Annotated in this window: 49 protein-coding genes, 1 tRNA gene and 1 pseudogene (2 of these 51 running past the window's edge); 18 read left to right on the top strand and 33 right to left on the bottom strand. The window is 59.3% G+C overall.

Annotation, left to right across the window (positions count from 1 at the left end):
- From prpF to AC3IUE_RS09605, 5 genes are all read right to left on the bottom strand, one after another.
- Nucleotides 1-1,061 carry the 5' portion of a 2-methylaconitate cis-trans isomerase PrpF gene (gene prpF, locus AC3IUE_RS09625; RefSeq protein WP_489266978.1) on the bottom strand. 142 nt of this gene lie to the left of the window's left edge, so 1,061 of the gene's 1,203 nt are visible here — the first part of the coding sequence; it begins with the start codon at nucleotides 1,059-1,061; its stop codon lies beyond the left edge, outside the window.
- A gap of 55 nt (nucleotides 1,062-1,116) precedes the next feature.
- The gene (gene acnD, locus AC3IUE_RS09620) at nucleotides 1,117-3,708 is read right to left on the bottom strand and encodes a Fe/S-dependent 2-methylisocitrate dehydratase AcnD (RefSeq protein ID WP_489266976.1); all 2,592 of its coding nucleotides are present in this window, start codon (nucleotides 3,706-3,708) and stop codon (nucleotides 1,117-1,119) included.
- Nucleotides 3,709-3,911: 203 nt separating this feature from the next.
- Nucleotides 3,912-5,039 carry a bifunctional 2-methylcitrate synthase/citrate synthase gene (gene prpC / locus AC3IUE_RS09615; protein ID WP_489266974.1) on the bottom strand — a complete coding sequence of 376 codons (1,128 nt, stop codon included), beginning with the start codon at nucleotides 5,037-5,039 and terminating at the stop codon, nucleotides 3,912-3,914.
- 178 nt (nucleotides 5,040-5,217) lie between these two features.
- Nucleotides 5,218-6,108: a methylisocitrate lyase gene (gene prpB / locus AC3IUE_RS09610; RefSeq protein ID WP_010456549.1), complete on the bottom strand. Its 891-nt coding sequence runs from the start codon at nucleotides 6,106-6,108 to the stop codon at nucleotides 5,218-5,220.
- The gene (locus AC3IUE_RS09605; RefSeq protein WP_176471555.1) at nucleotides 6,105-6,824 is read right to left on the bottom strand and encodes a GntR family transcriptional regulator; all 720 of its coding nucleotides are present in this window, start codon (nucleotides 6,822-6,824) and stop codon (nucleotides 6,105-6,107) included. The genes prpB and AC3IUE_RS09605 overlap by 4 nt, the downstream gene beginning before the upstream one ends.
- Nucleotides 6,825-7,126: 302 nt before the next feature.
- On the opposite strand from AC3IUE_RS09605, the gene rloA reads away from it, so the two are divergent.
- The 5 genes from rloA (at nucleotide 7,127) to pabB (ending at nucleotide 13,048) form a co-directional block, all read left to right on the top strand.
- A complete protein-coding gene (gene rloA / locus AC3IUE_RS09600; protein WP_046047911.1) occupies nucleotides 7,127-7,663 on the top strand; it encodes a retropepsin-like aspartic peptidase RloA in 537 nt (178 codons plus the stop codon).
- Nucleotides 7,664-7,668: 5 nt separating this feature from the next.
- Nucleotides 7,669-9,204 (top strand): osmotic stress tolerance membrane protein RloB, encoded by a 1,536-nt coding sequence (gene rloB, locus AC3IUE_RS09595; protein WP_461997551.1) that lies wholly within the window; start codon nucleotides 7,669-7,671, stop codon nucleotides 9,202-9,204.
- Entirely contained in the window at nucleotides 9,204-10,190 is a 987-nt protein-coding gene (locus AC3IUE_RS09590) for an alpha-L-glutamate ligase-like protein (RefSeq protein WP_489266971.1), read from the top strand. The genes rloB and AC3IUE_RS09590 overlap by 1 nt, the downstream gene beginning before the upstream one ends.
- A gap of 203 nt (nucleotides 10,191-10,393) precedes the next feature.
- Nucleotides 10,394-11,563 carry an IS4 family transposase gene (locus AC3IUE_RS09585; RefSeq protein WP_489263986.1) on the top strand — a complete coding sequence of 390 codons (1,170 nt, stop codon included), beginning with the start codon at nucleotides 10,394-10,396 and terminating at the stop codon, nucleotides 11,561-11,563.
- Nucleotides 11,564-11,710: 147 nt separating this feature from the next.
- Nucleotides 11,711-13,048: an aminodeoxychorismate synthase component I gene (gene pabB, locus AC3IUE_RS09580; RefSeq protein ID WP_489266969.1), complete on the top strand. Its 1,338-nt coding sequence runs from the start codon at nucleotides 11,711-11,713 to the stop codon at nucleotides 13,046-13,048.
- A gap of 127 nt (nucleotides 13,049-13,175) precedes the next feature.
- Here pabB and thrH read toward each other — a convergent pair whose 3' ends face one another.
- The gene (gene thrH / locus AC3IUE_RS09575) at nucleotides 13,176-13,793 is read right to left on the bottom strand and encodes a bifunctional phosphoserine phosphatase/homoserine phosphotransferase ThrH (protein ID WP_489266967.1); all 618 of its coding nucleotides are present in this window, start codon (nucleotides 13,791-13,793) and stop codon (nucleotides 13,176-13,178) included.
- A gap of 173 nt (nucleotides 13,794-13,966) precedes the next feature.
- On the opposite strand from thrH, the gene AC3IUE_RS09570 reads away from it, so the two are divergent.
- The 3 genes from AC3IUE_RS09570 to AC3IUE_RS09560 all read left to right on the top strand — a co-directional run bounded on the left by AC3IUE_RS09570 (nucleotide 13,967) and on the right by AC3IUE_RS09560 (nucleotide 17,606).
- The gene (locus AC3IUE_RS09570; RefSeq protein WP_008027340.1) at nucleotides 13,967-14,707 is read left to right on the top strand and encodes a phosphoadenylyl-sulfate reductase; all 741 of its coding nucleotides are present in this window, start codon (nucleotides 13,967-13,969) and stop codon (nucleotides 14,705-14,707) included.
- 572 nt (nucleotides 14,708-15,279) lie between these two features.
- Nucleotides 15,280-16,821 (top strand): NCS1 family nucleobase:cation symporter-1, encoded by a 1,542-nt coding sequence (locus tag AC3IUE_RS09565; RefSeq protein ID WP_056744189.1) that lies wholly within the window; start codon nucleotides 15,280-15,282, stop codon nucleotides 16,819-16,821.
- A gap of 56 nt (nucleotides 16,822-16,877) precedes the next feature.
- Nucleotides 16,878-17,606 carry an aspartate/glutamate racemase family protein gene (locus AC3IUE_RS09560; RefSeq protein WP_489266964.1) on the top strand — a complete coding sequence of 243 codons (729 nt, stop codon included), beginning with the start codon at nucleotides 16,878-16,880 and terminating at the stop codon, nucleotides 17,604-17,606.
- Between the two features lie 116 nt (nucleotides 17,607-17,722).
- Here AC3IUE_RS09560 and AC3IUE_RS09555 read toward each other — a convergent pair whose 3' ends face one another.
- Nucleotides 17,723-18,646 (bottom strand): LysR family transcriptional regulator, encoded by a 924-nt coding sequence (locus AC3IUE_RS09555; protein WP_056744185.1) that lies wholly within the window; start codon nucleotides 18,644-18,646, stop codon nucleotides 17,723-17,725.
- Between the two features lie 125 nt (nucleotides 18,647-18,771).
- Between AC3IUE_RS09555 and AC3IUE_RS09550 the strand changes: the two genes are divergently transcribed.
- Nucleotides 18,772-19,518, top strand: coding sequence for a 3-oxoacyl-ACP reductase family protein (locus AC3IUE_RS09550; RefSeq protein WP_489266962.1), 747 nt, complete (start codon nucleotides 18,772-18,774; stop codon nucleotides 19,516-19,518).
- A gap of 70 nt (nucleotides 19,519-19,588) precedes the next feature.
- Here AC3IUE_RS09550 and AC3IUE_RS09545 read toward each other — a convergent pair whose 3' ends face one another.
- Nucleotides 19,589-20,284 (bottom strand): HAD-IA family hydrolase, encoded by a 696-nt coding sequence (locus AC3IUE_RS09545; protein WP_489266961.1) that lies wholly within the window; start codon nucleotides 20,282-20,284, stop codon nucleotides 19,589-19,591.
- A gap of 263 nt (nucleotides 20,285-20,547) precedes the next feature.
- On the opposite strand from AC3IUE_RS09545, the gene AC3IUE_RS09540 reads away from it, so the two are divergent.
- Entirely contained in the window at nucleotides 20,548-25,335 is a 4,788-nt protein-coding gene (locus tag AC3IUE_RS09540; RefSeq protein WP_489266959.1) for an RHS repeat-associated core domain-containing protein, read from the top strand.
- Nucleotides 25,335-25,634, top strand: a complete 300-nt coding sequence (locus AC3IUE_RS09535) for a hypothetical protein (protein WP_046047920.1) — start codon at nucleotides 25,335-25,337, stop codon at nucleotides 25,632-25,634. The genes AC3IUE_RS09540 and AC3IUE_RS09535 overlap by 1 nt, the downstream gene beginning before the upstream one ends.
- Nucleotides 25,635-25,909: 275 nt before the next feature.
- On the opposite strand, the gene AC3IUE_RS09530 is transcribed toward AC3IUE_RS09535, so the two are convergent.
- The 9 genes and pseudogenes from AC3IUE_RS09530 to AC3IUE_RS09490 form a co-directional block, all read right to left on the bottom strand.
- Nucleotides 25,910-26,122 carry a hypothetical protein gene (locus tag AC3IUE_RS09530; protein ID WP_489266957.1) on the bottom strand — a complete coding sequence of 71 codons (213 nt, stop codon included), beginning with the start codon at nucleotides 26,120-26,122 and terminating at the stop codon, nucleotides 25,910-25,912.
- A 108-nt stretch (nucleotides 26,123-26,230) separates the two neighbouring features.
- Nucleotides 26,231-26,425: a hypothetical protein gene (locus tag AC3IUE_RS09525; RefSeq protein ID WP_489266955.1), complete on the bottom strand. Its 195-nt coding sequence runs from the start codon at nucleotides 26,423-26,425 to the stop codon at nucleotides 26,231-26,233.
- Between the two features lie 148 nt (nucleotides 26,426-26,573).
- Nucleotides 26,574-27,996 (bottom strand): annotated as a pseudogene (ltrA, locus tag AC3IUE_RS09520) (group II intron reverse transcriptase/maturase).
- A gap of 477 nt (nucleotides 27,997-28,473) precedes the next feature.
- Nucleotides 28,474-28,902: a glycine zipper domain-containing protein gene (locus AC3IUE_RS09515; protein ID WP_056744176.1), complete on the bottom strand. Its 429-nt coding sequence runs from the start codon at nucleotides 28,900-28,902 to the stop codon at nucleotides 28,474-28,476.
- A 183-nt stretch (nucleotides 28,903-29,085) separates the two neighbouring features.
- Nucleotides 29,086-29,457 carry a hypothetical protein gene (locus AC3IUE_RS09510; RefSeq protein WP_033055724.1) on the bottom strand — a complete coding sequence of 124 codons (372 nt, stop codon included), beginning with the start codon at nucleotides 29,455-29,457 and terminating at the stop codon, nucleotides 29,086-29,088.
- Between the two features lie 668 nt (nucleotides 29,458-30,125).
- Complete coding sequence (locus AC3IUE_RS09505) at nucleotides 30,126-30,446, bottom strand: YbjQ family protein (RefSeq protein WP_056744173.1); 321 nt, start codon at nucleotides 30,444-30,446, stop codon at nucleotides 30,126-30,128.
- A gap of 35 nt (nucleotides 30,447-30,481) precedes the next feature.
- Nucleotides 30,482-31,819 carry a serine hydrolase domain-containing protein gene (locus AC3IUE_RS09500; RefSeq protein ID WP_489266952.1) on the bottom strand — a complete coding sequence of 446 codons (1,338 nt, stop codon included), beginning with the start codon at nucleotides 31,817-31,819 and terminating at the stop codon, nucleotides 30,482-30,484.
- Nucleotides 31,820-31,860: 41 nt separating this feature from the next.
- Complete coding sequence (locus AC3IUE_RS09495) at nucleotides 31,861-32,055, bottom strand: hypothetical protein (protein ID WP_082555884.1); 195 nt, start codon at nucleotides 32,053-32,055, stop codon at nucleotides 31,861-31,863.
- A 328-nt stretch (nucleotides 32,056-32,383) separates the two neighbouring features.
- Nucleotides 32,384-32,473: transfer RNA gene (locus tag AC3IUE_RS09490), tRNA-Ser, on the bottom strand.
- A 307-nt stretch (nucleotides 32,474-32,780) separates the two neighbouring features.
- Between AC3IUE_RS09490 and AC3IUE_RS09485 the strand changes: the two genes are divergently transcribed.
- From AC3IUE_RS09485 to AC3IUE_RS09475, 3 genes are all read left to right on the top strand, one after another.
- On the top strand, nucleotides 32,781-33,470 hold the full coding sequence (locus tag AC3IUE_RS09485) for a crotonase/enoyl-CoA hydratase family protein (RefSeq protein WP_056744167.1): 690 nt from the start codon (nucleotides 32,781-32,783) through the stop codon (nucleotides 33,468-33,470).
- A 214-nt stretch (nucleotides 33,471-33,684) separates the two neighbouring features.
- Nucleotides 33,685-34,407, top strand: a complete 723-nt coding sequence (locus AC3IUE_RS09480; RefSeq protein ID WP_056744165.1) for a 1-acylglycerol-3-phosphate O-acyltransferase — start codon at nucleotides 33,685-33,687, stop codon at nucleotides 34,405-34,407.
- 162 nt (nucleotides 34,408-34,569) lie between these two features.
- A complete protein-coding gene (locus tag AC3IUE_RS09475) occupies nucleotides 34,570-35,541 on the top strand; it encodes a magnesium and cobalt transport protein CorA (protein ID WP_056744163.1) in 972 nt (323 codons plus the stop codon).
- A gap of 106 nt (nucleotides 35,542-35,647) precedes the next feature.
- On the opposite strand, the gene AC3IUE_RS09470 is transcribed toward AC3IUE_RS09475, so the two are convergent.
- The 3 genes from AC3IUE_RS09470 to AC3IUE_RS09460 form a co-directional block, all read right to left on the bottom strand.
- Complete coding sequence (locus tag AC3IUE_RS09470; protein WP_489266948.1) at nucleotides 35,648-36,376, bottom strand: amidotransferase; 729 nt, start codon at nucleotides 36,374-36,376, stop codon at nucleotides 35,648-35,650.
- Nucleotides 36,377-36,471: 95 nt separating this feature from the next.
- A complete protein-coding gene (locus AC3IUE_RS09465) occupies nucleotides 36,472-38,616 on the bottom strand; it encodes a 3-hydroxyacyl-CoA dehydrogenase NAD-binding domain-containing protein (RefSeq protein ID WP_489266946.1) in 2,145 nt (714 codons plus the stop codon).
- A gap of 29 nt (nucleotides 38,617-38,645) precedes the next feature.
- The gene (locus AC3IUE_RS09460) at nucleotides 38,646-39,851 is read right to left on the bottom strand and encodes an acetyl-CoA C-acetyltransferase (protein ID WP_489266944.1); all 1,206 of its coding nucleotides are present in this window, start codon (nucleotides 39,849-39,851) and stop codon (nucleotides 38,646-38,648) included.
- 596 nt (nucleotides 39,852-40,447) lie between these two features.
- Between AC3IUE_RS09460 and AC3IUE_RS09455 the strand changes: the two genes are divergently transcribed.
- Nucleotides 40,448-41,269, top strand: coding sequence for a c-type cytochrome (locus AC3IUE_RS09455; protein WP_489268777.1), 822 nt, complete (start codon nucleotides 40,448-40,450; stop codon nucleotides 41,267-41,269).
- Between the two features lie 122 nt (nucleotides 41,270-41,391).
- Here AC3IUE_RS09455 and AC3IUE_RS09450 read toward each other — a convergent pair whose 3' ends face one another.
- The 8 genes from AC3IUE_RS09450 to AC3IUE_RS09415 all read right to left on the bottom strand — a co-directional run bounded on the left by AC3IUE_RS09450 (nucleotide 41,392) and on the right by AC3IUE_RS09415 (nucleotide 47,796).
- Nucleotides 41,392-42,201 (bottom strand): transglutaminase family protein, encoded by an 810-nt coding sequence (locus AC3IUE_RS09450; RefSeq protein ID WP_489266942.1) that lies wholly within the window; start codon nucleotides 42,199-42,201, stop codon nucleotides 41,392-41,394.
- Nucleotides 42,198-43,148: an alpha-E domain-containing protein gene (locus AC3IUE_RS09445; RefSeq protein WP_033055742.1), complete on the bottom strand. Its 951-nt coding sequence runs from the start codon at nucleotides 43,146-43,148 to the stop codon at nucleotides 42,198-42,200. Before AC3IUE_RS09445 ends, AC3IUE_RS09450 begins: the two co-directional genes overlap by 4 nt.
- 12 nt (nucleotides 43,149-43,160) lie before the next feature.
- A complete protein-coding gene (locus AC3IUE_RS09440; protein WP_489266940.1) occupies nucleotides 43,161-44,570 on the bottom strand; it encodes a circularly permuted type 2 ATP-grasp protein in 1,410 nt (469 codons plus the stop codon).
- Between the two features lie 393 nt (nucleotides 44,571-44,963).
- Entirely contained in the window at nucleotides 44,964-45,305 is a 342-nt protein-coding gene (locus tag AC3IUE_RS09435) for a ribonuclease E inhibitor RraB (RefSeq protein WP_008148805.1), read from the bottom strand.
- Between the two features lie 213 nt (nucleotides 45,306-45,518).
- Nucleotides 45,519-45,752 (bottom strand): hypothetical protein, encoded by a 234-nt coding sequence (locus AC3IUE_RS09430; RefSeq protein WP_461997536.1) that lies wholly within the window; start codon nucleotides 45,750-45,752, stop codon nucleotides 45,519-45,521.
- Nucleotides 45,753-45,921: 169 nt separating this feature from the next.
- Nucleotides 45,922-46,797 carry a polyamine aminopropyltransferase gene (gene speE, locus AC3IUE_RS09425; protein WP_056744151.1) on the bottom strand — a complete coding sequence of 292 codons (876 nt, stop codon included), beginning with the start codon at nucleotides 46,795-46,797 and terminating at the stop codon, nucleotides 45,922-45,924.
- A 212-nt stretch (nucleotides 46,798-47,009) separates the two neighbouring features.
- Nucleotides 47,010-47,201: a PLDc N-terminal domain-containing protein gene (locus tag AC3IUE_RS09420; RefSeq protein ID WP_008148797.1), complete on the bottom strand. Its 192-nt coding sequence runs from the start codon at nucleotides 47,199-47,201 to the stop codon at nucleotides 47,010-47,012.
- Between the two features lie 64 nt (nucleotides 47,202-47,265).
- On the bottom strand, nucleotides 47,266-47,796 hold the full coding sequence (locus tag AC3IUE_RS09415; protein ID WP_489266937.1) for a hypothetical protein: 531 nt from the start codon (nucleotides 47,794-47,796) through the stop codon (nucleotides 47,266-47,268).
- Nucleotides 47,797-47,974: 178 nt separating this feature from the next.
- On the opposite strand from AC3IUE_RS09415, the gene AC3IUE_RS09410 reads away from it, so the two are divergent.
- Complete coding sequence (locus AC3IUE_RS09410) at nucleotides 47,975-49,456, top strand: methyl-accepting chemotaxis protein (protein ID WP_056744149.1); 1,482 nt, start codon at nucleotides 47,975-47,977, stop codon at nucleotides 49,454-49,456.
- 230 nt (nucleotides 49,457-49,686) lie between these two features.
- Nucleotides 49,687-50,052, top strand: a complete 366-nt coding sequence (locus AC3IUE_RS09405) for a terminase (RefSeq protein WP_461997533.1) — start codon at nucleotides 49,687-49,689, stop codon at nucleotides 50,050-50,052.
- Here the strand turns inward: AC3IUE_RS09405 and AC3IUE_RS09400 are convergent, their stop codons facing one another.
- The 3 genes from AC3IUE_RS09400 to AC3IUE_RS09390 all read right to left on the bottom strand — a co-directional run bounded on the left by AC3IUE_RS09400 (nucleotide 50,053) and on the right by AC3IUE_RS09390 (nucleotide 52,242).
- Entirely contained in the window at nucleotides 50,053-50,850 is a 798-nt protein-coding gene (locus AC3IUE_RS09400) for an acyl-CoA thioesterase (protein ID WP_489266935.1), read from the bottom strand.
- A 267-nt stretch (nucleotides 50,851-51,117) separates the two neighbouring features.
- Complete coding sequence (locus AC3IUE_RS09395; protein ID WP_489266933.1) at nucleotides 51,118-51,876, bottom strand: CHAD domain-containing protein; 759 nt, start codon at nucleotides 51,874-51,876, stop codon at nucleotides 51,118-51,120.
- An 87-nt stretch (nucleotides 51,877-51,963) separates the two neighbouring features.
- The gene (locus tag AC3IUE_RS09390) at nucleotides 51,964-52,242 is read right to left on the bottom strand and encodes a hypothetical protein (protein ID WP_056744143.1); all 279 of its coding nucleotides are present in this window, start codon (nucleotides 52,240-52,242) and stop codon (nucleotides 51,964-51,966) included.
- A 222-nt stretch (nucleotides 52,243-52,464) separates the two neighbouring features.
- Between AC3IUE_RS09390 and AC3IUE_RS09385 the strand changes: the two genes are divergently transcribed.
- On the top strand, nucleotides 52,465-53,505 hold the full coding sequence (locus AC3IUE_RS09385) for a patatin-like phospholipase family protein (RefSeq protein ID WP_046047943.1): 1,041 nt from the start codon (nucleotides 52,465-52,467) through the stop codon (nucleotides 53,503-53,505).
- 142 nt (nucleotides 53,506-53,647) lie between these two features.
- Here the strand turns inward: AC3IUE_RS09385 and AC3IUE_RS09380 are convergent, their stop codons facing one another.
- On the bottom strand, nucleotides 53,648-54,346 hold the full coding sequence (locus tag AC3IUE_RS09380) for a response regulator (protein WP_489266930.1): 699 nt from the start codon (nucleotides 54,344-54,346) through the stop codon (nucleotides 53,648-53,650).
- Nucleotides 54,347-54,414: 68 nt separating this feature from the next.
- Nucleotides 54,415-57,047, bottom strand: partial view of a DUF4118 domain-containing protein gene (locus AC3IUE_RS09375; RefSeq protein ID WP_489266928.1) — the 3' portion only. 13 nt of this gene lie beyond the right edge of the window; the window shows 2,633 of its 2,646 coding nt (coding positions 14-2,646); its start codon lies off the right edge, out of view; its stop codon occupies nucleotides 54,415-54,417.

Raw genomic sequence — 57,047 nt, 5'->3', positions numbered from 1 at the left:
AAACGCACAGCACTGCGTTCGATACCGCCCGCCGCGAGGTTCACCAGGGTGCCGGAAATCGCCGCTGCCGTACCAATCGCCACCGCCGCCGTGCCCATCATCGCGTGGTGCAATTTGCCCATGGACAACGCGCGCACCAGCAGATCGACATCGCCCGCCGCAATCGCTTTGCCACTCGAAGCAACGTAGTCCGCAGGTTTGGCCACAAAGGCAACCTTAGGCGTGTGCTGACGCTTGGCCGCTTCGTCCAGATCCTTGATCAGGCCCATGCGCAATGCGCCGTAAGCCCGAATGGTTTCAAACATCAGCAACGCTTTCGGATCGCTGTTGATCGCGCCTTGCAGCTCGGTGCCGGTGTAACCGATGTCTTCGGCATTGACGAAAATCGTCGGAATACCGGCATTGATCATGGTCGCCTTGAAGGTTCCGACGCCAGGTACTTCGAGGTCATCGACCAAGTTGCCGGTAGGAAACATCGAACCACCGCCACCCTCTTCTTCCGCTGCCGGATCCATGAATTCGACCTGCACTTCAGCGGCTGGAAAGGTCACGCCGTCGAGTTCGAAATCACCGGTTTCCTGCACTTCACCATTGGTGATCGGCACGTGAGCGATGATGGTCTTGCCGATATTGGCCTGCCACACACGAACCACGGCAACGCCGTTGTGCGGGATGCGGCTGGCGTCCACCAAACCATTGCTGATGGCGAACGAACCGACCGCCGCCGACAGGTTGCCGCAATTGCCGCTCCAATCGACGAAAGGCTTGTCGATGGACACCTGACCGAACAGGTAATCGACATCGTGATCGGCCTTGATGCTTTTCGACAGGATCACGGTTTTGCTGGTGCTGGAGGTCGCGCCGCCCATGCCGTCGATTTGCTTGTCGTACGGGTCGGGGCTGCCGATCACGCGCAGCAACAAGGCATCGCGCGCCGGGCCTGGGACCTGTGCCGCTTCGGGCAAATCTTTCAGGCTGAAAAACACGCCTTTGCTGGTGCCGCCGCGCATGTAGGTGGCGGCGATTTTAATTTGAGGGGCGATTTGAGGTGCGTGAGCCATGGTGCTCCTTCAAAGCAGACACGGGACTCAACATCCCGCGTCCGCACGTCGTGATTTAGACGGCTACTGCCGATTCAAGGAAGTCCTGAGCGAAGCGTTGCAGCACGCCGCCCGCCTCATAGATCGACACTTCTTCGGCGGTGTCGAGGCGGCAGGTCACCGGCACTTCGACGCGTTCGCCGTTCTTGCGATTGATCACCAGCGTCAGCTCGGCACGCGGGGTGCGCTCGCCGATCACGTCGTAGGTTTCGCTGCCATCGATGCCCAATGTCTTGCGATCGGTGCCCGGTTTGAACTCCAGCGGCAACACGCCCATGCCCACCAGGTTAGTGCGGTGAATGCGCTCGAAACCTTCGGCCGCAATCGCTTCCACACCGGCCAGACGCACGCCCTTCGCCGCCCAGTCGCGGGACGAACCCTGACCGTAGTCAGCGCCGGCGATGATGATCAGCGGCTGCTTGCGTTCCATGTAGGTTTCGATGGCTTCCCACATGCGCATCACTTTGCCTTCCGGCTCGACGCGAGTCAGCGAACCCTGTTTGACCTTGCCGTTTTCCTGAACCATTTCATTGAACAGTTTCGGGTTGGCGAAGGTGGCGCGTTGCGCGGTCAAGTGATCACCGCGGTGGGTCGCGTAAGAGTTGAAGTCCTCTTCCGGCAAGCCCATTTTCGCCAGGTACTCACCTGCAGCGCTGTCGAGCATGATCGCGTTCGACGGCGACAGGTGATCGGTGGTGATGTTGTCCGGCAGCACTGCCAGCGGGCGCATGCCCTTGAGCGGACGTGCACCGGCCAGCGCGCCTTCCCAGTACGGCGGACGGCGGATGTAGGTGCTCATCTCGCGCCAGTCGTACAGCGGCGTCACTTTCGGACCGGTGTCTTCGTGGATGGCGAACATCGGAATGTAGACCTGACGGAACTGCTCAGGTTTGACCGATGCCTTGACCACTGCGTCGATTTCTTCGTCGCTCGGCCAGATGTCTTTCAGGCGAATTTCCTTACCGTCGACCACACCCAGCACATCTTTTTCGATGTCGAAACGGATGGTGCCGGCGATGGCGTAGGCCACCACCAATGGCGGCGAAGCAAGGAAGGCGTTCTTGGCGTACGGGTGGATCCGGCCGTCGAAGTTGCGGTTGCCGGACAGCACAGCGGTGGCGTACAGGTCGCGGTCGATGATCTCTTGCTGGATCACCGGGTCCAGCGCACCGGACATGCCGTTGCACGTCGTGCAAGCGAAGGCGACGATGCCGAAACCGAGTTGTTCCAGCTCGCTGGTCAGGCCAGCCTCGTCGAGGTACAGCGCCACGGTTTTCGAACCCGGCGCCAGGGACGATTTGACCCATGGCTTGCGAGTCAGGCCGAGCTTGTTGGCATTGCGCGCCAGCAGGCCGGCGGCGATGACGTTGCGCGGGTTGCTGGTGTTGGTGCAACTGGTGATGGCGGCGATGATCACTGCGCCGTCCGGCATCTGGCCGGGCACTTCGGTCCACTGGCCGGAGATGCCTTGGGCGGCGAGATCGGAAGTGGCGACGCGGGCGTGCGGGTTGCTCGGGCCGGCCATGTTGCGCACCACCGAAGACAGGTTGAAGGTCAACCCGCGCTCGTATTGCGCATTCTTCAAGCTGTCAGCCCACAGACCTGTGGTCTTGGCATATTGCTCTACAAGCTGCACCTGCTCGTCTTCACGGCCGGTGAGTTTCAAGTAGTCGATGGTCTGCTGGTCGATGTAGAACATCGCTGCGGTGGCGCCGTATTCCGGGGCCATGTTGGAAATGGTCGCGCGGTCGCCGAGGGTCAGCGCGGAGGCGCCTTCACCAAAGAACTCCAGCCACGCGCCAACGACTTTTTGCTGACGCAGGAACTCGGTCAGCGCCAGCACCATGTCGGTGGCGGTGATGCCCGGTTGCAGCTTGCCGGTCAGTTCAACACCGACGCTTTCCGGCAGACGCATCCACGACGCGCGGCCGAGCATTACGCTTTCCGCTTCCAGACCGCCGACACCGATGGCGATCACGCCCAGTGCATCAACGTGCGGGGTGTGGCTGTCGGTGCCGACGCAAGTGTCGGGGAACGCCACGCCGTCGCGCACCTGGATCACCGGAGACATTTTCTCCAGGTTGATCTGGTGCATGATCCCGTTGCCCGGCGGAATCACATCAACGTTCTTGAAGGCCTTTTTGGTCCAGTTGATGAAGTGGAAACGGTCTTCGTTGCGACGGTCTTCGATGGCGCGGTTCTTCTCGAACGCCTCCGGATCGAAACCACCGCGCTCGACGGCCAGGGAGTGGTCGACGATCAATTGCGTCGGCACCACCGGGTTCACTTGCGCCGGATCGCCACCTTGCAGGGCGATGGCGTCACGCAGGCCGGCGAGGTCGACCAGCGCGGTCTGGCCGAGAATGTCGTGGCACACCACGCGGGCCGGGAACCATGGGAAGTCGAGGTCGCGTTTGCGCTCGATGAATTGCTTCAGGGATTCGGTGAGCGTGGCCGGGTCGCAGCGACGCACCAGGTTTTCCGCCAGCACGCGGGAGGTGTATGGCAGGGTGTCGTAGGCGCCGGGCTGAATGGCGTCGACAGCCGCACGGACGTCGAAGTAATCCAGATGGCTGCCGGGCAGCGGTTTACGGAATTCAGTGTTCATCGTCAGGACTCGGTCACGGTAGTTTCAAAAGGTGGGGCCTGGCACAGATTTCGAAGTCAACACCATCCACTGTGGGAGCGAGCTTGCTCGCGATGACTGAGTCACATCCGACATTGATGTCGACTGACCCACCGCTATCGCGAGCAAGCTCGCTCCCACAGGGATCCTCGTTGAATTCAGATCCCTGTGTAGGCCTTCACCATTCAGCGTTGTTCGATTGGCACGAACTTGCGCTGTTCGACGCCGACGTATTCGGCGCTCGGGCGGATGATGCGGTTGTTGGCACGTTGTTCGAACACGTGCGCCGCCCAGCCGGTCAGGCGCGAGCAGACGAAAATCGGTGTGAACAACTTGGTCGGGATGCCCATGAAGTGGTACGTCGACGCATGGTAGAAGTCGGCGTTCGGGAACAGTTTCTTCTGTTCCCACATGGTCTTGTCGATGGCTTCAGAAACAGGGAACAACACGGTGTCACCCACTTCGTCAGCGAGTTTTTTCGACCAGCCCTTGATCACCTCGTTGCGCGGATCGTTGTCCTTATAGATCGCGTGACCGAAGCCCATGATCTTGTCCTTGCGCTCAAGCATGCCGAGGGTGCCTTTGATCGCCTCTTCCGGCGAGCTGAAGCGCTCGATCATTTCCATCGCCGCTTCGTTGGCGCCGCCGTGCAGCGGACCGCGCAGCGAGCCAATGGCCGCCGTGACGCAGGAATACATGTCCGACAGCGTCGAGGCACAAACCCGGGCGGTGAAGGTCGAGGCGTTGAACTCGTGTTCCGCGTAGAGGATCAGCGAAACGTTCATCACTTTGACGTGCAACTCGCTCGGCTTCTTGTCGTGCAGCAGGTGCAGGAAGTGGCCGCCGATGGATTGTTCGTCGCTCACGCAGCTGATGCGTTTGCCGTCATGGCTGAAGCGATACCAGTAGCACATGATCGCCGGGAACGCGGCGAGCAAACGGTCGGTCACGTCGTGTTGTTCGGAGAAGTCTTTCTCCGGTTCGATATTGCCCAGGAACGAGCAACCGGTGCGCATCACGTCCATCGGGTGGGCGTCGGCGGGGATGCGTTCCAGCACTTCTTTCAGCGCTTGCGGCAGGTCGCGCAGCTTGCTCAGTTTGTTGATGTAAGCGGCGAGTTGTGTTTTGGTCGGCAGTTCACCGTAAAGCAGCAGGTAGGCCACTTCTTCGAACTGAGCGTCAGCCGCCAGTTCGCGAACGTCGTAGCCACGATAGGTCAGGCCTGCGCCCGACTGGCCCACGGTGGACAGTGCGGTTTGCCCGGCAACCTGGCCACGGAGCCCGGCGCCACTGAGTACTTTTGCTTCGGCCATTGCTGTCTCCAATCTTGAATTTGTTAGGGAATCGGCAAGTTCTAAAACGGTTATCCCACTTTCGTAGCAGCTGTCGAGCTTGCGAGGCTGCGTTCGGCTGCAAAGCAGTCGTAAGGCTTGGCGAGTCCTTCGGCCTCGAACGCAGCCTCGCGCTGCTCGGCAGCTGCTACATAAACCTCTACTTCTTCGCGGCGAACAACGCATCGAGCTTCTGCTCGAAGGTGTGGTAGTCGATGCGATCGTAAAGCTCCATGCGGGTCTGCATGGTGTCGATGACGTTCTGTTGCGTGCCGTCGCGGCGGATCGCGGTGTAGACGTTTTCCGCGGCTTTGTTCATCGCGCGGAACGCCGACAGCGGGTACAGCACCAGCGATACATCGGCAGCGGCGAGTTGCTCGGTGGTGTACAGCGGCGTCGCACCGAATTCGGTGATGTTGGCCAGGATCGGCGCTTTCACGCGGTTGGCGAACAGCTTGTACATGTCCAGTTCGGTGATGGCTTCCGGGAAGATCATGTCGGCGCCGGCCTCGATGCACGCGGCGGCGCGATCCAAAGCGGACTCCAGACCTTCCACCGCCAAGGCGTCGGTACGGGCCATGATCACGAAGCTGTCATCGGTGCGCGCATCAACAGCAGCCTTGATCCGATCGACCATTTCCTGCAGGGACACGATCTCTTTATTAGGACGGTGACCGCAGCGCTTGGCGCCGACCTGGTCTTCGATGTGAATCGCCGCCGCGCCGAACTTGATCATCGACTTGACGGTACGCGCCACGTTGAACGCCGAGGAACCGAAACCGGTGTCCACGTCCACCAGCAGCGGCAGGTCGCAGACGTCAGTGATGCGACGTACGTCGGTCAGCACGTCATCCAGGCCGGTGATGCCGAGGTCCGGCACGCCGAGGGAGCCGGCAGCCACCCCGCCACCCGACAGATAAATAGCCTTGAAACCGGCGCGCTTGGCCAGCAGCGCGTGGTTGGCGTTGATCGCGCCGACCACTTGCAGCGGATGTTCGCTGGCGACCGCATCGCGGAAACGCTGGCCTGGAGTGCTCTTGTTGGAACTCATGACTCACCTCGTTCAGTGGCTGTCTGGTGTGTGCCGTCCTGGTAGTGACGGGCGATATTGCGTTTGGAGGCGCCGATATGGCGACGCATCAACAACTCGGCTAGCTCACCGTCACGGTCGGCGATGGCGTCGAGAATTCGGTGGTGCTCGGCAAAAGCCTGACGCGGGCGATTGGGTGTGGTGGAAAACTGGATGCGGTACATGCGCACCAGTTGATAGAGCTCGCCGCAGAGCATCTGCGTCAGGGTGCGGTTGCCGCTGCCCTGGATGATTCGGTAATGGAAGTCGAAATCGCCTTCCTGCTGGTAGTAGCCGACACCGGCCTGAAACGCCGCATCGCGCTCATGGGTTTCGAGGACCCGGCGCAGTTCGTCGATTTCTTCGAGGGTCATGCGCTCGGCCGCCAGACGGCACGCCATGCCTTCGAGGGATTCGCGGATTTCGTAGAGTTCCAGCAGTTCGGCATGGCTCAACGAAACCACCCGCGCCCCGACGTGCGGCACGCGAACCAGCAGGCGCTGGCCTTCCAGACGGTGGATAGCCTCGCGCAGCGGCCCGCGGCTGATGCCATAGGTGCGCGCCAGTTCCGGCTCGGAGATCTTGCTGCCCGGGGCGATCTCGCCCTTGACGATGGCCGCCTGAATGCGCCGGAAGACGTTCTCGGACAGTGTCTCCGAATCGTCTTGGGCTATTACCGGGGGATCGAGTTGATCCAGCATATTGTCGACACCTTGAAAGCTGATGCCGCAAAAACTAGCGAATACAGACCTTTTAGTCAAAGGATAAATAGGTATTGTCGACAATCGTCTAATAACCGACTGCACCAGAACGACGCAGTCCTTCTGTTTATAGCCGCCTCCCGGCGGTGGCGCCATAAAACCACCGTGCTAGAATGCCGGCCGCATTTGTTTGTGACATCTGCACTGCTTGTCATAAACAGTTGATAGGCATACGAGGGAGCTTGCGCAGCGATGCCAGGGCCTTGAATAGAAGTACGGACCGCTGCGCACCAGGATTTATGAGACTCAAGCCCTTCCCCACCTTCCTTTATCTTCTTTGCCTGCCGGGTTTCGCCGCGGCGGGGGAAAAGACTGTTTACGGCCTCAACGAGTACGCCTCCCTGGACGGCATCGACCTGGAAGTCGCCGCCAAACTCGACACCGGGGCGAAAACCGCGTCCCTGAGTGCCCGTGACATCAAACGCTTCAAACGCAATGGCGAATCCTGGGTGCGCTTCTATCTGGCGATCGACGCTGCGCACTCGCACCCGATCGAACGGCCACTGGCCCGAGTCAGCAAGATCAAGCGCCGGGCCGGCGACTACGACCCGGAAGAGGGCAAGAAGTACACCGCCCGTCCGGTGATCGAGCTGGATATCTGCATGGGGTCGGCTTTACGCAGTATCGAAGTGAACTTGACCGACCGCAGCGCCTTCCAATACCCGCTGCTGATCGGCTCCGAAGCGCTGAAACGCTTCGATGCGCTGGTTGACCCCAGTCTTAAATACGCTGCTGGCAAACCCGCCTGCGCCACCGACGCTCATACCGCAGAGTAATTCCAATGCGCTCTCTTACCCTCCACCTGAAATTCCTGATCGCCATCCTGGTGGTGCTGGGTATTTCAGTCACGGCCTATCAGATCTTCGTGCTCGGCATCCCCGTGACCGAAGACGCCACCGACGACTTGTGGAACATCGACGCCAAAGTCGAGTTCGTCGCCAGTACCAAGGACCCGGTCAAGATCCAGATGTTCGTGCCGCCGCTGAGCCGCGATTACGTCAGCCTCAACGAGAGTTTCATTTCCAATAACTACGGCGTGGCCGTGAACCGTGCCGACGGCAACCGCAAAGTCACCTGGTCGGCACGTCGGGCCAAGGGCAATCAGACCCTTTATTACCGCCTGGTGCTGACCAAGCGCTACACCGGTGAAAAATCCAAGATCAAAGGCCCGACCTTCCGCGACAGCATCGCCGTCGAAGGCGCGGAAAAAGTCGCCGCCGAAGCCCTGCTCGCACCGATCCGCCAGCACTCGGCCGACGTCGAAACCTTCATCGGCGAAGCCATCAAGCGTGTCAACAATCTCAACGACGACAATGTGAAGCTGTTGCTGGGCGGCGATCCGTCCCCCGGGCACAAGGCGAAAATCGTCGAATTGGTGCTGTCCATCGCGCACGTGCCGGTGGAAAAGGTCCACACCATTCGTCTGGTGGCCGACCAACCGCAAACGCCGGAACTCTGGCTGCGCAGTTTCAACGGCACCGATTGGCTGTACTTCAACCCGGAAACCGGTGAACAGGGCCTGCCGACCGACCGCCTGCTGTGGTGGACCGGCGACGAAAACCTGATCACCGTCGATGGCGGCAAGAAGGCCAACGTGACCTTCAGCCTGAACAACAGCGAAATGAACGCGATTCGCCTGGCCAAGCTGACCGACGAAAACACCGATGCCAACTTCCTCGAATACTCGCTGTACGGCCTGCCGCTGCAAACCCAGCAGACGTTCATGATCATGGTGATGATCCCGATCGGTGTGCTGGTGATTTTGATCCTGCGCAACCTGATCGGCATTCAGACCCTCGGCACCTTTACTCCGGTGCTGATCGCCCTGGCGTTCCGGGAAACCCAGCTCGGCTTCGGTATCGTGCTGTTTACCATCATCACGGCGCTGGGCCTGTCGCTGCGCTCCTACCTTGAACACTTGAAGCTGCAAATGCTGCCGAGGCTGTCCGTGGTGCTGACCTTCGTGGTGGTGCTGATCGCGACCATCAGCCTGCTCAGCCATAAACTCGGCCTGGAACGCGGGTTGTCGGTAGCGCTGTTCCCGATGGTGATTCTGACCATGACCATCGAACGCCTGTCGATTACCTGGGAAGAACGCGGTTCCGGCCATGCCATGAAAGTGGCGATCGGTACGCTGTTCGCGGCGTCCCTGGCGCACCTGATCATGACCGTGCCGGAGCTGATTTACTTCGTGTTTACCTTCCCGGCGATCCTGCTGATCCTGGTGGGCTTCATGCTGGCGATGGGGCGTTATCGCGGTTACCGCCTGACCGAACTGGTGCGCTTCAAGGCGTTCCTGAAGAAGGCTGACGCCTGATGTTCGGCTTCTGGAAGACCTGGAAGGCCTTGGAAGCCCGGGGCATCATGGGGATCAATCGGCGTAACGCAGACTACGTGCTCAAGTACAACAAGCGCAGTCTGTACCCGATTGTCGATGACAAGATCATCACCAAGGAACGCGCCATCGCCGCCGGCATTCATGTGCCGGAACTGTATGGCGTGATTTCCACCGAGAAGGAAATCGACGACCTCGACGACATCATCGGCGGGCGCAACGACTTCGTGATCAAACCGGCCCAGGGCGCCGGCGGTGACGGCATCATTGTGGTTGCCGATCGGTTCGAGGGGCGCTATCGCACAGTGTCCGGCAAGATCATCGACCATGAGGAACTCGAGCACCATATCTCGAGCATCCTCACCGGCCTGTATTCCCTGGGCGGGCACCGCGACCGCGCGCTGATCGAATACCGGGTGATCCCGGACCAGATTTTCAAAAGCATCAGCTATGAAGGTGTGCCGGACATCCGCATCATCGTGCTGATGGGTTACCCGGTGATGGCCATGCTGCGCTTGCCGACGCGCCAGTCCGGCGGCAAGGCCAACCTGCACCAGGGCGCCATCGGCGTCGGCGTGGACTTGGCCACCGGCCTGACCCTGCGCGGCACCTGGCTGAACAACATCATCAACAAACATCCGGACACCACCAACGCAGTGGATGGCGTGCAACTGCCCTACTGGGACGGTTTCATGAAACTTGCCGCGGGCTGCTATGAGCTGTGCGGGCTGGGTTACATCGGTGTCGACATGGTGCTGGACCAGGAGAAAGGACCGCTGATTCTTGAGCTCAACGCCCGACCTGGGTTGAACATTCAGATTGCCAATGATTGCGGGCTGACGTTGCGCACCCATGCGGTTGAATCGCGGCTGGAAGAGTTGAAGGCTCGCGGGGTTGTTGAGACGGTGCAGGAACGGGTTGAGTTTGTTCAGGAAATGTTTGGGCATATTCCTGCGGTTGAGGGCTGATCCCCTCACATTGATCGTTCCCACGCTCCGCGTGGTAATGCCGCCACGGACGCTCTGCGTCCGCCTGTGACGCGGAGCGTCACGGGATGCATTCCCACGCGGAGCGTCACTAGTGTCCGGTAAAAACCCAAGGGGGAGCTTGCTCCCCCTTGCCGTGCCTGCTTCGTAAGCAATAATCAGGTTTTCAGACTCGATTTTCGCCCATGTTCAGCAGCACTCGATTTGCGCAAATGCTCCAGGCCCTTCCTCATCAGCTCTTCAAAGCAGCCGTCAAACGCTGTGGCGCTGATCGTTACGCCAAACAATTCACGTCCTGGGATCTGCTCGTCACGTTGATTTTTGGCCAGCTGACACAAGCCAAAAGCTTGCGCACGTTGGCGACAGCTTCACAGTCGCTGCAACCCCATCGTCACCACCTCAACGCCAAAAACATGGTGCGTTCAACCCTTTGTGATGCGTTGAACAAGCGCAGCTCAGAGCCGTTTCGGCTGGCCTGCGAGCACCTGCTTCAGGGCATTGGCCGCAAGCAGCGCAAGTCGCTCGAAGCCATGATCACCCTGATCGATTCGACCTCGATCAGCCTGCGCGGACCCGGTTTTGACGAATGGACCACCGCGACGAAAACCCGCATAACCCAAGGCTTGAAGGTGCATGTGGCCATCGATCCACAGCAAACAGCCCCGACTTACGTAAACATCACCGCCGCCAACGTCAACGATCTGAGCGATGCCCTGACCATGCCGCTTGAAGCGGGTATGACGTACGTTTTCGACAAGGGTTACTGCGACTACAACTGGTGGCACCAGATTGATCAGATGGGTTCTTTCTTCGTCACACGACTGAAGAAAAACGCCAATCTAAAGCCGGTAGAAAACTTGAGGGAACAGGGTGCACCGGAATTCATTGAGGCGGATGAATCGGTCTTGTTCGGTAAGAAATACCTGAACGCTCGACGTCCGAATCACTACCAAAATCAGGCTGTGCGTCGGGTTCAGGTCCGCCGAGAGGACCACGAAACGCCATTGATTCTGGTCACCAACGACTTCTCTCGCTCAGCGGAGGAGATCGCCGATCTGTACAAGCAACGTTGGCAAATCGAGCTGTTTTTCAAGTGGATCAAGCAAAACCTCAAGCTCAAACGGTATTTCGGCTTCTCTGAAAATGCCGTTCGTTTGCAGATCTACAGCGCCTTGATTACCTATCTTTTGCTGCATCTTTATCAGCGCCGTTCAGGTTGCTCCGGGTCTATTTCAGACTTTGCCATTCGGCTAACCCACAGCTTGTTCGAACGCCCGTTAAGCATCGAACACCTGGAACACCGAAGGCAAAAGCGAACAAAGCTGAAGGCTGCCCAAGGCAGCCTTCAGCTTTGAAAAGGTTTTACCGGACACTAGTGACGCGGAGCGTGGGAACGATCAAACAGCCCTCCAATCTACCAATCCCCGACATCCCCTCTAGGAGCAATTCCCCGAGGAGACTACAATCGCCACCCCCGCCTCGATGGCTGATCTGCCCCGCCCATGTTTACCTGTTCCGTACACCCGCTCCCCTATCGCGCCAACCCCGCCGAGTACTTCGCGGCGATTCGTCATGCCCCCGGTGCCGTGCTGCTCGACAGTGGCCGACCGAGTGCCGAGCGTGGACGTTATGACCTGCTCAGTGCCTGGCCACTGGAGCAAATAGCGGTATTGCCTGACGAAAGTGGCAGCGATTTCCTGCAACGCCTTCGCGACAATCTGACACGACTCGGTGAAGCGGCTGTTCCTTACGATTTGCCCTTCGCTGGCGGCCTCATCGGTTACCTGAGCTATGACTTCGGTCGGCATCTGGAAAACCTGCCCAGTCAGGCGCAGGACGATCTGCAACTGCCCGATGCACGTTTCGGACTGTACGACTGGGCGCTGATCAGCGATCACCAACTGAGTACAAGTCAGTTGGTCTTCCACCCATCGCTGATCGACAGCGAACGTCAGCGCCTGATCGCACTGTTCAGTGAGCCTACGGCTGAAGCAGTCGAGTCTTTCACGTTGAAAGCCCCGATGAAGGCCGACCTGAGCGCTGACGAATATCGCCATGCGCTCGAACGCATTCAGCAGTACATCCAGGCCGGCGACTGCTATCAGGTCAATTTCGCCCAACGCTTCCGCGCGCAGTGCCAGGGCGATCCATGGGCCGCGTATTGTGCGCTACGGGCGGCGTGCCCGACGCCGTTTTCCGGTTTTCAGAGTCTGCCCGACGGCGGCGCGGTGTTGAGCCTGTCGCCAGAACGTTTCGTCAAAGTCAGCGAACGCCATGTGGAAACCCGCCCGATCAAAGGCACCCGCCCTCGCGGACTGACCGCTGCCGAAGATGCGGCAAACGCCGCCGAACTGCTGGCCAGTCCCAAGGACCGCGCAGAAAACCTGATGATCGTCGACTTGCTGCGCAATGACCTCGGCCGGACGTGCCGTATCGGCTCGGTGCGGGTGCCGGAGTTGTTCAGCCTGGAAAGCTACCCGAACGTGCATCACCTGGTGAGCAGCGTCACCGGAGAACTGGCGGATGACCGGGATGCACTGGACCTGATCGCTGGCAGCTTCCCTGGCGGCTCGATTACCGGTGCGCCGAAAATTCGCGCGATGCAGATCATCGACGAGCTGGAGCCGACGCGTCGCGGGTTGTATTGCGGGTCTTTGTTGTATCTGGACGTGCGCGGCGAGATGGACAGTTCGATTGCCATTCGCAGTTTGCTGGTCAAGGATGGGCAGGTGTGTTGCTGGGGCGGTGGCGGGATCGTCGCGGATTCAGAGTGGCAGGCCGAGTATCAGGAATCGATTACCAAGGTGAAGGTCCTTCTCGATACCTTGCAGAGCCTGTGACTCTACGCTTGATCGTTCCCATGCTCTGCGTGGGAATGCAGCCCGGGACGCTCCGCGTCCCAAAGCGGACGCAGAGCGTCCATTGAGGCATTCCCACGCAGAGCGTGGGAACGATCAGCGGCGGCAATTACAAGCTCAACGCCCGATTCGAAGCCTTGATGAATTCCTGCTTCAGCTCTTCAAAGCTGTGCACCGCCGGGAACTGCGGAAACTCGCGAATCACATTGTCCGGCGCATGGAACAGAATCCCCGCATCCGCCTCGCCCAGCATCGTGGTGTCGTTGTAGGAATCCCCCGCCGCGATCACCCGGTAGTAAAGGCTCTTGAAGGCCAAAACCGACTGGCGCTTGGGATCTTTCTGACGCAATTGATAGCTCGTCACCCGACCGGAATCGTCAGTAATCAGACGATGGCAGAGCAAGGTCGGGAAGCCCAGTTGACGCATCAACGGCTGGGAGAACTCGTAGAACGTGTCCGACAGAATCACCACCTGAAAGCGCTCACGCAGCCAGTTGATGAACTCGATGGCGCCGTCCAGCGGCTTGAGCGTGGCGATCACTTCCTGGATGTCGGTGAGCTTCAAGCCGTGCTCGTCGAGAATCCGCAGGCGCTGCTTCATCAGCACGTCGTAGTCGGGGATGTCCCGGGTGGTAGCCCTGAGGGATTCGATCCCGGTTTTTTCGGCGAAGGCGATCCAGATTTCCGGGACCAGTACACCTTCAAGATCCAGACAGGCAATTTCCACAAGACACTCCCATTTGTATTGATTATTGAGTCGAGCGAGCCAAAAGACTGCCGAACTCTAGCGACTCAGGCTGACCGGTGCAACGCATAGGGCGCGCCAGTCGCTGCAGGATTTTGTTACCATCTGGCCTATATAGAGCGCCCAGCGCCACCGACCTGTAGGAAGCCGCCCTGATGAGCCCAACGTTCGACGTCGTGGAACTCGCCACGACCTATGCCAACAAATCCGCCCAGGACATCCTGAAACTCGCGTTCGCCGAGTTTGGCGATGACCTGTGGATATCTTTCAGCGGCGCCGAAGACGTGGTGCTGGTGGACATGGCCTGGAAGCTGAACAAGAACGTCAAAGTGTTCAGCCTCGACACCGGCCGCTTGCACCCCGAGACCTACCGCTTCATCGATCAGGTGCGCGAGCACTACAAGATCGACATTGAACTGGTGTCTCCGGACTACACCAAGCTCGAACCTTTCGTGAAGGAAAAGGGCCTGTTCAGTTTCTACAAGGACGGCCACGGCGAATGCTGCGGCATCCGCAAGATCGAGCCGCTACGTCGCAAGCTCTCGGGAGTGACGGCCTGGGCCACCGGTCAGCGTCGGGATCAGAGCCCTGGCACTCGCAGCGCCGTCGCGGTGCTGGAAATCGACACCGCGTTCTCCACCCCGGAACGCACCCTGTACAAGTTCAACCCGCTGGCACAAATGACCAGTGAAGAGATCTGGGGTTACATCCGCATGCTGGAGCTGCCGTACAACAGCCTGCATGAGCGCGGGTTCATCAGCATCGGCTGCGAGCCCTGCACCCGTCCGGTGTTGCCGAACCAGCACGAGCGCGAAGGTCGTTGGTGGTGGGAAGAAGCGACGCAGAAAGAATGCGGTCTGCATGCGGGTAACATCATCAGCAAATCCAAGGCATAACCTTCGGCCTTGTGGTGATCCCCTGTGGGAGCGAGCCTGCTCGCGATGACGGAATGACATCCGACCTAAATGTCGACTGATCCACCGCTATCGCGAGCAGGCTCGCTCCCACAGGTTCGATGATCGCCTCCAAAAATGTGTACACACGAATGTCACCATAGGTGCCATTTGTGTGTGCACTTTTCATTTCAGCGCCCCAAAAAGTTACACGCCCCTGCCCTGACTTCCTCAGTCGACCTTTCGTACACATCCCGCTGAAAAATAAATACCTGTTCAAACAGTCAATTTATATCGCCTTTATTTCAGTCACTTATCGCTTATCGATAACAAAACGAAATTAACAGTGAAATTCATAGATCGCTGACTGGCATGGATCTGGCTTAAGTGCATACATGTTTTGTATACAATCACATCAAAACATACACACACTTTAGATCCGCAAGCCTGAAGCGCCCTATCCCGTACAGGCTGCAGATGCCCCGTAACCAATGATGCTGACTGCCCGCGACGAAGATTTGTCGAGCCAACGCTCATGCACAGTCATCGCGACGCCAAGCTCGGAGCCTGCCGGAATGCGTACTAGCCTCTCCAATAACAACATCGCGCTGGATCTGCCCTCCTTCCCACCCACTTCAACCCCTCACGACCAAACGTTTCAAGAACCCGTCGTACTCAGCCCTCGCCTGCACAACAAGGACCTGGCGCCGACCAAAGCCGAAGGTCGACGCTGGGGCCGCTACAGCATCTTTGCCCTGTGGACTAACGACGTTCACAACATCGCCAATTATTCATTCGCCATCGGGCTGTACGCCCTCGGACTGGGTGGCTGGCAAATCCTGCTGTCCCTGGGGATTGGCGCGGCGTTGGTGTATTGCTTCATGAACCTCTCCGGTTATATGGGGCAAAAGACCGGCGTGCCGTTTCCTGTCATCAGCCGGATCAGTTTCGGCATTCACGGGGCGCAGATTCCTGCGTTGATCCGCGCCGTTATCGCCATCGCCTGGTTCGGGATTCAGACCTACCTCGCCTCGGTGGTCTTTCGGGTACTGCTGACAGCGGTTCATCCGGGCTTCGCTGACTACGACCACAACTCGATCCTCGGTCTATCGAGCCTGGGTTGGGTGTGCTTCGTGGCAATCTGGTTCGTGCAATTGGCGATTCTCGCCTACGGCATGGAGATGGTGCGGCGCTACGAGGCGTTCGCCGGGCCAGTGATTCTGCTGACCGTCGCCGCCCTCGCCGGGTGGATGTACTTTCAGGCCAACGCGACCATCGCCTGGTCGATCCGCGAACCGCTGACCGGCGGCGAGATGTGGCGCAACATCTTTGCCGGCGGTGCGTTGTGGCTGTCGATCTACGGCACGCTGATCCTCAACTTCTGTGACTTCGCCCGTTCTTCACCGTGCCGCAAGACCATTAAGGTCGGCAATTTCTGGGGCCTGCCGGTGAATATTCTGGTGTTCGCCAGCATCACCGTCCTGCTCTGCGGCGCGCAATTTCAGATCAACGGCCGGATCATCGAAAGCCCGACCGAGATCATTGCCTCGATTCCCAACACCTTCTTTCTGGTGCTCGGATGCCTGGCCTTCTTGATCGTCACCGTGGCGGTGAACATCATGGCCAATTTCGTCGCCCCAGCCTTCGTGCTGAGCAACCTGGCGCCCAAATACCTGACGTTCCGCCGCGCCGGCCTGATCAGCGCGACCATCGCGGTGCTGATCCTGCCGTGGAACCTCTACAACAGCCCGCTGGTGATCGTGTATTTCCTGTCCGGCCTCGGCGCCCTGCTCGGCCCGTTGTACGGCGTGATCATGGTCGACTACTGGCTCGTACGAAAAGGTCAGGTCAACGTGCCGCAGTTGTACAGCGAAGACCCCAATGGCGCCTATTACTACAGCCGCGGAGTCAATTTACGCGCCGTCGCGGCGTTCATTCCTGCCGCGCTGATCGCCATTGTCCTGGCGCTGGTACCGGGCTTCGACAGCGTGTCGCCCTTCTCCTGGCTGATTGGGGCCGGGATTGCCGGGATGCTCTATCTGATCATCGCCAAACGGCAGCCTTATTACGCAGACGTCAGCGGTGAAGCCATCGCTGTCGATAACGTCAGCCATTAATCCCTTGGCGGCCCGGCACCGTCGGGCCGCAGAACCACCCGCTATAAGGACTTCCCATGCGAATTCTCGTGGTCAACGTCAACACCACCGAATCCATCACCCAGGCCATCGCACGTTCGGCTCAGTCCGTGGCCGCGCCGGGCACGGAAATCATCGGCCTGACACCCTACTTCGGTGCTGACTCCATCGAAGGCAATTTCGAAAGTTATCTGGCCGCCATCGCGGTGATGGACCGGGTGATGTCCTACGACCAACCCTTCGATGCCGTGATTCAGGCCGGTTACGGCGAACACGGCCGCGAAGGTTTGCAGGAGTTGCTCAACGTGCCGGTGGTGGACATCACCGATGCGGCGGCCAGCACCGCCATGTTCCTCGGCCATGCCTACTCGGTGGTCACTACGCTGGACCGCACCGTGCCGCTGATCGAGGATCGCCTAAAACTGTCCGGACTCTGGGACCGCTGCGCGTCGGTGCGGGCCAGTGGTTTGGCGGTACTGGAACTGGAATCCGATCCTGAGCGTGCGCTGGAGGCAATTATTCGTCAGGCGGAATTGGCCGTGCTTGAAGACAAGGCCGAGGTGATTTGCCTGGGCTGCGGCGGCATGGCCGGGCTGGATGAACAGATTCGCCGGCGCACCGGGGTTCCGGTGGTGGATGGTGTGACGGCGGCGGTGACGATTGCCGAGTCGTTGGTGCGATTGGGGTTGTCGACGTCCAAGGTGCGGACTTATGCGACGCCGCGGCCGAAGAAAATTATTGGCTGGTCGGGGCGTTTCGGGCAGTAGACCGCGTTATCGTTCATCGCGAGCAGGCTCGCTCCCACAATGGGTCTGTGTCGTTCACAAATCCAATGTGGGAGCGAGCCTGCTCGCGAAGGCCGCGCCTCGGTTTTGAGACTGGCTCAGAGCGCACTAAACCGCTGCCCCAACCCCTGCTCCGCAAACTGCTCAATGACGAAATCCACAAACGCCCGGGTCTTGCCGGGCAGCAGTTTGTGCTCCGCGTAATAGATCGAAATGTTGCCATCGTCGACATACCAGTCCGGCAGCACCCGCTGCAAGGTCCCGGCCTCCAGATAGCCCACGGCAAACGGCATGCTCACCAGCGCAATACCCAACCCTTGGGCGGCCGTGGCGCAGGCTGCCTCCGAATCACTCATGGTCATCCGCGCCTTGAGCGTCAGCGGGCTGTGTTGCTGGGTGCGACTGGTCAATTGCCAGGAACGTACACGCCCCGTCTGCGGCGATCGAATCAGGATGCCATCGTGATGCTTCAGATCATCGGGCTCGGCAATCACCTCACGCCCTTCAAGATAGTCGGCTGACGCGACAAGCACCCGATGGGCCGGTGTCAGCTTGCGCGCCACCACCCCCTGCGGCAGCTCGAATCCCCCACCAATCGCCGCATCGAAACCCTGAGCGATCAGATCGACCTGACGGTTATCGAAATGCCAGTCCGGGTTGATCGCCGGAAAACGCCGTAGAAACTCCCCGAGCAACGGCACGACATACAACCGCCCGAACACCGTGCCCATGCTGACCTTCAACGTCCCGGCGGGTAGCCCCTCGGCGCTGGCCAGATTGGCCACGGCATTCTGGATCGTGTGGAGACTGGAACTCACTTCGCCGAGAAACCGATGACCCGCTTCAGTGAGCGTCAGGCTGCGGGTGCTGCGCTGAAACAGCCGCACCCCCAGTCGCGCCTCAAGTTTGGCGACGCTCTTGCCCACCGCCGCCGGGGTCAGACTCAGGCGGCGCGCGGCTTCGGCGAAGCTGCCAACCTCGGCACTGCGCACGAAGCATTCGATACTGCTGAAGGTTTCCATAAGCGTCACTATAAACTTCTGGTTTACACAGACTATCGCAATTACCGTCTACACAGCCGGTAATCCTGAATCGATACTAGGCTCCATCAACCGAGACATCTCGCCTCGGGACTTTGGAGATCGATATGACTACTCAGAACCTCAGCGGCAAAGTGGCTTTGATTCAAGGCGGATCCCGCGGTATCGGCGCCGCCATTGTCAAACGCCTGGCCGCTGAAGGCGCGACAGTCGCCTTCACCTACGTCAGCTCCACGGCCAAAGCCGAAGAATTGCAAAACAGCATCACCGGTAACGGCGGCAAAGCCCTCGCCATCAAGGCTGACAGCGCCGACGCCGACGCCATTCGCAACGCCGTGAGCGCCACGGTAAAAGCCTTTGGTCGCTTGGACATTCTGGTCAACAACGCTGGCGTGCTGGCCGTTGCACCGCTGGAAGATTTCAAACTCGAAGACTTCGACCAGACGCTCGCGATCAACGTGCGCAGCGTATTCATCGCCACCCAGGCCGCAGCCAAACACATGACCGAAGGCGGTCGCATCATCAACATCGGCAGCACCAACGCCGACCGCATGCCCTTCGCCGGTGGTGGCCCGTACGCCATGAGCAAATCGGCGCTGGTCGGCCTGACCAAAGGCCTGGCGCGCGACCTCGGCCCGCGCGGCATCACCATCAACAACGTGCAACCGGGCCCGGTCGACACTGACATGAACCCGGCCAGTGGCGACTTCGCCGAAAGCCTGATCCCGTTGATGGCGGTGGGTCGTTACGGCAAAGCGGAAGAAATCGCCAGCTTCGTCGCCTACCTCGTCGGTCCCGAAGCCGGCTACATCACCGGTGCCAGCCTGACCATCGACGGTGGTTTCGGCGCCTGATGTTCTGAATCACGCATAAAAAAACGCCGGCAACCCTGATCAGATTGCCGGCATTTTCATGCACGCAGCTTTAAGCCCATTCGAGCGCTGGCAAACCGCAAGCGATCGGTTTGAATGCTTTCAGCGTACGAAGAATGCCATCGGCGTGTGCGTATTTTTCGTCAGCCATCGCCGGATCCGGGATCGCAATCGCGGTCATTCCCGCCGCTTTCGCCGCCGTGACACCGAACGGAGAGTCCTCGAACACCAGGCAATCCTCAGGCGCGACACCCAGGCGCCGCGCGGCCGTGAGGAAAATGTCCGGCGCCGGTTTGGCCGCGCCGACTTCCGGATCGTCAGCCGTCACGATGAAATCGAACAGCGCAAACCAGTCGCGGTGCAAGGTGGTTTTCTGGCCGAACGACTGACGCGAAGAACTGGTGCCCACCGCGATCGGAATGTTGTTGGCCTTCAAGTGCCGAACCAGCTCCTGTGCGCCAGGCATCGCCAGCGCTGTAGGAAAACGCTCGCGCATCAGCGGTTCGCGGATCACCAGAAACTCTTCGGCGGTGATCGGCAGGTCCAGCGCCTCGACCACATAACGCGCCAGATCACCCGCGCCACGGCCGATGATGTTCTGCTTGACGCTCCAGTCGAAGACCCGACCGTAACGCGCAGCAATCATGGACGTGACCTCGGTGTAAATGCCCTCGGTGTCCAGCAACAAGCCGTCCATATCGAAAATCACGGCCTTGATCGGGCCGAATTCATTCAGCGGTGCATTCATCGCATCTGATCCGTTTTCTAATGACATCCCAGAGGCGGCTCAGGTACGGCCGGGTCCGCGATCGATTAAAGGATTCAGCAGCATAGCGAGCGCGGCGGGCATAGGGCAACGGGCAATGCCTGAGCGGTACTAAAACCTGCGCCGAAGTGCTGTTCGTCATTTAGCGATTTCCCCTACACCAAACACTTACTTTCCCGACTTCTTTCCCCGCCGATCCCCCGCAAAGTCTCGCGCTCTGAATTGATCCGCGCGAGGGACTGCGAATGTTCATACCTGACAACCTCCTGGCCTTGAACAACACCATCGGGCTGCTGGTGGTCGCCGCCATGGACCCTGAGCACCCGGATGTCGAAGCGCTGCTGGGTGATTTTCGACTGTGCCTGAACGACTACGACGCCTGGGCGGAAAGCTTCTGGACCGGCAAGGCCCTGGATGTCGAGCAAGTGTTCAAGGTCGGCAACGAAGTCCGACTAAGCGCGCCAAAGCATTCGACCACGCCTGTCAGTGCGACTGTCGCCGCGTGCCCGGCCAGCGGTCCGTTGACCCTGGTGCATATGTTTGAGGCGGCGCGTTTCGTGCCAATCGGCAATACGCCGGTGATGCTTGAACCGTTAATTTCCGAGGTGACGGGTGAGCAGACGTTTGGCGAGCCGATCTACGACGAGATCGGCCCCAGCGGCATCCTGGAAATCCCCGATTGCCAGCGCGGCCAACGTTTTCGCATCACCTTCTTTCCCGATGTATCTGCTGATCACGTCAAAGCACTTTACGCCTCCTATCAGGGCGTCATCGGCGAGCTGGAAGGTTGGTTGCGCAACGAATGGACGACCGAGTTTGAGCCAGCGTGGGCCGGGTTCTCCCAGGCCGATTTCATCAAGCGCTACGGCATGTTGCAACAGGCCGACTGGCGCGGCTTCGAGAACTCGCTGAACGGTTTGTGGGATGACGTAAAACAGATTTACGCCCTGATCGCGGACCTGCAGGCCAACAGCGAAAAACTCCTTGAATACCTGACCCAATCCGAAATTGAAACGCTGCTGAACGCCTCGGCGGAGTCCATCGCCAAGGTGTTGCTGATGTTGAGCGACGAGCCGTTGATGTTCATTCATCTCGCGGCGTTCACCAGTTGGCTGAGGATGCTGCCGCCGCAGTACATCGCCGAAGTCGTGGCGGAAATTCGTACGGAGATATTGATCAGTTTCCTGCTTATGTGCCTCACCAGTCCTGCAGGACTGGAATTGCGTCTGAGTGAGAAGGTGCTGTCCAGGATCAAGTCCCCGCAGACCCGGCAATGGCTGGCGGCCGCCAGTTTGCGATTGGCTGAGCTCACCGCCAAGTCCGACCTGACAGCCCACGCTGGCGCGCTCAAACCGCTGATGGTCAATGCCCGGAATGCACCGATCAATCCCGCGCCTGCCGTGTCGTTGCAAATCACCGCGGGAGCTGCGCCGATTTTGTTGGTGAAGAAGCCGGTGGCCATTGCTCGCGACAAGTCTGAAGCCATGACCAGGATTGGCAGGCTGGAACATCGCGACGATGCCCCGGATCAAGCGAAAAACCCCAACGGTGACAGCGCCGATTGCGGACCGTTGACCTGTACCAATGGCTGTCCGGTATCGATGGTCACCGGCGAGGAACTGCTCACGCTGACCGACGGTTCACTGGACGGGATTTTGCCGTTCGACTTCACCCGGCTCTATCGCACCAGTGCGGTGGAGATCGATTGCGGGCTCGGATTCGGCTGGAGTCACTCCCTCGCTCATCACCTGGAAATCGATGGCGACACCGTCATCTGGATCGACCACGAAAACCGTCGTACGACTTTTCCACTACCGAATATCGAGCGCCCGACGATTCACAACAGCCTGTCGCGGGCGGCTATTTATCTAGGTGACGAGCCGGAAGAACTGATCCTCGCCCTGGCTGGCGAAAAAGCGCGGTTTTTCCACTTTCGTGCAGGACGTCTGACGGCCATCAGCGATGCCTATGGCAATCGACTGACAGTGCAGCGGGACACTTCTGACAGGATCAAACGCCTCAATAACGGCGCAGGCCGTTCCCTTCTGTTGCGCTATGAGCGCCGGCACATCGTCGCCGTCGAGTATCAGCGTTTTCATCCGGCCGAGACCCTGGAAGACACCTGGCGTACCGAGCAGACGCTGGTTGCCTACCGCTATGACGCTCGTCATCGCTTGATCGAAGCGACCAATGCCGCCGGTGAAAGCGAACGCTACGACTACGACGATCAGCACGTGATTCTGCAGCGGCAGTTGGCCGGTGGGGCGAGTTTCTACTGGGAGTGGGAGCGTGCCGGCAAAGCGGCCCGGTGCGTGCGGCATTGGGCGACTTTTTCGCAGATGGACACGCGTTACGTCTGGGATGACAACGGCAGTGTGCTGGTTAAAAACGCCGACGGTAGCGAAGAGGTTTACGTCCATGACGACAGGGCGCGACTGGTGCGCAAGGTCGAGCTGGATGGTGGCGAACACCTCAAGGCCTACGACGACCAGGGGCGGTTGCTTGCCGAGCAGGATCCGCTCGGCGCCGTCACCGAATACCGTTATGACGAAGTCGGACGGCTTATCGCGCTGATTCCGCCGGAAGACGAACCGACGACCTACGAGTATCGCTACGGTTTCCTGCACGCACGGTACCGCGGTAAAGCCGTCTGGAAATATCAGCGCAATGCGCAAGGCGACATCACCGAAGCGACCGACCCCGACGGTCATGTCAGCCACTATCACTACGACGAAAAAGGGCAGCTGCTGTCGATCCGCTATCCGGACAACAGTCGGCATGTCTTCGTCTGGAATGGCTTGGGGCAGTTGGTTGAGGAAACGCTGCCGGATGGTGGTGTGCGGCGGTTTTCCTACGACGCGCTGGGGCGGCAGATTACCCGCCAGGACGAACACGGTGCCGTTACCCAGTACCAATGGGATGCCGTTGGACGACTGATCCAGACGACGCTTCCCACAGGCGTCAGCCGCGCGTTCAGCTACAACGCCTACGGCAAGATCACCGCCGAACGCGATGAACTGGGCCGCGTCACCCGCTACGAATACATCGACGATTTGCACCTGGTCAGCCGCCGCCTCAATTCCGACGGCACCCAGCTGAAGTACCGCTACGACAACGCCCAGTTGTTGCTCACCGAGATCGAAAACGAGTCCGGCGAAAAATATCAGCTGGACTACACGCCCAATGGTTTGATCCGACAGGAAACCGGATTCGACGGCCAACGCACGGCGTACGCCTACGACCTCAACGGCCAGTTGCTGGAGAAAACCGAGTTCGGCGAGGACGGTTCGCCGCGGGTGACGGCTTATCAGCGGGATTCGGCCGGACGTCTACTGGTCAAAACCCTGCCCGACGGCATCAAGGTTGAATACCGCTACGACAGCCTCGGCCGGTTGGTCGGTGTCGACGACGGCCACGATCACCCGCTGGAATTTGAGTACGACCAGCAGGACCGCCTGATCACCGAACACCAAGGCTGGGGCACCTTGCGCTATGGCTACGACGCCTGCGGCCAACTCAATCGCCTGCGCCTGCCGGACAACAGCAAACTCGACTACCACCATGCCAAGGGCGGTGCGCTGACGGCCATCGACCTCAACGGCAGCCGATTGACGTCGCATACCTTCTTCGCCGGTCGCGAACTAAACCGCCAACAAGGCCTGTTGCTCAGCGATTATCAGTATGACGACCAGGGCCGTCTGAAAGCCCACGCTGTCAGCCAACACCTCCAACCGCTGTATCGCCGCGACTATGCCTACAGCGCAAACGGCAACCTCGACTACATTGCCGACACCCGTCACGGCCAACGCAGCTACCAATACGATCCACTCGACCGCCTGATCCGCGTCCGACACTCCCGTGATCAACAACCGGAAAGCTTCGCCCACGACCCGGCGGGCAACCTGTTGATGCAGGATCGTCCTGGCCCGACCACCGTCAAAGGCAATCGCCTGCTGATGCAAGGCGATCGCCACTATGACTACGACGCCTTTGGCAACCTGATCCGCGAACGCCGCGGCACCGGGCAAAAACTGGTCACCGAGTACCGCTACGACTGCCAACATCGGCTGATCGGCGCCACCCTGCCCAACGGCAGCCAGGCGACCTACCGCTACGACGCCTTCGGCCGCCGCATCAGCAAAACCGTCGACGGCAAAACCACCGAGTTCTTCTGGCAGGGCGACCACCTCGTCGCCGAAAGCAGCTGCGAGCACTACCGCAGCTACCTCTACGAACCGGGCAGCTTCCGCCCGCTGGCCATGCTCGACGGCAAAGGCCCACACCTGGCCTGCCCGTTCTACTACCAACTTGACCACCTCGGCACACCGCAAGAACTCACCGACTACAGCGGCGACATCATCTGGGCCGCCCGATACACAGCCTATGGCCGCCTGACTCGCCTCAACCGCGACACCCATCAGGTGCTTGATCAGCCGTTGAGGTTTCAGGGGCAGTATTTCGATGCGGAAACGGGCCTGCATTACAACCGGCATCGCTACTACAATCCGGATGTTGGACGGTATTTGACGCCGGATCCGAGCAAGTTGGCGGGTGGGTTAAACGGGTATCAGTACACGCGGAACCCGACAGGGTGGGTTGATCCGCTGGGGTTGAGTGAGTGCCCGGGTGGGGATGGGTGTAAGCGGCCGGCGTTTGGGGATGAGGATCCGGCGGGGACGGCGAAGGTTGATGAGGGGAATCCAAATCTTCCATTTCCGGAAATCGTCGACTGGACACCACACGGTTACAAACACAACCCATCAAAAAATATGACTTGGAAGGAAACGATAAACTCCACCAAGTCGGGGCCCGCCAAATACAAGCAAGGCATCGATGTTGAAATCATGGAGCGAGACGCTTACAAAACCGGCTCTCCTACTACCAACGGAAAATCTTGGAAAGTCAAAGAATACGAGACTGACATTGGTGCCAGCGAAGGAAAGCCCAGTCGATGGATACGCATCGAGCTAAGCGCCAGAACGATCCATGGACATCCGATCTCAGAGACCGAATTTAGGAGGCTAATGAAGTGATGGACCTAACATTCATAACGGGGAAAATCACTTACGATGAGCTTTCCGCATTGAGAAATACCGATCTCTCAAATCAGATCGACTTTCTGAAAGAGGACATGCTGCAAGTGGAGTATCACGATACACATTTGCTAGATGTAGGCTGGTATCCGTCGTTCGATATCAGCGGTTCTTTTCAGATTAGAGTTATCAAGAACTATGACTGGGACACACCACTTGCGCTTTCAAAGGCCGGTTCGATTCGATTACTTATCGAAGAAATAATCGCTGCTCAAAATCTGATAAACAAAGATCGATAACCGGACTGTCAAACTTTTTGTGTGCCGGCCGCTCACGTATTCCACCAAAGCCCAGCATGTTGCTGGGCTTTTATCTTTAAATAACAATTAGCCTACCCCCCCCGAACCACGTGTTCCGCCACTAGCACTTCCCGTCCCTCCTCCCGAGCTACCACCATTCAAATTCAGCCCAGAACTACCGGATCCTCCAGACCCACTCCCAGAACCGCTCCCACTCATCGCTTTTTAAAGGTGCCGCGCAGTTGACGAGTGGCGCTGCGCCACAGCGCATGTTTTCAGCTCGGTTCGTTTGAGCCGTCTTCACCGGCAATATCCGGGTCGTCAGGGTGCGCTTCCACATCCCCACGCTTCACTTCATCAGTCGGCAATTGCTCTACAGCCGTGTCGTCATCAGGCGGACGTTGATCACGACTCAAGGAATCGGTCGGTGAAGGCAGCGGATATTCGGGGGTATCGTCGATGTCGGAGTCTTTCGGATCAGCGTTCATAAGGCACCTCTCTTGGGGCCTGAAAAGCAGGCCCTGAAGTTTCGAGGATTGCGCCCTGCATTGCGTTCGATCAGAGAGACGATCGGTCGAGTCCGTCGCACAGCAGGGTCAATCTTCGTCCTCATCCTCTTCCTCTTCCTCGTCTTCGAACTCGATATTTCCGACATCGCCCGCATCATCGGAATCATTGAGCGGCACCGTTGCGTCATCCATCAAAGAGCCTGGGTCTTCGTTACCAGGATCGTTAATGAACGGAAGCCCGCTCGGGCCTTTTTCTTCTTTGCCTTCGGTTTCAGGAGTCATGGCATGCCTCACAACGTTCTGGGGTGTATGAAGTTCGAGGCGTCGCACGACCAAACGTTCCAGAGTCCTACTACCAGATCGAGTAGGAGGCGGCTTCACAGCCGCCGTCCTCTCACACCACCGTACGTACGGATCCGTATACGGCGGTTCAAGTTATGCGATTAAGCCGAGTTATCGTATCCAGTATTGAGACCAGTCCAAGCCGATCCCACAGCTTCTTCGGTAGCGCGTGATTCAAATGTGCAGCTCCTGAGCTCCACCATGGACCACGACCGTTGAACGCGGATATGCAGGCGCGGTGCCTGCTGAGCCCCAGACGTATCAAGTTCCGAGCCCTTGTTGAGGGCCGTTTCCATTGACGCCATACGGCACAGCGCAGCTTACGACGCACCCAGCCATCCAACTCCTCAAGTGGCCGCTTGCTCTGACTTAGCTTGAAATAGCCTGCCCAACCCCGCAGCACGGGGTTTAATCGCACGATGACGGTTGCCATCTTGCAACCCCGCGCTCCGCGCAGCAGGTCTCTGACTCGGTCGCGCAAGCGCCCCAGGCTCATCGCCGCCACTCTTAGCCTCGGCTGTTGATGCCAGCTCATCCCATAACCCAGATAATCACAGACCCAAGGCCGTACCACACGGCTCTTTTCCCGGTTGAGCGTCAGTTTCAGACGCTGGGTCAGGAAACGCTCAACACTGACCATCACTCGTTCACCCGCGCGACGACTGCGCACATAAATATTCGCGTCGTCGGCATAGCGCACGAAGCGATGACCCCGCCGCTCCAGTTCGCGGTCGAGTTCGTTGAGCAGGATATTCGACAGCAACGGCGAGAGCGGGCCGCCTTGCGGCGTCCCTTCTTGCCGTCGGCTGACGAGTCCGCCTGACATCGTTCCCGCTTCGAGATAGCGACGGATCAGTCTGAGCACCCGCTTGTCTTCGATTTGACGCGCCACGCAAGCCATCAGGACATCGTGATTGACCCGATCAAAGAACTTCTCGAGATCGAGTTCCACACACCAGCGGTGACCCGCTGCCACATGGTCGCGAGCGGTTTCGAGGGCTTGGTGAGCGCTTCTCCCCGGACGGAAGCCGTAGCTGTAGTCCGAGAACAGCGGATCGAAGAGCGGCGTGAGCTGTTGCAGCAGAGCTTGTTGGATCAGGCGATCCACGACGTTGGGAATGCCCAACTGACGGGTTCCACCTTTGGGTTTGGGAATGTCGACGGCGCGTACACCTTGCGGGTGATATTCACCGGCCAACAACCGAGCCTTGAGGGTCGGCCAATACTGTTTCACGTAGTCCGCCAAGTCGTCGACCGTCATGCCATCGGCACCCGGTGCGCCCTTGTTGCTGACCACGCGCTGATACGCACGTCTGAGGTTGGCGGGTGCAAGCACCCGCGCCATCAGCGTGTCCGGCTCCGCGTTCGTCCACGTCACAGACGCCGCCAATGCCTGCGCACTGCCAGCCGTCACCCGCGGATTCTGTCCGGGGCTTGGGGTCACAGTTCTCTTGCGGAGAAATTTCTGCTTTTTCGACATTCGACGAGACTCTGACGCCTACTGGCGGCATAACCTGTTCGGCCCTTGGTGACAGAGTTATTCGTCACTTACTACGGCCTCGGCTGACTTCTGCACGCTCATCCCGTCGCCTCTCGACGCTCGGTAGCACAGTGGCAAACGCACAGATCTCCCAGGGTAATTCGCGCGACCTTCCTGCTTATGCCTGTCGGATCTACGTCGCAGCGTTCCGTGCAAGTATTGGGCTTTGAGGAAGTTTGCCCCCTTACCCCGCTGCGCCGCCTAATCCGCTTCCTGTTCGTCAGGCCAGCATTTTGCCTCGGGCTTCCTTCAGATTCGCAGTCGCCCGCGACACCCTTGCCTCTGGCTAACACTTCCCCTTGCCGGGGGTGTAGAGGACTTTCACCTCCAAGTCACCAGCGTGGCTACCACAGCCAAGCTGGTTGCGCTTACGCGCAACGCGCCATGCCTGGCGCACAAACGAAAAACCCGGCGCTGGGCCGGGTTTCTGCTGTGACTCAATGACGAATCAGTGATGTTTGTTTCTGTGCTTGTTTTTATGCTTGTGATTGTGGCCGCTACCGGAGTGCGAACTGCCGCTATCGTTACCCAAGTTGTTGCCTACCGCCCCACCCGCCGCGCCGCCCAGGCCTGCGCCAATGGTCGAACCGGTAGAACCACCGAGGCTATTGCCGATCACCGAGCCACCGGCCGACCCCAGACCACCACCAATAGCCGCTTCTGTGCGACTGCCTTTGTTCGCGCCGACCGCGCTACCTGCCGCGCCGCCTACACCGGCGCCAATCGCGGCACCCGTGCTGCCGCCCATTTGCCGGCCGACCACGTTACCTAGCGCACCGCCAATACCACCGCCAACTGCAGCGGTGCCGTCACCGGCGGCCATTGCACCTTGAGCGACCAAAAGTCCCAGAACCAACGTGGACAATGTCAAACGCATGATATGTACCTCTAAATTCCGTATCGGGGGTAAGAGAAGGCGTTACGGATGGCGTCAGTCTAGCTTTTTCATCACGCCAGCGCTGATCGTTGGACAGCTGTAAGTTCGAAGAGCGCGAAGAAGAAATATCCAGATACAAAAAGCCCGGCATCAAGCCGGGCTTTTTGAGCTGATCGATCAGGATCAGTGACGCTTGTGACCTTTGGCCAGGTTGCTGCCCACGCCGCCGCCCAATGCGCCGCCCAAGCCTGCGCCGATGGTGGAACCGGTCCTGCCGCCCAGGCTGTTGCCGATGATCGAACCGCCGGCCGCGCCGACACCACCACCAATGGCGGCTTTAGTGCGGCTGCCTTTGCGTGCGGCAACAGCACTGCCGGCCGCGCCCGCTACACCAGCACCAATCGCTGCACCGGTGCTGCCGCCCATGCTCTGGCCGACCACATTACCCAGCGCGCCACCCAAACCACCACCGATGGCGGCAGTGCCATCACCCGCAGCCATCGCACCTTGAGCAACCAAAAGCCCCAGAACCAAAGCAGGCAGTGTTAAACGCATGACAAGAACCTCAAAAAAAGGGGGTAACCGAAAGGGGCGAGATTGAATGCTTTAGAGGAGAAAAAGTCCAGACACGCACGGGTACAACCTCGCAATAGGCGACGGTTGGACAGCGTTTTTAGAAAAGGTTTTATGACAGGCAAAAAAAAGCCCGCTGGGGAACGGGCCAGGTACTGCTTTCTAACGGATGAGTTGAGCCTACGTAGGCGGGTGTGAAAAGTTTGTGAAAGAATTCGCTAACAACGGGCTGTGTATCTGTAGTCCAAATCCCAACAACCGACCTTGTGAAAATGAAAACCCCGCTCAATGGCGGGGGGGCTGTCCAGTTGACGGTTACTTCCTGGAAGACGGCATCCTCTTGGGCAAGAAATTCGCCTTTTCGGATCGGGGCACCTTGGATTTCAATTTGGCGACCTGAACCCGGTTTTCACCAAAGCCCGGCATATACTCTGCTTGACCACACTGCACGCAATTGTTGATCGGAAACTCAGATCCGTCGTCTTCGATATACGAATCAGCCATACCTTTCCCCTCTCAAAAAAGGGTCGACACCGGCAAGCCCTATTTGCCTGAAAAATGTCGACCTTCAACGCTTTTGAGACTAGTCAGTCATTACCGGACTTGTAGTTCGGATTATTGCGTCCCCGACGAACGGCCTCGTGACTCAATCACCTCAACTTGACCGCCGTCCCGGTCACGAACACCACCACCATCCCGCCCTTCCCGGCTGGCATGCTGATCTCATAATCAAGCCCCACCACCGCATCAGCCTGAAGTGCCTGCGCACGCTCCTTCAACTCGTCGGTTGCCTGAATCCGTGCCTCCTTCAACGCCCGCTCCAATGTCTGAGAGCGCCCACCGAAAAAATCCCGCATCCCGGCGAACATATCGCGGATCACGTTGACACCCTGCACCGACTCGGCACTGACGATGTCCAGATAAGCGGTGATTTGTCGGCCTTCGATGGTGTGGGTTGTGGTGGTGATCATTAAATTTCCTTCTTCATGGTCCGAGGGGTAATTACTCAAGGCAACCTGGACAGATGCTGAGCCAACGCATCAAACGCAGGCAAGGTGACCGGATCATTAGCCGAGTTACTGGCGACCGGATGGGAGGCGTAGCGAACAATCACCATCTCGGCCTTCGGGTCGACATAAATGCGTTGCCCATGGACCCCTCGCGCCATGAAGGCTCCGCCCTCTTTGTTGGTCACCCACCACATCGAACGGTAACTCCACCCCTTCAACAAATCGTACCCCGCCTGGGCGAATGCCTGCTTGTCACCGCCGCGACGTATGTCGTCGACCACCGCTTGGGGCACGATTTGCTGACCGTTGAACTGACCGTCATTACGCAACATCTCGCCAAATCGTGCCAGGTCACGCAAACCGGTGTTCAAGCCGCCGCCGGCAAACGGGGTGCCAATGGAATCCACCGTGAAATAGGCGTCCTGCTCAGCCCCCAAACGGCTCCAGATCCGCTCCGACAACAACTGTGCGACGTTGCGACCGGTCGCTCGAGCGATGATCCAGCCCAGTACATCGGTATTGACGGTCTTGTAGCCAAACGCGCTGCCGTGTTCGCCTTGCGGTTGAACCGTCTGCAAAAACTCGTAGTAACTTCGCGGACCGCTGTAGTCCTTTGGCTTGGGCAGAGGGCTGCCAGCTTTTGCATGAGCCCAGACCTCGGCGTTTGGGTCGGCGTAGTCCTCGCTGTACTTGAGGCCGGTCGTCATATCGAGGACCTGACGCACCGTGGCGCTGCCAAACGCCGAAGCCGCCAGTTCGGGGACGTATTCGGCGACGTGCTTGTTCGCATCGATTCGCCCTTCTGCCACCAACATCGCTCCCAATGTGCCGACCACAGACTTGGTCACCGACATTGCCGCGTGCTGGCCTTCAGGCTTCAGCACGCCAAAATAACGCTCGTAGACAACTTTCCCGCGATGCATCACCACAATCCCGTCGGTGTAGGTGGCCGCGAGGGATTGATCCCAGGTCATCGGAGCCTTCGCGCCCAGCGGGACGAAGCTGATCGCATCGATGTCTTTGCGTAGCGCAGGTACCAATGGAACCGGCGCACCGAGCCCCCGTGAAACGTTGATCGTTGGCATCAGTTGACGGAAGTTCGAAACACTCCAGCGCATCGCCGGGAACTGGAAATAGCTGCCATCTTCGAAACGCACGGTGCGATCTGCAGGGGGTGGCGAGCCGACCATCCAGCCTAGTTTTGCGGGGTCGCTGGCTATGGCATCGGGGAAAGTCTTGGTTGTAGATGCGGTGGCGAATAAGGGGACGGTACTTATCAACACGGCGGAGAGGGAAATAGCGATGCGGCGGGAAGCGGCGCGAGGGTGAGACATAGTGTCGATTCCATTCGAGGGGTTTTGGGCAGTCCAACAGGTTAGAGCAGCTTGACCAACACTGCGGTGACAGTTGCGGTGACAGTGGCCACCGTGCCAATCAACCCAGTCGCCACAGCCACCGGATACCAAAAAGTTTCACGGGTCATCTTCCCGGCCTCGGCGTTCAGTTTGCGCTGCTCAGCCATCAGCTTGACGATCTCCACGTGAACCTTTTCCAGTTCGGCCTGTTTCATGGTGAATTCCTGCATAACGTGCGTTCGTCCTTCCAGATAATAGGCCGCGTCATGTGCCTTGCCGTTGATTCATTTTGCCCCCTAAAGGCGCATAGCGAATACCCCTCACGAAACGGCTCAAGTCAGGTGCCGAAACCTATGAAAGCACCCAGCTACCTGGCTTTCCAGCATTACTTCCCACATGCCTATCACCCGTCCTACATGAATTTCGGAAGCGCCTTCGCCGATGAGCGTGGATCAATAACATTGCCATCCACAAAATCCAGACGCCAGAAACCACAAAACCCCTGACTTCTTTCGAAATCAGGGGTTTTGGTTACATCGAATTTGGCGGTGAAGGAGAGATTCGAACTCTCGATACAATTTCTTGTATACACACTTTCCAGGCGTGCTCCTTAAGCCACTCGGACACTTCACCGTATCTCTTCAAACAAGTTCTGTCTGTCGAGGCGCGCTAATGTAGTCGAAAGCTTTTCCGATGGCAAACTTTTTTTGCAGAATTTTCATGCGCTTAGCGTTTTAGTCGTTCGAGCAGGTTCCGGGCCATGGCAAACCCGCCAATCTCCGGCTTCGCGCCCGCTTCTATATAGAGGGGAATGCGCGGCGGGTGTGGCGGGCGACGCTTGCCGGGCGGGGAAAGGGTGACTGAGCGGTCAGTCACGGCGCTTTACCTGGCCTGCGGCGGTGGGTAACGTCTGCCCTACTTTATTGAAAGGAATAGCGTCATGAGTGAGTTGATTTCCTACCATCTCGAAGACGGTATCGCGACCCTGACCTTGAGCAATGGCAAGGTCAATGCCATCTCTCCGGACGTGATTGCTGCGTTTAACGCCGCGCTGGATCAGGCGGTGACTGATCGTGCGGTGGTGATCATTACCGGTACGCCCGGGATGCTGTCGGGCGGTTATGACTTGAAGGTGATGACCTCCGGCCCTAAAGAAGCCGTGGCGCTGGTGACTGCCGGTTCGACCCTGGCCCGTCGTCTGTTGGCGCACCCGTTCCCGGTGATCGTGGCATGCCCTGGGCATGCAGTGGCCAAGGGCGCGTTCCTGCTGTTGTCGGTGGATTACCGCATTGGTGTCGACGGCCCGTTCACCATTGGTTTGAACGAAGTGCAGATCGGCATGACCATGCACCACGCCGGTATCGAGCTGGCCCGTGATCGTCTGCGCAAGTCGGCGTTCCACCGTTCGGTGATCAACGCTGAGATGTTTAATCCACAAAGTGCCGTGGATGCCGGGTTCTTCGACCTGGTGGTGTCGGCCGAAGAGCTGCAAGGCGCGGCGCTGGCGGCGGCTCGTCAGTTGAAGAAGATCAACATGATCGCTCACAAGAACACCAAGCTCAAAGTGCGCAAGGCGCTGCTGGAGAGGCTGGACAACGCGATCATCGAGGATCAGGATTTTTTGGTTTAAACCCAAACGTGCGACACCGAAAAGCCCGACCGTCGCGTCGGGCTTTTTCTTACGTGCTCCGTTGAAAAGCCTACAACCGCTCTAGATCGCATCTGACCCACAAGTCGGAAACATGCGCTCAAACATCGCCTATCTCCCACCTCTATAGCGGCAATTGCCGAAAACAGTGCACATCCGTACACTGCGCCACCTTTTGTCCCGGTGGGGCCTGTAAATGCTGTTTGTGTTTCGTATGTTATTGATGGGCCTACACTTTATTCTGGCCGGTGTGCTTGGGGTGATTCTCGGCCTGTGCCGACCGTTCAATCCGGACAACAGCCGATTGTGCGCGCGTCTTTATGCATGGCCGGCGATGTGCATTTTGCGTCTGCGGGTGAAGGCCGACGTCGGACCGCTGATGGATAAACCCGACAGCTGCGTGATCATCGCCAACCACCAGTCCAACTACGATCTGTTTGTGTTCGGCAACGTGGTGCCCCGCCGCACCGTGTGTATCGGCAAAAAGAGTCTGAAGTGGGTGCCGCTGTTTGGTCAGTTGTTCTGGCTAGCGGGCAATGTGCTGATCGATCGCGGCAATGCGCAGAAAGCGCGCCAGTCGATGCTGACCACTACCCACACGCTGCAGAATGAAGACACGTCGATCTGGGTCTTCCCGGAAGGCACGCGCAACCTGGGCGAAGAGTTGCTGCCGTTCAAGAAAGGTGCCTTTCAAATGGCCATTGCCGCCGGCGTGCCAATTGTTCCGGTGTGTGTCAGCAGTTACGTTAAACACATGCGATTGAACCGCTGGCGCAGTGGGAAGATTCTGATCCGCTCGTTACCGGCGATTCCTACGGCTGGATTGAGCCTGGATGACATGCCGCTGCTGATTGCCCAGTGCCGCGAGCAGATGCGCGAGTGCATCGCTTCGATGGATCGGCAACTGCAAGCCGCGTAAAAGAAACCCGCCTTGTGCGGGTTTTCTTTTGCCTGCGAGTTTTTGCCGACGAACTCCGCAGATTTCACTGACTCTCAAGCAGTAGACAGGGCTAAGCTGGTGACTGCCTGCCACTGCCATCTTTGCTAATAGAAAGCTGCCAATAAGAAGTGAATCACTATCATGGGTAGAGTTGTTGCTGCTGCGGTTTATAGCGCTGGTAAGAAAGTCACCAATATCACCCTCGACGAAGGCGCTGCCTGGGCGGCAAAGCCCGGCCACTTTGTCTGGATCGGCCTCGAAGAACCGAACGCCCAGGAGTTGTTCAATCTGCAACGCCAGTTCAACCTGCACGAACTGGCCATTGAAGACGCCCTGGAAAAACACAGTCGACCGAAACTGGAAACCTTCGGCGACGCGCTGTTCATCGTCACGTATTCGCCGATCCGGAATGAAGGAAAACTGGAGTTCATCGAGACTCATATCTTTGCCGGCAAGGGCTACATCATTACCGCACGCAATGGTCACTCGGCGTCCTACGCCCATGTCCGACAGCGTTGTGAGGCGCGTCCGCTGTTGCTGGAGCACGGGGAAGATTTCGTACTCTATGCCATCCTCGATTTCGTGATTGAAAACTACCAGCCCATGGGTGAAGCGATCCATGCCGAGATCGATGAGTTGGAAAGCAGCGTCATGTGTAGCTCCCTGAACGAGCGCGACATTCAAAAACTCCACAGCCTGCGCCGCGATGTACTGCGCTTGCGCCGGTTTGCGGCGCCGATGGTGGAGATCGGTGAGGAATTGCAGAAGCTGAGTTTCCCGTTTATCGACAAGAACATGCGCCCGTATTTTCGCGACGTGCAGATCCATGTGACACGGCAGATGGAAGACCTGACGACCCTGGCGGACATTGCCAGCCAGACCATTGAGGTTGGGGTGTTGCTGGAGGCGTCACGCCAAAGCGTGGTGCAGCGCAAGTTCGCGGCGTGGGCGGCGATTCTGGCGTTCCCGACGGCGGTGGCCGGGATATACGGGATGAACTTTCAGGACATGCCGGAGTTGAGTTGGCATTACGGTTATTTCGGGGTGTTGGGGGTCATTGCGGTGGGGTGTGTGAGTCTGTGGGCGAGCTTCAAAAAATCAGGTTGGTTATAAACAATACCGAGTCGTATATGAAATTCGCGAGCAGGTCGAATCGTCGCACCGTCGCTCCCACATTAGATCGCGTTCTAATGTGGGAGCGAGCCTGCTCGCGATGCTTTTAGCTTGAAATAGATTCAGGCTTGTGCGCCACAAACCGCATCATCCACTCCGCAACGGTAGTGCCGTGATGCTCGTGCTCAAGGCTCGCCATACCTTTCGAATAAATCTGCTCACCCAGCGCTTCCTGACGAATATCCAGCAACGCGCGCGAGTAATCGTGAATGAATTCCGGATGCCCCTGGAAGCACAGCACCTGATCGTTGATGTGGTACGCGGCGAACGGGCAGAAATCGCTGGAAGCAATGACCGTGGCGTTTTCCGGGAGCGCGGTGACCTGGTCCTGATGGCTGATCAACAAGGTCAGCTCTTCCCTCACCGGGCTCATCCACGGCGCCTTGGCGGCGAGTTTGTACTTGTGGGTGCCGACGCCCCAGCCTTGGGTCGCACGTTCGCTCTTGCCACCCAGCAGCAGCGCCAACAGTTGATGGCCGAAGCACACGCCCAGCAATTTGTCGCCACGCTTGTAGCGGGTCAGCAGGTAAGCCCTGAGGGTTTCAATCCAAGGGTCGGTGCCGAAGGAGTCGGCCTTGCTGCCGGTGACCAGATAGGCGTCGAACTTCAGCTCATCGCTGGGATATTCGCCCTGCATCACGTTGTACACGGTGAACTCGGCAGCGATGGGTTGCTGCGAAAACAGACGCTGGAACATCTGCCCGTAACCCTGATATTGATCGACCAGTTCCGGACGCAGGATGTCGGTTTCCAGAATGCAGATGCGTAACGACATAAAAAATACCTGACACTTGATGGGAATAATGCACACCCCTGAGCCTGCCTTGAAACACAGTGGCAAGGCAAGCCCCGGAATGCGTCATCCGTCCCCTAGAACGCCTCCCCTTTAGCCGCTTTCTCCAGCAATAGCGCAGGCGGTGCGAATCGCTCGCCATACTGCTCTGCCAGGTACTGGGCGCGGGCGACGAAATCTTTCACGCCGTACTGGTTGATGAACTGCAGCGCGCCGCCGGTCCAGGCGGCGAAGCCGATGCCGAAGATCGAGCCGACGTTGGCGTCCGCCGTCGAGGTCAACACCCCCTCCTCCACACAGCGCACGGTTTCGATGGCTTGCACGAACAGCAGCCGATCACGTACGTCCTTCGGCGAAATCTGCCCGTCAGCCTTCTCGAAACGACTTTTCAGCTCTGGCCACAGATGCTTCTGCCCACGGGCCGGATAATCGTAGAAACCACCACCCGCAGCCTTGCCCGGACGCTTGTATTCGTAGAGCAGTAAGTCAATCACGGCGAACGCCGGGTGCTCAATCAGCGGTTTCCCTTCTGCTTGCAGGTCTTTGGCGGTTTGCTGGCGGATATGGCTCATCAGGCTGAGGGAAACTTCGTCGGAGATCGCCAGAGGGCCGATCGGCATGCCGGCCTTGCGCGCTTCCGTCTCGATCATCGGCGCGCTCACGCCTTCGCCCAGCATGGCGATGCCTTCGTTGGTGAACGTGCCGAACACCCGCGAGGTGAAGAAGCCGCGACTGTCATTGACCACAATCGGGGTTTTCTTGATTTGCAGGACGAAATCGAACCCGCGAGCCAGGGTTTCGTCGCTGGTGTGGACGCCTTTGATGATTTCCACCAGGGGCATTTTCTCCACGGGACTGAAGAAATGTAGACCGATGAATTTGCTCTGATCCGGCACGGCAGCAGCCAGGCCGCTGATTGGCAAGGTCGACGTGTTGGAAGCAATCACCGCGTCCGGGCCAACGACTTTTTGCGCCGCCGAAGAGACCTTGGCTTTCAGATCGCGATCTTCAAACACCGCTTCAATGATCAGATCACAACCGGCCAGATTGGCATCGCTTTCAGTGGGGTGAATTCGCGCCAGCGTTGCATCGCGCTGATCGGCACTCAATTGGCCACGCGCAACCTTCTTGTCCAGCAGCGCCGCCGAATGAGCCTTGCCCTTCTGCGCGGCCGCAAGGTTGACGTCCTTGAGCACCACGTCGATGCCGGCCGACGCGCTGACAAAGGCGATTCCAGCGCCCATCATGCCTGCGCCCAGTACGCCCACACGACGCGTCACGTAGGGCGCAAAGCCCTGGGGCCGCGAGCTGCCGGCATTGATTTCGTTGAGCTGGAACCAGAACGTGCCGATCAGGTTTTTCGACACCTGGCCGGTGGTCAATTCGGTGAAGTAACGGGTTTCGATCAGGTGCGCAGTGTCGAAATCCACCTGAGCACCTTCTACCACAGCGCAGAGGATTTTCTCTGGCGCGGGCAGGCAGCCCTGGGTTTTGCTGCGCAGGATCGACGGCGTGATGGCCAGCATTTGCGCGACTTTCGGGTTCGACGGCGTACCACCGGGAATCTGGTAACCCTTCACGTCCCAGCGCTGCACAGCTGAAGGATGGGCGATAATCCAGGCGCGCGCCTTGGCCAGCAGGTCATCACGATCCGCCGCCAACTCATCAATCAAACCTGCCCGCAACGCCTGCTGCGGCCGGACTTTTTTGCCTTCGAGCAGATAGGGCAAAGCCTTTTCAATACCGAGCATCCGCACCATGCGAACCACCCCGCCGCCGCCCGGCAGCAGGCCGAGGGTCACTTCCGGCAAGCCGAGTTGCACCGAAGAATCGTCCAGCGCCACTCGATGATGGCACGCCAGGCAGATTTCCCAACCGCCGCCCAACGCGGCGCCGTTGATCGCGGCGACCACCGGTTTACCGAGGGTTTCCAGGGTGCGCAGCTGCCCTTTGAGCGTCAGCACCATGTCATAGAAGGCTTTGGCTTCAGGCTTGCCGACCTTGATCAGTTCGTTGAGGTCGCCGCCGGCGAAGAAGGTTTTCTTGGCCGAGGTGATGATCACGCCAGCAATGGTGTCTTTGTCGGCAACGAGTCTGGCAACACACGCGGCCATGGCTTCGCGGTAGACCGCGTTCATGGTGTTGGCGCTCTGGCCCGGCATGTCGATGGTCAGGACGACGATCTGGTCCTGACCTTTTTCGTAACGGATGGCTTCGGTCATGAAAGGGTTTCCTTGAAGTCGGTCGGGGCTCAGAGGCGTTCGATGATGGTGGCAATGCCCATGCCGCCACCGACACACAGCGTCGCTAGGCCATAGCGCAAGCGCCGGGTTTCCAGTTCATCGAGCAACGTGCCAAGGATCGCGCAGCCGGTGGCGCCCAGCGGGTGACCCATGGCGATGGAGCCGCCGTTGACGTTGATCTTGTCCGGGTCGATCGCCATGTCCTTGATGAATTTCAGCACCACCGAGGCGAAAGCTTCGTTGACCTCGAACAAGTCGATGTCTTCAACCCGCAGCCCGGCCTTGGCCAGTGCCTTGCGGGTGGCCGGCGCGGGACCGGTGAGCATGATGGTCGGGTCGGTGCTGGTGACGGCGGTGGCGACGATTCGCGCCCGCGGTTGCAAACCCAGCGCCCGGCCCTTGGCCTCTGAACCGATCAGCATCAGCGCCGCGCCATCGACGATCCCGGAACTGTTACCCGCCGTGTGCACGTGGTTGATCCGCTCAACATGGCTGAAGACCCGAAGTGCGGTGGCATCGAAGCCCATTTGCCCGATCATCTCGAAGCTCGGCTTGAGCTGGCCCAAGCCTTCCATGGTCGATCCGGCGCGGATGAATTCATCGTGATCGAGCAGGATAATGCCGTTCTGGTCCTGCACCGGCACCAGCGATTTGTTGAACGAACCGTCGGCCCTTGCCCGCGCAGCCTTTTGTTGGGAGTGCAGCGCATAGGCATCGACGTCCTGACGGCTGAAGCCTTCGATCGTGGCGATCAGGTCAGCGCCCACGCCTTGAGGGGCGAAATGGCTGTGAAAACTGGTTTCCGGGTCCTGCGCCCAAGCGCCGCCATCGCTGCCCATCGGCACACGGGACATGGACTCGACGCCACCGACCACCACCAGGTCTTCGAAGCCGGAACGCACTTTCATCGCGCCGAGGTTCACCGCCTCCAACCCAGAGGCGCAGAAGCGGTTGATCTGCAAACCCGCCACGCTGACGTCCCAATCCGCCACCTGGGTCGCGGTTTTGGCGATGTCGGAACCCTGGTCGCCGATGGGCGTCACGCAGCCAAGCACCACATCGTCGACCTGACTGGTATCGAGAGACGTGCGCTGTTGCAGCGCGGTGAGCAGCCCGGCTACCAGGTTCACCGGTTTGACGCTGTGCAAGGCGCCATTGGCCTTGCCTTTGCCGCGGGGCGTGCGTAATGCGTCGAAAATAAAAGCGTGGGTCATGACGTTCTCGAACCTGAGCGGGGAGTAAATGCAGAGTCCCCACCTTAGGCCGAGCGGCCCGGGATTCAATGACCGCAGTGCTCACTGATGTTGACGGTCACGCTCAGACGGACGGTAGGCAACCACCGGATTTACCGATTCAGGACACCAAGCTGTCTAGCAAACGGGCGCCCAAGAAGCTGGCAATAGGCCTCATGCCTTTTTAAGAGCAATTTACGTGAAGTCCATACGAAATGGATCTAAACCAAGCGTGACGCGGGCTCTAAGGTGAACTTGTACGAAGTTGTCGTCGGGTTTTGCCGAGGCGCTCGTCAAACAGGAAGTGCAACGCTCTGCCGTCATGGAGAAATGCAGGCAGGCATCAGGAAATAACAATAAAGGCGGTCAAGCCATGTTCAAACAATCGAAAGTACGTCAAGCCGGGCTCATTCTTTTCGCCACTACGCTGTTGTTGATTTTGCCGAACCTGACCAAGGTGATCGGCTAGTCGGTCAATAAAAAATACGGCGCCAGGTTTTATATCGCCCTCTAAAAATGTGACGGGTTCGCTACCCGGGCCAGCGTGGGTGTGCCAACCTTTGGGGCACTTCCACGACATGGACGGCGATCATTTGAAAACGCTCATTTTGTTCGGGGCCTTGCTGCTCAGCACGCCTCTGTCTGCCGCACAGCTGAACCTTGAGCTCGGCGCGAGCAGTCGCACCTGGCAAACCGAGGAGTTGCTCAAGCATCCTCAGGCTCAGACCATCACCATCAGCAACGACGTTTCCTACAAACGGGACATGAGCTATCGCGCTGTTCCGGTGGCTGCGTTGTTGACGGGCATCAAGCCTGAAGACCATTTACAGGCGGTAGCCCTGGATGGTTTTGCCGCAGAACTGTCGGCTGCGCCATTGCTTAATACCCAGGGTGCGCGCGCGTGGCTGGCGATTGAAGAACCCGCCAAGCCGTGGCCAGCGCTGTCGGAAGGCAAACCCGGCGCCGGGCCGTTCTATCTGGTCTGGACCGATCCTCAGGCGGGCGACATCAGCCCCGAGCAATGGCCCTTTCAAGTGGCGAGCATCAAGCGCATGGCACCGGTGGCCGAGCGCTTCCCTGCCCTGCTGCCCGATCCGGCGTTGAAGGCTGACGATCCGGTGAACAAGGGCTTTGCGCTGTTTCAGAAGAATTGCCTGGCGTGCCATCGATTGAACGGCGCCGGGGATGCGCAGTTTGGGCCGGACCTGAATATTCCGTTTAACCCGACCGAGTACTTCGGCGCGGATTTCCTCAAGCGCTACATTCGTGATCCGCAGAGCTTGCGCCAGTGGCCACAGGCGAAGATGCCCGGGTTCTCGGCGACGGTGCTGCCGGACGGGGATCTTGAGAGATTGGTGGGGTATTTGAAGCACATGGCTGGGCGCAAGGTTAAGCCCTGACACCAATCCCCTTGTGGGAGCGAGCTTGCTCGCGATAGCGGTGTGTCAGTCGCAGCAGTTCTGACTGAACAGGCGCCATCGCGAGCAAGCTCGCTCCCACAGGGGTTCTTCGGTATCCCCGATTACTGCTGTTGCACTGAGATCACTGGTATCGGTGTCGGTGACACAAACACCTTCGCATGCATCTGCTCGCAACCACCGCCACGCCGCATGCCACGCACCGGGCAGGCGTCCAGGTAATCCAGGCCCACCGCCAGTTTCAGATGACGCTCAGGCCGCGCCAATTCATTGGTCACGTCAAAGCTGTACCAGGCGTCATCGAGCCAGGCTTCCGCCCAGGCGTGACTGGCCAGGTGTTCGCTGTTCTCGCTGTACAAATAACCCGATACATAACGCGACGGAATGCCCAGACTGCGAGCGCAGGCGAGAAACGCGTGGGTGTGATCCTGGCAGACGCCCGAACGCCCGGCGAAGGCCTGGGCGGCGCTGGTGTCCACTTCGGTGGAGCCCGGCGTGTAGGTCATGTGCTGGTTCAGGCCATGCATCAAGTCGATCAGCGCCGTGCGATCCCGGCGTTGCTTGCATTCCTTCTCGGCGAACGCACGCAGGGCTTCGTCGGCTTCGGTCAGGCGCGTGAAGCGCAGGAACGGCAGCGCCGACTGGCTTTCATGCTCCGCCTCGCGCAATTCGTCGATGTCCACCTGGCCCCGGGCGCCGATGATGATCGCCTCGTGGGGCTCGTCCATGGTCAGCACATGCAGGATGTTACCGAACGGATCGAGTTGCGCGCGCACCGGGCGCGGCAAGTCAAGCTGCCAGCTGAGCACGTGTTGGCGCTCGCTGTCGTGGGGTGTCAGTCGCAGGTACTGGATGCTCGCCCGCACCTGATCTTCGTAGTGATAGGTGGTCTCGTGGCTAATGGAAAGTCTCATGCAGCCTCCAGGTAGGAACTGTGTATGGCGTTACCCAACTGGCGCACCAGCGGGATGAACTCGGTCAGCCAGGCGTGCAGGCCTTCGTCGAGAATTTCGGTGATGCCGGTGTAGCGCAGGCGTGCGTCCATTTCCGCTGCAAGGCGTTGCGCGGGACGGCCGTTGGCCCCCGGCAGCTGGGCAAGGATCTGGTCGATTTCTTCGGTGCAGGCGCGCAATGAACGCGGCACGTCAGCACGCAGCAACAGCAACTCAGCCACATGCCGGGCGCCGGGGGCGTCGCGATAGATCTCGGTGTAGGCCTCGAACGAGGACAACGCCCGCAGCAAAGCACTCCACTGGTAATACGCGTGAGCGGTGCCATCGCTGACCGCTTCGGCCTGATCGCCAGCCATTTCGTAGCGGGCGTCGAGCAGGCGCAACGTGTTGTCAGCCCTTTCGATAAACGTCCCCAGACGAATAAAGCGGAACGCGTCGTTACGCATGATCGTGCCGTAGGACGCGCCGCGGAACAGGTGGGAACGTTCCTTGATCCACTCGCAGAAACGGCTCATGCCGTAGCGGCTCAAGCCCTGATCGGCAATCCCGCGGATTTCCAGCCAGGTGGCATTGATGTTTTCCCACATGTCGGCGGTGATTCGCCCACGTACCGCATGGGCACTGGCCCGCGCGGCGCCGAGGCAGCTGTAGATGCTCGCCGGGTTGGCCGCGTCCAGGGCGAAGAAATGCAGCAGCCGTTCAGCATGCAGATCGCCGTGGCGCTCCAGGTAATCGTCCAGGGTGCCGGTGATCAGCAACGGCATGGCGAGTTCATGCAGGCCGTCACCACGACCATCCTGTGGCATCAGCGACAGCGAATAACTGATGTCGAGCATCCGTGCGAGGTTTTCCGCCCGCTCCAGGTAACGCGACATCCAATACAAATCCGAGGCAGTTCTACTTAACATGGCAGGCTTCCTTCAATCCTCGACCACCCAGGTGTCCTTGGTTCCACCGCCCTGGGATGAATTCACCACCAGAGAGCCTTCGCGCAGGGCAACACGGGTCAAACCGCCGGGCACAACCCGGGTTTCGCGGCCAGACAATACAAACGGACGCAGGTCGATGTGGCGTGGGGCGATGCCGTTTTCGACAAAGGTCGGACAGGTCGACAGGGACAACGTCGGTTGCGCGATGTACGCATGGGGCTTGGCTTTGATCCGCGCGCGGAAAGACTCGATTTCCGCCGCCGTCGCCGCCGGCCCGACCAGCATTCCGTAACCGCCGGAGCCCTGGGTTTCCTTGACCACCAGTTCCGGAAGATTGGCCAGTACGTGGGACAGTTCAGAGGGATTGCGGCACTGGAACGTCGGCACGTTCTTCAGAATCGGCTCTTCATCCAGGTAGAAACGGATCATGTCCGTGACGAAGGGATAGACCGATTTGTCGTCCGCGACCCCGGTGCCAATGGCATTCGCCAGCACCACGTTGCCAGAGCGGTACGACGACAGCAGCCCTGGAACACCAAGCATCGAGTCCGGGTTGAACGCCAGCGGATCGAGGAACGCATCGTCGAGGCGACGGTAGATCACGTCGACGGCTTTCGGCCCGTCCGTGGTGCGCATGAACACCTTGTCATCCCGCACGAACAGGTCCGCGCCTTCCACCAGCTCAACGCCCATTTCCCGCGCCAGAAACGCATGTTCAAAGAACGCGCTGTTGAAACGACCCGGCGTCAGTACCACCACGCTCGGGTTATCAATCGGGCTGGAGCTTTTCAGGGTGTCGAGCAACAGGTTCGGATAGTGGTCGATAGGGGCAATGCGCTGGGCCGCGAACAACTCGGGGAACAACCGCATCATCATCTTGCGGTCTTCGAGCATGTAGCTGACGCCGCTCGGTGTACGAAGATTGTCTTCAAGCACGTAGTACGTGCCGTCGCCATCACGCACCAGATCGACCCCGGAGATGTGGGAATAGATATCGCGGTGCAAATCCAGCCCTTGCATCGCCAACTGGTATTGCTCGTTGGCCAGCACCTGCTCTGCTGGAATGATGCCGGCCTTGATGATGCGCTGCTCGTGATAGAGGTCGGCGAGGAACATGTTCAACGCCTTGACCCGCTGAATGCAGCCGCGCTCGACAACTCGCCATTCACTGGCGGGGATGCTGCGGGGAATGGTGTCGAAGGGAATCAGGCGCTCTGTCCCTTGCTCATCACCATAGAGCGTGAATGTTATCCCGGCGCGATGAAATAGCAGATCGGCCTCGCGTCGCCGTTGTGCCAAAAGCTCGTCAGGCGTTTCGGACAGCCAACGGGCAAACTCCCGATAATGCGGGCGGACCTGGCCGCCGGCATCGTACATCTCATCAAAATAGGTGCGGATCATGCCGTACTCCTTGTCACCCGGACATCTGGGCTTCGCAAAGCCCGTGCCATCGGCATAAACGCTTTGATATCAATCAGTTGGATAATCGCACTGCACGCACCGCACCAATCCTGTGCGGTAAATGCCCCCACCTGATCGCCCCCGCTTCATTGCGAAGCAATGTTGTCGCCTATCACCAGCATAGCCAGAGTTGATTTCACTGCCCGGGAGTCGATGCGGATAATCCGCGCATTCGCTGAAAATCTTGATGACCTTCCCTTTAGCCGCCTGTTTAGGCGGCTTTTTTTTGCGCTTTTGAAACGTTATGAATCAAAAACACGATTTCCAAACCCCACAAACGAAAACGGCCAACCCTGAGGTCAGCCGTTGCTGAGTGTTGTCACTGTTCATAAGTTATGCGAGTCGCCCTCGTACCTCCTGCTTGACGCCCCATCCTTCGATGATGCCGCCCAAAGGCTCGACCACCGCCTCGAAATCCTGCTCAAAATCGCCGATGCCGTCATAAGTGGCGTACATCACTTTGCTCAGTTCCAGGTACCACGCGCCGTCATCGCGCACACTGATTTGTGCATTCAAGGATTCACCACAGTAATGCCCTGCCGCCCTGCGCGCCCGCTCCTCGTCCGGGAAAATGGCGTAGAACTCGATGGGATGGAATCGTGAAAAGTCGAAGCCGCCTTCTTTCATGCGGCGCAAGACGCTGGTGCTGATGTCTTCTTGATAGGCTGTGCTCATGAAACGTCCCCCTCAGACTGATGGATAGACTTTCCGTATTCCCGGCACTCGCAACCGAATGGGGCGAGCGATGCGGCAACAACGTTGCCGGTGGGAAGCAAGCATGTAGCTGACAAGACCAGACCTTAGCGATCCGTTCGCTGATCTCGATTGCAGAGTAGCCTCAAGATAGAGCCACTGCCAAGGCCTGGTTAGGAATGTGACAGGAGATGTTCAGATTGGCGTGATGCTGAGGATTTCAATGCTGCACTGGGTCTTCAGACTTTTGACAGTCGGATCATCGACGCGCCCTTCCAGATCGTTGAGGTCCAGTTCGGCAGCCACAGGCAGACGCCGGGCGCGGATGAGCTTCGCGGCTTGCTCGTTGTCCGGGCATTCATCGCTCTCGAACACCTCGTCAACTTTTTCACCGTGATCATCAACGAAAGTGACTTTCCACTTTTGCATCAGGTGCCTCCTCGATAAAACCCATGGATGGGCTTACATGTATCTCGACATTCTTCCCCGGCCAATCGTTCAACCGGACCTTCTACATCTATAAGTGAAGCATGAAAAAAGGGCCGTCTCCGGTGTGTTTTCACACAACCTGAGAGGGCCCTTTCTGGCTTGCTCGATATCAGTCGTTGCTAGGCTTGTTCACAGCCTGCAGGACGTATTGCGGCAAGGCGAACGCGCCGATGTGGATTTCCGGATTGTAGTAGCGGGTGATGATGCCGCTGCCGGCGAAGCGCTGCTGCAGGGTTTCACGGGACAATTTGCGATAGGCGGTATTGGTCGCGCCCCAGGCGAAGGTCATGGCGCCGCCGATGTAGGTCGGCACGGCCGCCTGGTAGAAGTGCCAGTCCGGGAACAGGCTGCGCAGGCGCCCGGCGGTGGTTTTGACTTCTTCGATTTGCATGAACGGCGTGCCGTTCTGGGTCACCAGGATGCCGCCTTCGTTCAGGCAGCGACGGCAGGCCTGGTAGAAGTTTTCCGAGAACAGCACTTCGCCCGGGCCGATCGGGTCGGTGGAGTCGGAAATGATCACGTCGAATTTTTCGGTGGTGGTGGCAACGAAACGCATACCGTCGTCGATCACCAGGTTCAGGCGTGGATCAGCGAACGCCCCCTTGGAGTGGTTCGGCAGGAATTCCTTGCACATGTCGACCACGGTGCCGTCGATCTCGACCATGGTGATGTGCTCGATGCTGCGGTGCTTGGCCACTTCACGCAGCATGCCGCCGTCGCCGCCACCGATGATCAGCACGCGCTTGGCGGTGCCATGCGCCAGGATCGGCACGTGGGTCAACATCTCGTGGTAGATGAATTCGTCGGCTTCGGTGGTCTGGATCACGCCGTCCAGCGCCATGACGCGGCCCATGCGCGGGTTTTCGAAAATCACCAGGTGTTGGTGTTCGGTGCGCACTTCGTGCAACAGTTTTTCCATGCGAAAACGCTGGCCGTAGCCTTCGTAGAGGGTTTCCAGGTACTCGCTGGTCGGGGTGTTGCTCATGGGAAGTGCTCCGATGAATGCGGGTGGCAAGGCGCGAATTCTACGTCGCGGGATATGACAGGTCGAACCTTCGTCTGTCGGGTAGGCATAGAACAGGGTGGGAGCGAGCCTGCTCGCGATAAACGATAACGCGGTTTACAGGGAAACCGCGGCGTCTGCATCGCGAGCAGGCTCGCTCCCACAGGGGAAAGGTGTCGGCTTTGGGTGCGTATTCAGATTCGGACGTTGCCTCGTGGCCCGGCAATGGCCCAGATGATCAGGCCCAGCACCGGCAGCAGCAGGATCAGCAGCACCCAGATGATTTTCATCCCTGTGTCGGCACCACTTTTGAGCACGTTGATGATTGCCCAGATATCCAGGGCAAGAATAATCAGGCCAATCAGACCGTTGAACGTGGAACCCATGGTGTCGCTCCCTAAGAGTGGTTTGCACTCTTAGGATAGCCGGGCCTTGCGAGGGTTCCGCTTTTTAAACGTGGACGGCGATTTTGAGGGCTTCCAGCGAGGGTGCGGCAGCGATGCCGACTTTGGCGCACAACTCGAGCACGCGCGGCACGTCGTTGCCGTAGACCAGCACCACTTGCAGTTCGTCGTCGAGCAACTGACTGAAGTTCATCAGCGTGTAACCGCCGTTTTCCTTGTTCATGCTGCCCATCTGCACCTGAATGCGATTGAGCGCGGTCAGGGCTTCAGTCTTGGCCAGTTGCTTGGGTTTGATATTGAAATCAACACCGGGGCCGAACGAGGAAACGATCTGGGCGAACAGGTCCACATAGGTGTCGGCCTGGAACAGCACGGTCTCCGGCAAACTGCCGATGACGACCCACTCGCCCAGCGGAATCGGGAACGTTTCGTCGTAGTTGATATCCGGATTGGCCGTCAGAAAAGCCTCGGGATCGGCGTAGGCCTGGGCCGCTTCGTCAGCGACTTTCAGGATTTCGTCATCGCTCATGCACCCGGAGCTTATTTTGCTGATGAGTTCGACGAGTGCGGCTTTCATGGGGCGGAATCCTGTAGCGAGGGAAATTTGAAGGCGCGCAGGATAGCGCATTACGCCCCGCAATTCCTGTGCGCGAGCATGGCCGGGATTGTTGACCCACATCAAGATCCAGCCCCCTGAGTAGCGGCACAATACTGGCACCTTGCCGAAACTGTTTCCGCTATCAGAGAAGACCTCCATGGGTGCCTGGCTTAGCAATATCTCGCTGAAATACAAATTCTGGGCGGTCAACGCCGTCGCCTTCGTCACCACTTTGCTGCTGGTGTTGTACGCCGTACAGCTCGAACAACAGGCCCGCAGCCATGCTTATCAGGCATCGGCACAAGCCCAGGCGCGACTGCTCAACGCCTGGCCCGCCGGGCAACCGCTCCCCAAAGCCGATAACGTGCTGACGTTCAGTCGCGGGCAGGCACCGCTGCTGAACGGGCAGCCGGTACTGGAACTGGCCGATACCAACGGTTGGGTCGAAATCAATGCCATGCCGCTGTTCGGCAACAACCCGTTGATGGGCGCTGAAGTGTTTACGCGCACGGATGGCAACCAGGTCGCAGTGATTGCCCATGGCCCGAGCCTGACCCAGGTCTTTGGCGAGCGTTTTCCCAACTATGCGGTGGCGGTGGCAATCCTGATGCTGGCGATGCTCGGCGCTTCACAATTGTTGATCCGGTTCCTGCTCAGCCAGCTCAATACGCTGAAGGACGTGATGCTCCACGTCGAGAAAACCGGTGACCTGTCGGCCCGTGTGCCGCTGGCCTGCACGGATGAAGTCGGGCAGATGGCCAATGCCTTCAACGCCATGCAGGCCGGTTACCAGCGAGTGGTCAACACCGTCGCCAGCACCGCCCGGCAACTGGATGTCGGCGCGGCGCGGCTGGCGTCGAGCATGAACGAGGTGCGTCACGGCATGCTTGGCCAGCAAAGCGAAACCGATCAGGCCGCCACGGCGATCAACGAAATGACCGCCACGGTCTATCACATTGCCCAGCACGCCGGCGCCACCCGCGACCTCTCGCAAACCGCCGACACCCTGGCCGGCAGCGGGCAGGAAGTGGTCAGCCGGGTGCAGAAGTCGATTGCCGGCCTGTCCAGCGGAGTGCAGCAGACTGCCGAGATGATTCAGCGTCTGGCCGAGGACAGTCAGAAAATCAACGGCGTGGTCAGTGTGATTCACAGCATCGCCGAGCAGACCAATCTGCTGGCGCTGAACGCAGCGATTGAAGCGGCCCGTGCCGGTGAAATGGGGCGCGGTTTTGCGGTGGTTGCCGATGAAGTGCGCAACCTGGCCAAGCGTGTCCAGACCTCCACTGACGAGATCACGATCATGGTTTCGGCGTTGCAGGCCGGGACTCGGGACGCGGTGGATTTCATGCAGGAAAGTTCGTTCAAGGCCGACGATTGCGTGCAGCAGGCTCAGGAGGCCGGCGCTGCGTTGGCGGAAATCACCAGCGCCGTGGCACAGATGCGTGAAAGCAATACGCAGATCGCGGTGGCGGCCGAGCAGCAGAGCCACGTGGCGGAAGAGATGAATCGGGCGGTGGTGAGTATTCGGGATGTGACCGAGAACACCGTGCAGCAGACCGTGGTTTCGGCGACTACCAGCAATGAGCTGGCGGCGTTGGCGGGGGAATTGAGCAAGGCTATCGGTCAGCTCAAACTGTGATAACGCCATCGCGAGCAAGTCGGATCGCCGCACCGTCGCTCCCACATTGGAATGCATATCCCTGTGGGAGCGAGCTTGGTCCGGGCGGCGTTCCGACGATGGCGTCAGCTCAATCAACATCAATTCCGAACATGGCCACCTATCAACTCGATAGCCAGCCTTGATTCGCCGACTGGTTTGCCCCGGCCTATTCTTTGTTCAAGAGCCTCAACGAACCAAGGATTACCATCATGGGCAAACGTCATCCCAACCTTCCCGCCTGGCAATGGCGAGCGTACCCGAACAATCACCAGCACCCGACCAATCTGGTGCTGCACCTGATTGCCGTGCCGCTGTTCATCGTGGCGTTTCTGCTGATTGTCTCGGGAGTGTTCAGTCTGAGTTTCGCGAATGTCGCGATTGGCGTCATCGGCCTGTTCGCCGCCCTCGGCCTGCAACGCCACGGTCACAGCCTGGAGGCGCAAGCCTCCGAGCCGTTCAGTGATCGCAAAGATGCTGTGTCGCGTTTGCTGGTCGAGCAGTTTCTGACGTTCCCACGGTTCTTCCTGAGCGGCGGCTGGTGGCGCGCCTGGCGTGAGCGCCACCGCCGTCACTGATCAGGCGAAAATCGTCACCGTCTGCCGGCTCATGGCAATCAACTGACCGTCGGCGTTCCACAACTTCGCGGCCGCATGACCGTAGCCGTCAGCGGCATGCTCGATCTCGACGAGGTATTTGCACCAGTCCAGCGTGCTCAGTTCAAGCAACGGCTGGACGAATTCAATGGTCCAGGTCAGCGTGCTACCCATCGCCGGTTTATTCAGGTGCGGCAACAGCGCCGGTGGCCAGGCATCGACCAGCGCCAGAATATGCGACTCGCTGACCGCCTCTTCCTTCACGTCCCCGCGCAAGCGAACCCAGCCGCCCATCTCGCGGGATTTGTTGCCGGTGAACGGCAGACCGCCAACGCTCCAGCGCATCGCCAGATGCCGCATGAACTCTGGAGTCACGCCTTTGACGTAAGGCAGTTCCTGGCAGTCGTCCCAGTGCTTCATCTCGGGTGCCGGATCGGCGATCACCGCCACTTCCGACGGTCGCGAGGCGCCGAAGCTGCCCTGGACCAACGTCACCACCTGACCCTTCTGCATCGCCCGACCCAGCACCTGGCTGACAGCCTTCCCTTCGCGCAACACATCGACTTCAAAGCTGACTGGCACTTCAGGCTCGACCGGGCCGACAAAGGTGATCGCCAACGAGCGCACCGGACGATCCGCCGGGACCTTCGCGCGCATGGCTTCGTACTGCAAGGCGGCCACCAGGCCACCGAAACTGGCACGCCCCTGGGCCCATTCGGCCGGGATAGACAGCTCCAGCGGCTGGCTGCGGACAGCGTCGAGCAGATCGGAAAAGCGCATGGAAACCTCGGTGCAGGAAAAGGATGAAGGGATCTTAACCAGCCCGCGAGGGCGACACAGCGCTTATACCGGCCAAAGAGACTGACAGAAAGGCCGGATAGTACCGCCGCCCTTTGTAGCAGCTGCCGAAGGCTGCGTTCGGCTGCGCAGCAGTCGTCAGAATGATTGTCGCGTTGTCGCAGTGAAACCTTGGTGTCTGGATTTACGGCCGCTGCGCAGCCGAACGCAGCCTTCGGCAGCTGCTACATAGAGCGGTCTGTGGTGGTATCAGGATTTGAAACAGGCCGCGATGAGTTTGTCGAGGACGCGGTCGGCGCGGCCTTCGGCCTTGGCCATGGCGGTTTTCCAGGCCGCGATGCAGGGCTGCAAATCGGCTTCCTGTTCGGCCCTGGCCAGCCATTGCCAGCAATCGTGCCAATCGCCCAAGGCAACTTGCGCGGACTTCAAGCGCGGCATCGCGGCTTTCGGCAATCGATCCAGTTCGGGATAGGCTTCGATGCCATAGCGCACGCGCTTGATCAGCAGGCGCAAACGGTGGCGATCATGTGCCGGATCGTGCAGGGCCTGATCGAGTTTCTTCCATTGTTTGGCTAAACGTTTTTCGATGCGCGGGCGCAAGCCCTTGAGCAAGCCCTGACGCTGGGAGGCCCGCAGAAAACGCGGAAAGGCGTCGAGGATCATCAGCAACTGCGCCACTTCAGGACTCGTCGCGACGGCCGGGTAAGCCTCGGCCATTTGCGCCATACGCCGATGGGCAGCCTCGGTTTGCTCATGCTCGAGCAGGTACGCCGCCAGCACTTCGCGATCGCGCAACGGCGTGGTCAGGTCGCCGACCCGGGACGCCGCCGCTTCCAGCTGTTCGACCCCGGGCAAGCCGCGCAATGGCCGCAGCAGACTGCGCAAACGGCGAACCGTGGTGCGCAGATCGTGCAGCGCTTCAGGGTCGGTGCGCGCACTCAGGCGTGCCTGACAGGCCAGCAAACGGACTTCCAGGCCCAGGACATGAGCCACCAACCGGTTAATCATGGAGTTACTCCGTAAACAGCTGCAAGCCGCCAGCCGAAATCCGGGGCGACCGACTTATTGCTTGCAGCTTAGAGCTTAGAGCGGCTTTCAGCGCCCCGCGCGAGATTCACGAATATAAAAACGCGCCTTCTCGGCTTTCTTGGCGCAACCTTCGAACGCTTCGAATTGCTGCTGGGTCTTGGCACCGGTCAGCAGCGACAGGGCCTTGGAATAGCTGACAGTTCCGGCAAAACCTTCGGCCTTGGCCAGATCCAGTTCATGCCACGCGGCATCGATCCCGCTACCGCAGCTGTCACGGTAAGCGGTTTTGCCGGCGCAACCGGCGAGTGCCAGGGCAATCAAAGGCACACAGATCCAGGCTTTCATTATTCACACCTCAAAGATAGGTAAACAGTCGTGCAGTTAAGACGGTCTGGCGCGTGAAAAGTGCCTTGGCCCCGCCTCGGAAACTAAAGTGCTCGCGAGAATACCCATCTGCTGCCAAAGAGTGTCGAAAAAACGACGCCCTCGCCTCGCGGAACGACCTTAGCGATTGAAGCGCGCCCCTCGATGGGTGCATTGTTGAACCTTGTCAGACGAGGGCGATTCATGAAAAAGCGTGTCGCGCTGGTGCTGGGCTCAGGTGGGGCCCGGGGCTACGCCCATATCGGGGTCATTGAAGAAATCGAACGGCGTGGCTACGACATCGCCTGCATCGCCGGATGTTCCATGGGCGCGGTGGTCGGCGGGATCTATGCCGCCGGCAAACTCGACGAATATCGCAACTGGATCGAAAGCCTGGATTACCTCGACGTTTTACGTCTGGTGGACGTCAGTTTTCGTCTGGGTGCGATTCGCGGGGAGAAGGTTTTCGGGCAGATCCGCAAGATCGTCGGCGAAATCAACATTGAAGACTTGCGCATCCCCTACACGGCGGTGGCTACCGACCTGACCAACCAGCAGGAAATCTGGTTTCAGGAAGGCTGCCTGCACCAGGCCATGCGCGCCTCGGCGGCGATTCCCAGCCTGTTCACCCCGGTGATGCAGGGCAACCGCATGCTGGTGGACGGCGGCATTCTCAACCCTTTACCGATCGTGCCGGTGGTGTCGAGTCATTGCGACCTGATCATCGCGGTCAACCTCAACTCCACCAACCAGCGCCACTATCAACTGCCGGTGATCCAGCGCCCGGCGGCGTTCAAGACCCGCTTCGACAGCCTGATCAACTCGCTCGGTTCAAAATTGCCCTTCCGCCGCAAACAGGCGGAACAATTGCTGCTGCTGGAAAAGGAAGCGTTGATGGCAGAAGCGGCCGAGATCAACCCCTGGATCGAATCCGCCGAACCCGAAGCCCAACAACCGGCTGCCGCCCCTGAACGCGCCGGCGCGCCGAAGTCCGCCACCGGTTCGTTCATCATCGACAACGTTGGCCCGGCGTCTTTACTGGACCTGATCAACCAGAGTTTCGAGGTGATGCAGACGTCGTTGGCGCAGTACAAGATCGCCGGTTATCCGCCGGATATTTTGATCAACGTGCCGAAACGAGTGTGCCGGTTTTTCGAGTTTTACAAGGCACCGGAACTGATCGCGCTAGGGCGGGAGATTGCGCGGGATACGCTGGATCGGTATGAGAATGAACGGGATTCCTGAGATTCTCGAATAAATGACTGGCCCCATCGCGAGCAAGCTCGCTCCCACAATTGATCTTTGGTGAACACAAAATTTGTGCATTGCCTAAATCCACTGTGGGAGCGAGCTTGCTCGCGATGGGGCCGGATCATTCAATACAAAACTAAAGACTGTCCTCACTCAACAACCGATACCCAACCCCAGCCTCCGTCACGATAAACCGCGGTTGAGTCGGATCATCCGCCAGTTTCTGGCGCAAGTGCCCGACCACAATCCGCAAATAGTGAGTGTCCTCGGTATGGGTCGGCCCCCAAATATCCTTGAGCAATTGCTGCTGGGTGATGACCCGCCCCGGATGTCGCGCCAGTTGCGCCAGTACCGCGTATTCCTTGCGGGTCAGCGCGACTTCGGTGCCGTCGAGCAACACCCGGCGATACGCCAGATCCACGGTCAACGGGCCGAACGTCAGCGCCGCTTGTTGAGCTTCTCCCACCGGCGCCTGACGCAACAACGCACGCACCCGTGCAAGAAACTCCTGAATGCCAAACGGTTTGGTTACGTAGTCGTTGGCGCCGTTGTCGAGCGCTTCGACTTTCTGCCCTTCACTGGCGCGCACCGAGAGCACCAGCACCGGTACCGTCGACCACTCGCGAAACTCGCGCAGCACTTGCTGGCCGTCCATGTCCGGCAGGCCGAGGTCGAGTACCAACAAGTCCGGTTTATTCAGTGCAGCCTGGGCCAGGCCTTCGGTGCCGGTGCCGGCCTCCAGCACTTTGTAGCCCTGGGAGACGAGGCTGATGCGCAGAAATTTGCGGATCTGCGGTTCGTCGTCGATGACCAAAATGGTCGCGGTCTGGCTCATGAATTCACATCAACACAAAGAAGTGGCAAGAGAGTAGCGCAAGCGCGATCAGGCTTCACTTTCGGCTCTTAATTTTCAAAGGCCGGCTGAGCCTGCAACGGCAGGTGCAAGGTGATGCAGGTGCCGCGCCCTTCGATGCCATCGGCGACACTGATCCGCCCGCCATGGGCACCGACCATGCCCTGACAGATCGCCAGGCCCAGCCCGGTGCCTTGCCCGCCACGATCACCGCGCGCGGCGGTGTAGAACATGTCAAAAATCTTCGCCCGTTCTTCCTGCGGAATCCCCGGTCCTTCATCGCTCACCGAAAAAAACAGCTCGCTGTCGTCGGCTCCGGCGCGCAATTGCAGGCGACCGTGAAACGGTGAAAACCGCGCGGCGTTTTCCAGCACGTTGACCAGCGCCTGTTCGATCAGCGCGGCGTGGACGTACAGCAGCGGCAACTCCGGTGGCACTTCGGTGGTTACCTGCAACGGTGCCAGCACGGCGCGCAGACGATTGAGCGAACTGCCGACGATGTCGGCCGGCGACACCCAGTCCCGCGCCAACTTCAGGGCGCCGTGCCCGAGGCGGGTCATGTCCAGCAGGTTCTGGATGTAGCGATCGAGGCGCTCGGCTTCATCGCGAGTGCCTTCAAGCAGTTCGCGCCGATCCTCCAGCGGGATCGCCTCACCGAGGGCCAACAGGCTGTCGATGCTGCCGCGCATGGAGGTCAGCGGCGTGCGCAAATCGTGGGACACCGAGGCCAGCAAGGCACTGCGCAGTTGCTCGGTTTCGCCGTGCAGCCGGGCGGCTTCCAGGTCTTCGGCCAATTGCGCCCGGGCCAGCGCCTGAGCCAGCGGTTGGCTCAGCGCGGTCAACAAACGCCGACGCTGACCGCTCAAGGTCTGACCCTCTTTGGCACACACACCGAGCAATGCCAGCGGCCCGTCTTCCACCGACGACGGCCACCACCACCAACGTCCGAGCGGCAGCGTGCCGGTGCCCGCGCCGGCCGGTTGATCGTGTTGCCAGGCCCAATCGGCGGCAGCGCGCTCGGCTTCGGAAAATTCCAGCGGGCCACCGGTTTCGACTTTCCAGCCGCCCTGCCCGTCTCGATTGAGCAGACAGAGTTGCAGATCACTCCAGCCGTTCAGGTGCTGGGCCGCTGCGCTGACCACCGCCTGACGGTCGGTGGCGGCGGTGAGTTTGCGCGACAGGTCGAGCAGTTCGGTGGTCTCTTCCTGAGTGTCGCGCAGCGCCTGCAATTGCCGCCGTTGCCGGGCCGCGAGGTTACCGGTGAGCGCCGCCATCAGCAGGAAGAACAGCAAGGTCAGCACATCTTCTTCGCGCTGGATGCTGAAGGAGAAATTCGGCGGAATGAACAAAAAGTCATAGGTCAGAAACGACAACGCCGCACAGGCCAGCGCCGGGCCAAGGCTGCTGCGCACCGCCACCAGCAACACCGCAGCGAGGAACACCAGCGAGATATTGGGCAGCGGCAAAACACTCGCCACCGCCCAGGCCAAGGCACTGGCGAGCACCGTCGCCACCAGCGCCAGCGCGTAGTCGAACCACACCAGTGCCTGCGCCGAATGCTGACGCGGTTGATGCTGTTCGTGATCGCTGTCGAGGACGTTGATTTCCAGCCCGCGCGCATCGCGCAGCAAACGTGACGCCAGTCCGCCGCCGAACAACCGTCGACGCAAACGTTGCCGGGACTGACCGACCAACACCAGACTCGCACGGCGTTCGGCGGCGTGCTGGATCAGGGTTTTCGCCACCTCGCCGGCGCGCAGCAGCACCACTTCGCCGCCGAGGCGTTCGGCCAATTGCTGAGCGCTTTGCAGACGCAGCCGCGACTGCTCGTCACGCACACTGCCGTTGTCCACATGCACCAGGCTCCACGGCAAATGCCGACGCTGAGCGACGCGACTGGCGTGACGTACCAGCCGCTCGGCCTGAGCATCGCCATCGACACCGACCAGCAGGCGACCGCGTATCGCCGGTGCCGCTTGGCCGAGTTGGCGATAGCCCTGGGCCAGATCATCATCGACCTGAGCGGCGGCGGTTTGCATCGCCAGTTCCCGCAAGGCCGTGAGGTTGGTCTGGGTGAAGAAGGCGTCGATCGCCGCCCTCGCCTGCTCCGGCACGTAGACCTTGCCATCGCGCAGACGCTCGAGCAGTTCGCGCGGTGGCAGGTCGATCAGCAGCAGTTCGTAGGCTTCTTGCAACACCCAGTCCGGCAGGGTTTCGCGGACCTGCACACCCGTGATGCCACGCACTTTATCGTTAAGACTTTCCAGGTGCTGGACGTTGACCGTGGTGAACACGTCGATGCCTGCCGCGAGCAGTTCCTGAATGTCTTGCCAGCGTTTGGTGTGGCGACTGCCGGGGGCGTTGCTGTGGGCCAGTTCGTCCACCAGCACCAGTTTCGGTTTGGCGGCGAGCAGGCCATCGAGGTCCATTTCTTCGAGCATCACGCCACGGTATTCCGAGCGCACCAACGACTGCTGCGGCAAGCCGCCGAGCAGCGCTTCGGTCTCGGCACGACCGTGGGTTTCGACCACGCCGGCAATGACTTTCACGCCCTGGCGCAGTTGGGTGTGGGCCGCTTGCAGCATGGCGTAGGTCTTGCCGACACCGGGTGCGGCGCCGAGAAAAACCTTGAGCCGGCCACGGCCGTCGCGGGGCAGGTCTGCTAACAGCGCGTCGGCGCGGC

The organism is Pseudomonas sp. GL_093 (genome assembly GCF_057837605.1).
Note: the sequence above shows the minus strand (reverse complement) of the source record. Positions and strands in the feature narration are given on the sequence as shown.

Excerpts from the sequence above, each read along its gene's own strand:
- acnD (WP_489266976.1), bottom strand. The coding sequence starts at position 3,708 with ATGAACACTGAATTCCGTAAACCGCTGCCCGGCAGCCATCTGGATTAC.
- prpC (WP_489266974.1), bottom strand. The coding sequence starts at position 5,039 with ATGGCCGAAGCAAAAGTACTCAGTGGCGCCGGGCTCCGTGGCCAGGTT.
- prpB (WP_010456549.1), bottom strand. The coding sequence starts at position 6,108 with ATGAGTTCCAACAAGAGCACTCCAGGCCAGCGTTTCCGCGATGCGGTC.
- rloA (WP_046047911.1), top strand. The coding sequence starts at position 7,127 with ATGAGACTCAAGCCCTTCCCCACCTTCCTTTATCTTCTTTGCCTGCCG.
- rloB (WP_461997551.1), top strand. The coding sequence starts at position 7,669 with ATGCGCTCTCTTACCCTCCACCTGAAATTCCTGATCGCCATCCTGGTG.
- AC3IUE_RS09590 (WP_489266971.1), top strand. The coding sequence starts at position 9,204 with ATGTTCGGCTTCTGGAAGACCTGGAAGGCCTTGGAAGCCCGGGGCATC.
- AC3IUE_RS09585 (WP_489263986.1), top strand. The coding sequence starts at position 10,394 with ATGTTCAGCAGCACTCGATTTGCGCAAATGCTCCAGGCCCTTCCTCAT.
- pabB (WP_489266969.1), top strand. The coding sequence starts at position 11,711 with ATGTTTACCTGTTCCGTACACCCGCTCCCCTATCGCGCCAACCCCGCC.
- AC3IUE_RS09570 (WP_008027340.1), top strand. The coding sequence starts at position 13,967 with ATGAGCCCAACGTTCGACGTCGTGGAACTCGCCACGACCTATGCCAAC.
- AC3IUE_RS09565 (WP_056744189.1), top strand. The coding sequence starts at position 15,280 with ATGCGTACTAGCCTCTCCAATAACAACATCGCGCTGGATCTGCCCTCC.
- AC3IUE_RS09560 (WP_489266964.1), top strand. The coding sequence starts at position 16,878 with ATGCGAATTCTCGTGGTCAACGTCAACACCACCGAATCCATCACCCAG.
- AC3IUE_RS09555 (WP_056744185.1), bottom strand. The coding sequence starts at position 18,646 with ATGGAAACCTTCAGCAGTATCGAATGCTTCGTGCGCAGTGCCGAGGTT.
- AC3IUE_RS09550 (WP_489266962.1), top strand. The coding sequence starts at position 18,772 with ATGACTACTCAGAACCTCAGCGGCAAAGTGGCTTTGATTCAAGGCGGA.
- AC3IUE_RS09545 (WP_489266961.1), bottom strand. The coding sequence starts at position 20,284 with ATGAATGCACCGCTGAATGAATTCGGCCCGATCAAGGCCGTGATTTTC.
- AC3IUE_RS09540 (WP_489266959.1), top strand. The coding sequence starts at position 20,548 with ATGTTCATACCTGACAACCTCCTGGCCTTGAACAACACCATCGGGCTG.
- AC3IUE_RS09535 (WP_046047920.1), top strand. The coding sequence starts at position 25,335 with ATGGACCTAACATTCATAACGGGGAAAATCACTTACGATGAGCTTTCC.
- AC3IUE_RS09530 (WP_489266957.1), bottom strand. The coding sequence starts at position 26,122 with ATGAACGCTGATCCGAAAGACTCCGACATCGACGATACCCCCGAATAT.
- AC3IUE_RS09525 (WP_489266955.1), bottom strand. The coding sequence starts at position 26,425 with ATGACTCCTGAAACCGAAGGCAAAGAAGAAAAAGGCCCGAGCGGGCTT.
- AC3IUE_RS09515 (WP_056744176.1), bottom strand. The coding sequence starts at position 28,902 with ATGCGTTTGACATTGTCCACGTTGGTTCTGGGACTTTTGGTCGCTCAA.
- AC3IUE_RS09510 (WP_033055724.1), bottom strand. The coding sequence starts at position 29,457 with ATGCGTTTAACACTGCCTGCTTTGGTTCTGGGGCTTTTGGTTGCTCAA.
- AC3IUE_RS09505 (WP_056744173.1), bottom strand. The coding sequence starts at position 30,446 with ATGATCACCACCACAACCCACACCATCGAAGGCCGACAAATCACCGCT.
- AC3IUE_RS09500 (WP_489266952.1), bottom strand. The coding sequence starts at position 31,819 with ATGTCTCACCCTCGCGCCGCTTCCCGCCGCATCGCTATTTCCCTCTCC.
- AC3IUE_RS09495 (WP_082555884.1), bottom strand. The coding sequence starts at position 32,055 with ATGAAACAGGCCGAACTGGAAAAGGTTCACGTGGAGATCGTCAAGCTG.
- AC3IUE_RS09485 (WP_056744167.1), top strand. The coding sequence starts at position 32,781 with ATGAGTGAGTTGATTTCCTACCATCTCGAAGACGGTATCGCGACCCTG.
- AC3IUE_RS09480 (WP_056744165.1), top strand. The coding sequence starts at position 33,685 with ATGCTGTTTGTGTTTCGTATGTTATTGATGGGCCTACACTTTATTCTG.
- AC3IUE_RS09475 (WP_056744163.1), top strand. The coding sequence starts at position 34,570 with ATGGGTAGAGTTGTTGCTGCTGCGGTTTATAGCGCTGGTAAGAAAGTC.
- AC3IUE_RS09470 (WP_489266948.1), bottom strand. The coding sequence starts at position 36,376 with ATGTCGTTACGCATCTGCATTCTGGAAACCGACATCCTGCGTCCGGAA.
- AC3IUE_RS09465 (WP_489266946.1), bottom strand. The coding sequence starts at position 38,616 with ATGACCGAAGCCATCCGTTACGAAAAAGGTCAGGACCAGATCGTCGTC.
- AC3IUE_RS09460 (WP_489266944.1), bottom strand. The coding sequence starts at position 39,851 with ATGACCCACGCTTTTATTTTCGACGCATTACGCACGCCCCGCGGCAAA.
- AC3IUE_RS09455 (WP_489268777.1), top strand. The coding sequence starts at position 40,448 with ATGGACGGCGATCATTTGAAAACGCTCATTTTGTTCGGGGCCTTGCTG.
- AC3IUE_RS09450 (WP_489266942.1), bottom strand. The coding sequence starts at position 42,201 with ATGAGACTTTCCATTAGCCACGAGACCACCTATCACTACGAAGATCAG.
- AC3IUE_RS09445 (WP_033055742.1), bottom strand. The coding sequence starts at position 43,148 with ATGTTAAGTAGAACTGCCTCGGATTTGTATTGGATGTCGCGTTACCTG.
- AC3IUE_RS09440 (WP_489266940.1), bottom strand. The coding sequence starts at position 44,570 with ATGATCCGCACCTATTTTGATGAGATGTACGATGCCGGCGGCCAGGTC.
- AC3IUE_RS09435 (WP_008148805.1), bottom strand. The coding sequence starts at position 45,305 with ATGAGCACAGCCTATCAAGAAGACATCAGCACCAGCGTCTTGCGCCGC.
- AC3IUE_RS09430 (WP_461997536.1), bottom strand. The coding sequence starts at position 45,752 with ATGCAAAAGTGGAAAGTCACTTTCGTTGATGATCACGGTGAAAAAGTT.
- speE (WP_056744151.1), bottom strand. The coding sequence starts at position 46,797 with ATGAGCAACACCCCGACCAGCGAGTACCTGGAAACCCTCTACGAAGGC.
- AC3IUE_RS09420 (WP_008148797.1), bottom strand. The coding sequence starts at position 47,201 with ATGGGTTCCACGTTCAACGGTCTGATTGGCCTGATTATTCTTGCCCTG.
- AC3IUE_RS09415 (WP_489266937.1), bottom strand. The coding sequence starts at position 47,796 with ATGAAAGCCGCACTCGTCGAACTCATCAGCAAAATAAGCTCCGGGTGC.
- AC3IUE_RS09410 (WP_056744149.1), top strand. The coding sequence starts at position 47,975 with ATGGGTGCCTGGCTTAGCAATATCTCGCTGAAATACAAATTCTGGGCG.
- AC3IUE_RS09405 (WP_461997533.1), top strand. The coding sequence starts at position 49,687 with ATGGGCAAACGTCATCCCAACCTTCCCGCCTGGCAATGGCGAGCGTAC.
- AC3IUE_RS09400 (WP_489266935.1), bottom strand. The coding sequence starts at position 50,850 with ATGCGCTTTTCCGATCTGCTCGACGCTGTCCGCAGCCAGCCGCTGGAG.
- AC3IUE_RS09395 (WP_489266933.1), bottom strand. The coding sequence starts at position 51,876 with ATGATTAACCGGTTGGTGGCTCATGTCCTGGGCCTGGAAGTCCGTTTG.
- AC3IUE_RS09390 (WP_056744143.1), bottom strand. The coding sequence starts at position 52,242 with ATGAAAGCCTGGATCTGTGTGCCTTTGATTGCCCTGGCACTCGCCGGT.
- AC3IUE_RS09385 (WP_046047943.1), top strand. The coding sequence starts at position 52,465 with ATGAAAAAGCGTGTCGCGCTGGTGCTGGGCTCAGGTGGGGCCCGGGGC.
- AC3IUE_RS09380 (WP_489266930.1), bottom strand. The coding sequence starts at position 54,346 with ATGAGCCAGACCGCGACCATTTTGGTCATCGACGACGAACCGCAGATC.